Origin of the sequence: Streptomyces sp. GDS52 (genome assembly GCF_052246875.1) — a bacterium.
In the GTDB taxonomy this organism is placed as follows: Bacteria; Actinomycetota; Actinomycetes; order Streptomycetales; family Streptomycetaceae; genus Streptomyces; species Streptomyces cathayae.
On the sequence record NZ_CM125966.1, the window covers coordinates 1417487 to 1474050 of the forward strand.

Here is a 56564-nt window from a genome sequence, read left to right on the forward strand (position 1 = left end):
CCTGCCCGCCGACGCACCCGACGGCTGCGTGCTGCTGACGACCTACACGAAGGACCTGGCCGCCGAACTGCAGCGCTGCGTGGAGCTGCTGATCACGGAGGACGCCGTCCGCGCGAAGATCAGGGTAGTGAACGTGGATGCCCTGGCCAACGAGATCGTGCGGGCGGACCGCGGCGGTGCACCGCTCAAGCTGGTCTTCGACCAGAAGGAGATCACCGCACGGTGGGCGCGGATCGCGCGGCGGTTGAACCTCGACTTCACGGACGTCTTCCTCGACCAGGAGTGGCGGCACGTCGTCCTCGCGCACGCCGTCGCCACGCCCGAGGAGTACTTGAAAGTGCTGCGGACGGGCCGCGGCAGCGGGCTCGGGCCGCTGAAACGGCTGCAGGTGTGGCGTGCGGTCTCCGCTTTCGAGGAGCAGTTGCGCCAGGCCGGGGAGTGGACCTTCCTGCAGGTGTGCGCCGAGGCGGCGCGTGTCCTGGACGGGCGCGACGAGCGGCCCTTCCGGCACGTCGTGGTCGACGAGGCACAGGACCTGCACCCCGCCCAATGGCGGTTCCTACGGGCCCTCGTCGCCCCCGGCGCCGACGACCTGTTCCTCGCCGGGGATACCCACCAGCGCATCTACGGCAACCGGGTCTCGCTTCGCTCGCTCGGCATCGAGGTCGTCGGACGCTCGTACCGGCTGCGGGTCAACTATCGCACCACACAGGAGATTCTCACCTGGTCCACGGCGCTGCTGACCGGGGAGAAACCGGACGACATGGACGACGGGAAGGAGACCCTGGTCGGCTATCGCTCCACGATGCACGGCGAACGGCCCGAGACCGCGGGACACGCCACGAAGCCCGAGGAGATGGCGGCGCTGGTGACCCAGGTGGAGAAGTGGGCCGCGTCGGGTGTGGAGGCGGAACACATCGGCATCGCGGTGCGGTTCATCCAGTTCGGGCGGGACATCGCCCAGGCCCTGGAGCACGCCGGCATCTCCGCCGTTGTGCTGGGAGCCGGGCGCAGTGGTGCGGGGGTGCGGATCGGGACCATGCACCGGATGAAGGGGCTGGAGTTCCGCTGCGTCGCCGTGGCCGGGGTGATGGACGGCACGGTTCCGATGAAGTCCGCCGTCACTCCGGTGGACGTCGACGCCCAACAGCATCAGGAGGACGTGAACAGCGAGCTGAGCGTGCTGTTCGTGGCGTGCACGCGGGCACGGGAGGCGCTGCGGGTGTCCTGGCACGGGGCGCCGAGCCCGTTCCTGGCGCCTGTCATCGGCGGCCCGGGCCAGTAGCACCTCGTGTTCGACGTGCGTGGGGCCCGGGAAACCGTGGGACCCCACGCACCTGAGGGGAACGTCGAGCGTCAGAGCGTGTCCGGGTCCTCGTCCACCATGCGGCGGGCCTCGGCCAGCGCGGCGGTGTGCGCGAACCACTCCAGCACCGCGCGGATCTCCTCGCCGTGCCCGGAGAAGACCTCCAGCGGGAAGGACGGACGCAGGTCCAGTTTGGCCTCGGCCAGGTCGACGCCCTCGATGCCGTTCAGTCGGGTCATCAGCTCACGGCGCAGGGGCTCGTCGTCGAACGGGGGACGCCGCTTCAAGTGCTGGAAGACCACTTCGACGGTGCCCGCGACCGGGTAGATCGCCAGCGGCCAGAGCGCGCGGGCGGTGTCGCGCGGGCCGCCGAACCGCACCATCGGGAAGCAACTGGTCTCGTCGGCCCGGCCGTAGGCAAGGTGGCCACCCTGCTGTTCCCAGGAACGCAGCACACCGAGGACGCCATGCACGGTCTCCTCGGTCTGATTGTCGCGCAGTTGCGCCTCGAACCGGTCTGCCCTCGACTGCTGTTCGTCTTCAGCCTGCTCGGACGGCACGGCCTCATCGGCGGTTTCCTTGCCGACCAGGGCCGCCAGGTCGGCGGTGGTCAGCCGGTGGGATCGGCGGGCCCGGCCCGCGTCGTCGAAGGGGACGCCCTCCGCTTCCAGGCGGGTCAGTGCATCGCCGGACTCCTTGCCGTCCGGCCACCGGAAGCCCGCCGAGACACGGCCGTCCGCCGTCAGCACGCGGTAGGCGCCGTGCAGACCGGCCTTGGTCGCCAGGTGCTGGCCCACGGGAACGGCATGGGTGCCGATGAGTGCGGCCACGTCGCCGTACGTCGTCCACGTACCGGCCGGCATGGCGAGGAGCACGGCCCGGAGCTCCTTCCAGCCGGCCCACTCGTCCTCTGCCTGGACGACTTCCTCGGCCGGACCGGGCCACAACCGCACCGCTCTGTCCGCCAGTTCGTCGGCGCGGGCGAGAATCGCCGTCCTCCCCCACCGTTCCTCGGCGGCGATCCGCTGGTTCATGCGCAGGGCGCTGGCGTCGAGGATTTCCTGCTTGCGGCGGAAGGGGTGGTTCGACAGGCGTGCGTTGTCCGCGGAGAGGGTGAGGTTGCCCAGCGTGTGGACGAGCAGGGCGTGAAGTTCGTTCGGGCTCTGGCCGTCCTCGGCGTCCTCGGCGAGAAGGTCGTACCACTGCTGGGCCGGGCTCTGCGGCAGCACGTGCTCGACGGTGAGGGATGCCTTGGCGTAGTCGACGGGCTCGCTGCCGCCGTAGCTCTCCTCCAGTCGGCGCAGCACCTGGAACCGCTGGTTGCTGCGGCCCGCCTTGTAGAAGGGGCGGGTGCGGACCGCCTCGCGCAGTGCTTCGTCGCCGGGCCAGACGCGTGCCCCCGTCCTGTTCCGCGACAGGAAACGACGTACGGCGTCCGCCGGGTCGTCGTCCTTCTCCACTTCCTTGGGCATCTCCATGAAGACCCGGTTACTGCCCGTGGTGGACAGGCCCGCCAAGAGGCGGCGCACCATGTAGCTTTCGGCGTAGGCCAGCGCTCGGGCGGCCTGTTGGGGCGTGGCCCGCCCGTCGTCGACGCGGTCGAGGAGCTGGAGCGCCAGCGGGTAGTGGGTCTGACCGCCCCAACGGGACAGTCTCTCCAGCACCTCGCGCAGCTCCGGGTCCGGTTCCCGCCGGGGCTCCAGGATGCGCATCAGCCGTTCGGCCCGCCGGGCGAGAGAGGAAATCTCGACTTCCAACGCCGCCTCGTCGGTACTCAGCGGCTCCAGGCGCTTCTTCTGGTCGCGGTAGATCTCGCTCTGCTTGGCCCGGCTGTTGCCGGCCACGACCAGGTCGAGCCAGACGAGCAGTTCGAGGTTGTCGGGCCCGAGGAGCTCCTGCATGGGCAGCCAGTGGTTGCGGTAGACGGACTCACCTCGGGTCTGCAGGCACATGAAGAGGTAGTTGCGCAGCAGGTCGCTCTGTCGGAGGCCGACACCGGTGTTGTTGATCGATTCGAAGATGCGGTAGACGTTGTCGCCTTCGGCCGCGGTGATCTCGACGATGGACAGCAGACTGCTCAGGACGGTTTCCACCGCGCCCGTCCACGCTTCGCCGCCGTTCTCCTCGCCATCGGTGAAGGCGGCCAGGAAGAAGCGGTAGGCGGCGCCCACATTGCCGGGGCCGCCGGCCTTGGGCGTGTTCTCGACGCACGCGGTGAAGGCTTCGCGGTCCGCCTGCGTCGGCAGGAGGCGGTAGTGGTCGTCGCCGTTGCGGTACCTGTTGACGAGCACGAGGTCGTGAATGCGGTCGGCGTCCCGCTCGGAGCCGCGCTCACGGTAACGGTCGCGCAAGGCGGTGAGGGCCAGCATGAGGGTGGTGAGCCGCTGCTGTCCGTCGACGACGAGCCAGCGCTGCATGCCTCCCGCGGTGATCCTTCCCGGGGCCAGCACCACGGAGCCGAGGAAATGGGTCGCGGGAGCCTTGCCCTCCAACTGCTCCTCGACCAGCTCCAGTACGTCGTCCCAGAGCTGCTTGAGTTCCTCTCGCTCCCAGCTGTAGGTGCGCTGGTAGAGCGGCACCTGGAACTGCTTCTCGCCCTGGACGAGCTCCTTGAACGTGGTTTCCTGAGCGTGCACGCGCCTCTCCCCCACTGTGTGCCGGGCCAGTTCCGCTCCCCGTCGGCGTGGGATGCGCTCTCTGCCGTCGGCTCGATCAACACCGTTGACACTATCGGCCGAGCCGCTCCAGTACGCAACGAAGTCCGGCCGCCGAGCGCTCCTGCACCCGCCCATGAACTCGATGACCAGGTCTGGCCTGGGAACAAAGTCAATGGCCGCAGCAGCCTGGCAGACCCAAGAGGGAAAGGGTGACCTGATGACGCACTCATTGCCGGAGGGCAGGACCTCGTTCGGCCGGAAACACCCTGGGAGTACAGATGTCCGCGCCACGGGCCGATCGAGGGGTGGCGTCGCGCGCGGGTGGGAGGAGAGCGAGTCTGCCGGGGGCTCGGTTCGGGCGGTGCCGGGTCCTGCGCGCCCGGCACCGTCCGAAGGCCGGGCTCCGGTCAGACCGAGGTGCGGAAGGCGGGGAGGTAGCCGCTCGACTGGCCGGTGGCCTTCGGGTGGTAGGAGTTTTCGATCGGGACCGTCACGCTGTGGAGCCAGGCGTCGCCCGAGCAGAGCTCGTGGCCGGTGAACTCGTCCACCACGCTGGAGAAGGCGAACCCGGCGTTGGCCGCCCGCTTGGCGATCACCCCGTTCATCACGTCCGAGGCGTTGTTGATCGCGCCGCGCTCGGTCTCGGTGAGTCCGGCGATGCAGCTGCCCGAGAGCTTGTAGAAGCGCGGGTACCCCAGGACCACCACGCGGGCCTGCGGGGCGCGCGAGCGGATGCTGTTGTACATCGTGTCGAGCTTGCCCGGGAGGGAGCTGTTCATGAGGGAGATGGCCGAGTTGACGCGGCTGACGCAGGTCGCCTCGCTCTGCAGCACACAGGCCTGCATGACGTCCGCGAAGCCCATGTCGTTCCCGCCCGCGGTGACGCTGACGAGCGTGGTCGACGTGTTCAGCGCGCCCAGCTGACCGCTGGAGACGCTGCTCGTGGTCGCGCCGCTGCAGGCGGCGAACTTGAACGAGGACGGGGCGTTCGCGGCGGCCCAGAGTTGGGGGTAGGCCTTGGTGCTGCGTCTGCAGTCGCCGCTCTCGGACGTGTAGCTCCCGGCGCCCACACCGGAGGAGTAGGAGTCGCCGAGAGCGACGTAGTGGTGGCCGGCCGCCGAGGCCGGCTGCGCCATGCCGAGGACGGCTGCGGCACCCATGACGAAGGCCAGCACGGAGGCCCGGAGAGAACGCACTGACATAGCGGTCAGCCCTTCGAAGTGCGGGAGAGGAGTGGTTGGTTGACGAAGCAACCACTCTTCTAGCAGGGCTGGAACTCGTCAGTAACACCTCGGCGAAAAGCCGCCCGTAATGCCTGAATGATTATTCAGGCGGGCCGTCTCCGCGCGTAGATAAACCCCTTCCGTCTAAGGGAATTCACAGTTCTTCAGATGACGTTCCGATCCCCCGAGGGGCCCCGGCCGGCGCTCCGGGGGCCGGCCGCGCGGGTGATGGCCGATTCGACGGCGGCGATGCGGTCGCCGAGGAGTGCGAGGGCGGCGACCGCGCGGGCGAGGGCGTCGTCGTCGGGGCCGCCGAGGGTGCGGGTGCGCAGGTGGGCCGCCTTCACCTCGCCCCAGCGGTCGGCCTGCGCGGGGGTGAGGGTGCCGCGCAGTTCGGCGAGTTTGAGCAGGTTCGCCTCCGCGCCGGTGGTGAGGGTCTGCGCCTCGGCCGTGTAGTGGTCCTCGATGACGGCGGTGAGTTCGGCGTCGTTCATGACGGGCTGGATCCGCTGGGCGATCTTGTTCATGTTGCGGTAGGAGCCCTGGAGGCGGAACGGCGGCTCGGTGCGGGCGTCGTCGGACTGGGCGGCGGAGGCGATGTAGGCCGCGTTGACCGCGAGGACCGTGCGGCGGGCGGTGAGCAGGTGGCGCAGTACGGCCAGGACGCGGTCCAGTTCGGTGGGGGCGTAGGGGTGGGTGAGCCGGTCGGCGTGGGCCGTGGGGTCGCCCCCGGCGAGGCGGATCAGCAGGTCGAGGTCGGCGCGGTCGCGCCCGGTGAGCGGGGCGAGGACCGGGTTGGCGGTGAGGGCGTTCTCCACGAAGCTGGCGGCGAAGGCCTCTTCCTTGCCGGTGAGGACGTCGCCGAGGTTCCACACGTCGGCGCGGTTGGCCAGCATGTCGGGCACCCGGAAGAGTTCGCCGGACTCGGTGTACGGGTTGCCGGCCATGCAGACGGCGAACCGCTTGCCCCGCAGGTCGTAGGTGCGCGGCTCGCCCTCCCACACGCCCTCCACCCGGCGGGTGGCGTCGCACAGCGGGATGAACTTCTGGAGGAGTTCGGGCGAGGTGTGCTGGATGTCGTCGAGGTGGAGAAGGGTGTTGTTGCCGGCGGCCAGCGCGAAGTTGATCTTCTCGATCTCCTGGCGTGCGGTGGCGTTCGGTGCCTCGGCCGGGTCGAGGGAGGTGACGGTGTGGCCGAGCGCGGGGCCGCTGATCTTCACCAGGACGAGGCCGAGCCGGTCGGCGACGTACTCCATGAGGGTGGTCTTGCCGTAGCCGGGCGGGGAGAGAAGGAGCAGCAGTCCGCCGGTGCCGGTGCGTGCGGACTCGCCGGTGGTGCCGAGCTGTTTGGCGAGGCTGTCCCCGATGAGGGGGAGGTAGACCTCGTCGACCAGGCGGTTGCGGACGAAGGTCGACATCACCCGCGGGCGGTGGTCGTCCAGGCGCAGCCGGGTGCGTTCGGCGTCGACCAGGGCGGTGCGGCGGCGCTGGAAGGCGCGGAAGGCGGGGGTCTCGTGCTCCCTGAACTCCTGGGTGCGGGCGAGGAATTCGTCCAGGCGGAGGGTCAGGCGCCGGTCGGTGATGCGGGGGTGGGTGCCGAGCAGGCCCTCCACGGTGGTGGCCAGGGGTGCGTCGGACTCGTGGCGGGGCTGGTCGGGGCAGAGTTCGGCGGCGACGGCCTCGGCGAGGTCGCCGGGGGTGAGGTGGGTGCCGGTGGCGGTGGCGTACGCGGACAGCCAGGCCTCGACGAGTTGGCGGCGGGCGGTGAGGTCGGTGAGGGCGGGCAGGTCCTCGTCGTAGGCCTCGGTGGCGACGGTGCGGCGGAACTTGTCGAGCAGGGTGCGGGCCTGTGCGCTGATGACGAACCCGTCGGGGCCGGTGGTGAGTTCGTCGAAGAGGTAGGCGGCGCAGGCTTCCGGTCGGGCGGTCGCGTCGGGGTGCCGGTCGGCGATCGTGCGGGCGAGTTCGGTGTGCAGGTCGGCGAGCGCCGGGGGCGGGCCGAAGGCGTCGCGGACCCGGGCCAGGGAGCGGGCCCGGCGGGTGAGGTCGGCGCGCTCGGCGGTGGTGGTGGCGTGGGTCCAGTGCAGCAGGGCGAGGGCGCGGGCGGCGGGCTCGTGGCGCAGGGCTCCGGCCCCCTCGTGCAGGCGCAGCACGGCGGTGAGGATCGCGGTGGTGTCGTGGTCGTGGACGCCGCGCTCGTATCCCTCGTCGTAGGCCTCCTCGGCGGCCCGGCGCACCAGGGTCTCGAGGTCGTCGGCGCCGTTCAGGGCGTCGGGGCCGTGTTCGTGCAGGAGGCGGGCGGCGAGGTGTTCGGCGCGGTAGACCTCGGGCGACTCGGAGGGCAGATGCCGCTCCCAGTGGCGGCGGCCCTCGGTGAGGGCGGGGTCGGTGACGGGGCTGCGGTAGTCGGTGCCGGTGAGGGCGAAGGCGAGGGTGTCGCCGTGCGGGACGAGGGTGAGGTCGAGGGGTTGGGTGGTGACGGCGAAGCGGTGGCCGCCCAGGCGGATGGCGCGGCCGCCGTCGGCGTAGAGGTCGGTGCGGTCGCGCAGGGCGCGGGCGGCTTCCTGCCGGGCGGAGCGGAGGCGTCCGTCGAGTTCCTCGGCCCGGACGCGGTCGCCGAGTTCGCGCAGTTCACCGGCGGTGCGGCGGACCTTGGCGACCAGCGGGTCGGAGGCGAAGTAGGTGCTGACCTCGTCGGTGTCGGCGAGGGTGGTGGAGCGGCGGGCGATGGTCGAAAGGACGCGGTCGGCGGCGGAGGCGAGCTGTTCGGCGCGGCGGGCGCGGGCGTCGGTGAGGCTCTGTGTGCGGGCGGCGAAGGCCTCGTAGATCTCGGTGCGCTGGTCGGCGAGTTCGCCGAGGACGTCGTCGAACTCCGCGAAACGGGACTCCAGGGTTTCCAGCTGGGCCAGTACGCGGGTCAGTTGTTCGTCGCAGGACTCGGGGTCGGTGGCGCCGGCGAGGGCGCCGGTGACCGTCTGGCCGAGCAGGGCGATCTCGGCGGTGAATCCGGCGCGTGCCTCCCGGTCGCGCAGGCCGCGGCGGCGGGCGTCGAGGGTGGCGCGGGCGCGGTTGACGCCGCCGAGGGCCTCGGCGACGCGTTCCAGTACGGCGGTGCGGACGGTCGCGTCGCCGATGTCGAGGCCGGCGACGACCTCGGTCACCGTGCGCAGTCCGTCGGCGAGTTCGTCCAGGCGGGCGGCGAGGGGGGCCGCCTCGGCGGCGGTGGTGATCGCCTCCGCGTCGGTGACGAGGCGTTCGACGTCGGTGTGGTGGGCGGCGAAGGCGTCCTCGTGGGCGAGGTGGGTGACCGCGCGCTGTCCGAAGGAGGCGAGGTCGTGTCCGGCGTCGGCGGCGAGTTCGTCGATGCGGGTGTGGTCGGCGTACCGCATCTCCTTCAGGGTCAGCAGGTGGCCCTGGGCGTGGCGGAGTTCGGTGAGCCCGGCGATCCAGGCGGTGGCCTCGCGGGGCTGTTCCCCGCGCAGCCGGCGTACCACGGAGGCGATGCGTCCGGCCGCCTCGTCGAGTGCTTCGGCGGCTCGGCGGGAGAGGTCGCGTACGGTCTCGAACTCGGCCAGGACCTGTTCGGCGGTGCCGCGCACCTGCTCCAGGGGGGCGTGCAGGTCGCCGAGTTCGGGGTCGGCCAGCCAGTGGTGGGCGTCCGCGGTGCGGACGCAGGCGGCGACCAGGGCCTCGTACACCTCGGTGGTCGGGGTGGTCTCGGTGACGGAGCGGGCCAGGGAGAGGCAGTCGGAGACGCCGCGTACGAGGTCGGCGTTGCCGACCCGGTCGAGGGGGCCGTCGCCGACGGGCCGGCCGGCGGCGTGGGTGTCGGAGACGTAGGGCGAGTGCCACTGCTGGAGCGGGTGGACGCGGGCCGCCTCGTCGCCGTCGGGCCGCAGCAGGGTGAGCGCGCCGTCGTCGAACAGGGCCCAGCCGTGGCAGGTCAGCGGGGTGGCGACCTCCTCGCGGATCACGTTGTACGACAGCAGCAGGGCGCGGCCCCGGCCGGGTGCGTGGAAGGCGTACAGCACGTCCTCGCCGTTGGGTGAGCGCACCTCGCGCTCGAACTCCATGCCGGTCGTGTCGAGTTCGTATGTCTTGTGGGGGCCGGCGGCCAGGCAGTAGCCGCCGGGGAAGACGATGCCCTGGTCCTCGGGCAGGCGGCGGCAGCCCTGTCCGACGCCGTCGAGGCGGACGACGGTCCGGGTGAGGGTGTTGAAGACGAGGTGGCGGTGCGCGGTCTCCTTGTAGGGCAGGACGCGCAGCAGGATCAGGGCGCCGACGCGGGCGTGGGAGATCTCCGCGTCGGCGAGGGACTGGAGCGGTTCGTCGACCGGTTCGCTGTGGATGCCGTCGGGGGTCTCGGGGTCGCTGTGCGTCCTGACGGTGAGGGTGCCGCCGAGGGTGTCGACGAAGACCTCGCCCTGGACGGAGACGTGCGGGTGCCGGCCGAGGACGTGGTCCTCGCGGGTGGTGCGGGTCCATTCGATGTCCGGGGCCGGGGTGCGGGCGTGGTCGCGGTCGCCGCGCGCGTCGAGGAAGGCGGCCCGGCCGTCCTCGGTCACCGACCAGCGCAGGACGCGGATGTCGCCGGCCTTCTCGCCGGTCTGGAAGACGGCGAGCAGCCTGCCGTCCACGCGGCGCAGCCGCAGCAGGCGTGCCTGACGGTAGTAGCGGTGCAGGGCGGCGAACTCCCCTACGAAGGCGGGGTCGTCGAGGAGTCCGGGCACGGCGTCGTCGGGCAGCCGGTTCAGGTTCCGGTCGTGGGCGGCGAGGACGTCTCCGACGGCGGTGTCCGTGTCCGGGCGGGGCTGGGCGCCGTAGCCGAAGAGGAGCACGTCGCCCACGGCGACGATGTCGCGGGGCACGCTCGTGCGGTCGGTGCGCAGCCGTTCGGTGCCGGTGAGGCGCAGTCCGGTGGAGCCGAACGCCTCGATCCGCTGCCGGTTCAACGCCTCGGTGCGGCGGGCCAGTTCGGCGGCCTGCGCGGACAGCCGGTCGCGCAGCACCTGGTAGGTGCCGCCGTCGACCGGCCCGTGGCGGCCGGCGGTGGGGCCGGTGCCGCCGTCGGCGTCGGCCGGGGTGTGGGCGCGGGTGTCGGGCGTCTCGTGGGTGCCGGTGCTCATGGCTTCCTCTCGGGAGGGAGCGGTCGGGAGCCGCCGTCCCCTGTGCGGCGGCTCCCGATCGGGGTGGTCGGGCTCGTCAGGCCCTCGCGTGGCCGTTCAGTGCGGCCAGCGGGGTGTCCGCAAGTCCCAACTCCCCAGCTTTTTCGATCAGTTGCTGAAGCTGTCCGGTGTTCTCGCCGCCCGCCTTCATCAGCCGCATCAGCAGCGCGGACACCGTCAGGTTCTGCACGTCGGCGCTGGAGACGGAGCCCAGCATCCGGCTCAGGTCGTCGGTGAAGTTCGCCGTGCCGTCCAGCCAGGGCCCGGCGAGGGCCTGGGCGGTCTGGGAGTGCTGGACGAACCCGTCGACGCTCTTGCCGAGGGAGATCGACGACATCAGCCGGTCGAAGAACACGGACTCCCCGCCGACGATGTTGATGTCGGCGCTCTCCAGACCGGTCGCGAGGACCGTGGCCTGCGCCTCGGCGACCTGCCGCTGCACCTCCAGGCCGGCGAGCCGTACGTCCTTCTCCGCCTCCAGCCGCAGCCGGTACTCCTCGTGACCGCGGGACGCCTCGTCGAGGGCGGCCATCGCCGCCGCCTTCTCGGTGAGGCCGGCCGCCTCCGCCCTGAGCTTCCCGCTGATGGCCTCCGCCTCCGCGAGCGCCTTGGCCCGCGCGCCCTCGGCCTCGGCACGCATCCGGGCCTCGGCCGCCTCGGCCTCGGCACGGCCGGCCTTCTCGATGACCTCGGCCTCCTTGTCGCGGACCTGCACGGCGGCGAGCCCCTCGGCGGCGGCCTCCGCCTGGATGCCCTCGGCCATCCGCAGCTTCGCCTGCGCGTCCAGGTCGGCGGTCTTCAACCGGGCCTCGGCCAGGGTCAGTTCCTCGGCGGCGCGGTGCGTGGCGGCCTGCTCGGCGGCCTCGGCGGCCTTGATGTCCTTGACCAGCTTCTCCTGCGCCTCGGCCTCGGCGGCGATGATCACGGCCTGGCGCTGCCGCTCCGCCTCCTCCACGGCCCGCAGCTTCAGGATCGACTCCTCCTGCTCGGCGACCGTACGGTCCACCGCGACCCGCTCCCGGACGACCTCGGCGATCTCCCGCTTCTCCGCCTCGACCTCCTTGTCGGCGGCGATCCGGGTCAGCGAGGTCTCCCGCTCACGGGCGATGACCTCCAGCATCCGGTCCTTCTCGATGCGCTCGCTCTCCACCGCGATGACCCGCTCGCGGTTCTTGGCGGCGACGGCGACCTCGCGGGCCTGGTTCTCGCGCTGCACGCCGAGCTGCTCCTCGGTGCGCAGGAAGGCGCTCTGCGCACGCAGCCGCTCCTCCTCCACCACCCGCGCCGTCTCGGCCTCCTCACGGGCCCGTACGGTCTCGATCTCCCGGCGCTGCTTGATCTCCGCGTCGGTCTGACGGCGCTCCAGCTCCAGGATCGCCTCCCGCGCGTCGACGTTCTGCCGGGTGATCTCCTTCTCCTCGCCGCGCTGGGCCTCGTTGGTGCGGACGTGCTCGATGGCCGTCAGCTCGGTGATCTTGCGGATGCCCTGCGCGTCGAGCACGTTGCCCGGGTCCAGCTGGGACAGCGGCGTCTGCTCCAGGTAGTCGATCGCCGCGTCCTCGAGGTGGTAGCCGTTCAGGTCGACACCGATGACCTCGATGATCCGGTACCGCAGCTCCTCACGCTTGGTGTAGAGGTCGGTGAAGTCCAGCTGCTTGCCGACGGTCTTCAGCGCCTCGGAGAACTTCGCGTGGAACAGCTCCTGCAGGGTGTTGCGGTCGCTGGCCCGTGCGGTACCGACCGCTTGGGCGACCTTGATGACGTCCTGCACGCTCTTGTTGACCTTGACGAAGAACGTGATGCGGATGTCGGCGCGGATGTTGTCCTGGCAGATCAGGCCTTCCTTGCCGGCCCGGGTGATCTCGATGGTCTTCACCGAGATGTCCATCACCTCGGCCTTGTGCAGCACCGGCAGCACGACCTGCCCGGTGAAGGTCACGTCGACCTTGCGCATCTTGGAGACGATGAGCGCCTTGCCCTGCTCCACCTTGCGGAACAGCTTGGTCATGACGAACAGGGCGGCGAACACGAGGAGCAGGCAGACGCCGACGAGCACGGCGACACCCACGGTGGCAGCATCCATGGGACACGTCCTTCAGGGCTTTGTGACGGACAGAAGCGAAGTGACAGGTCGACGCCGGGCGTCGAGAAGTGGAGCGGGCGGAGCCTTCCCGGTGCGGCTCGGCTCGGCTCGGAAAGCTCGGCGAACTCAGCGGGCTCGGAGAGCCCGTACGGCTCGTGCGGCGTGGTGGTGCGGCACGCCCGGCCTGCGCGGGAGCCGTGGAACGGCTCCGTCACGAGACACGTGCGGTGCACCGCCCCGGTTCCCTCCGCACCCGCGGAACTACCGGGACGGCTCGGGTTCGTCGGGCAGGAGCCGGTGCAACGGGCGCACGAAGAAGCGGGTCAGCCGCCAGGCGGCGAGCAGCGCGGCGAACACGACCGGCAGGCGCAGCGACCTCGCGGCGGACCCGTCGGGGACGTGGACGGCCAGCAGCACGGTCGCGCCGGTGGCCAGCAGCCAGGTGAACAGGGCCAGCAGGGAGAGCGCGAGAGCGACCGGCACCCCGCCCATCCCCCAGGCCTCGAGATCCGCGTCCGAGTCGAAGGCGTGGGGAGTGGTGACACCCACGGCCACCAGCAGCCAGAAGCAGGCCGCCACGACGAGGGCCGCGGTGAACAGGAGGGTGGGCAGGCCCGTGGCGGCCTCTGCGATCATGTGCATCCCCGTCCCCCTTCCCGTTCGCGGCTCGTACCGGCGACAGCACCGGCCCCCTCGGTTCCGACACCCGACGCCTGCCGGTGCCGGGCACCGGAACCGTCCGCGGTGCTCCCCGCGGACCATGTTGCCCGCTGTTGATCCGTCCGCGCATTGCCGGAACCCGGCAATGTTCACTAGGGTCTTCATGCCGGGTAGGGCATCAACGACACGTCAAGACGGCGTCAAGGGCGCGTCAAAATCGAAGGGGCGATGTGGCAGAGCGGGAGATTCCGGAGGAGTATCTCGAAGGTTATGCCCAGATCCTGGAGGAGGTCGCGGCCACCGGCCGGCGCCTCTCCCGGGACGAGCTGGCCTCCCGGAAAGCGCTGGGGGAACGCGCCGCGGAGGCGGGCTTCGGACTGCGTGCCCTGGTGCGCACCCATCTGACCGCCGCACGCGACGCCTGGCCGCGCGGCCACACCGACTCGGCCGAGGCGGCGCTCTCCGCCGTCCAGCAGGCCGTGGACGCCTTCGCCGAGGGCTACGAGCGGGCGCAGCGGCTGGCGGTCCGTCGGGAGGAGGCGGCCCGGCGGGAGTTCATCGACGATCTGCTCCACGGACGCAGCGACCTGGGCCGGCTCGCCGAACGTGCCGACCGCTTCGGGCTGCGACTGTCCCAGGAGCACGCCGTCGCCGTCGCCCGGGGCCCCGCCGCCTACGACGAGGGGGACGCCGTACCGCGGCAGGTGGAGCAGGCCCTCGTCGCCCGGTTCGGTGACCGCAGCATCCTGCTCACCACCAAGGACGGGCGGCTGCTGTGTGTCGCACCGGGGCACCACGGTGAGGTGCTCACCCACTTCGCCAAGCAGGCACACGCCGCGACCGACGGCGGCCAGGTCGCCATCGGCCGCCCGCGGTCCGGGCCCGGCGGTGTCGTCCACTCCTACGAAGAGGCCCTGCGCACCCTGGAGATAGCCGAACGGCTGGGGCTCGACGAGCCGTTGCTGCGCGCCGCCGATCTGCTCGTCTACCCCGTCCTGGCCCGCGACCGGCAGGCGATGGCCGATCTGGTCCGCAACACCCTCGGTCCGCTCACCACGGCCCGGGGCGGTGCCGAACCCCTCCTCGACACGCTCACCGCGTACTTCGAATCCGGTTGCGTCGCGGCGGAGGCGGCCCGCCGACTCACGCTGAGCGTAAGGGCGCTGACGTACCGTCTGGAGCGCATCCACAAACTCACCGGCGCCGACCCCTCGGAGCCCGCGCACCGCTACATGCTCCAGACGGCGGTCATCGGCGCCCGCCTGCTGGCCTGGCCGGCCAAAGAACTGTGATTCCCGCGGGGTTCGCGGTTCCGGCGGGTCCGGGGTGCGGAGTGTCCGAGGCAGCCGGTCTCAGGCGGGAGGCAGGATCTCCCGGCGGATGTCGTCGCGGCCCATCGCCGTGAGCCGGGGCACCTCGGTGTTCCAGTCCCTGGCCAGGTTCTCCAGGGCATCGGTCAGGGCCCGTTGCAGTCGTCGTCGGCCCAGGCCGAGGGCGAGGGCCGCCACCGGGCGGAACAGGCGGCGGCCTCGTATGCGCACGGTGACCGTCACCTCCCATCTGTCCTCGACGGGGTCCGGCCGCGGTACCGCCCGCAGTTCCGCCCGCGCCGCGCCGCACTCCAGCCGGGCCCACAGTGGCGCGGAGCGCGGGGCCCGTCCGGTGTCCGTGGCGGTCCACCAGTCGTCGAGGCGCAGCCGGGCCCGGCCCGTCGGCCGGGACAGCGCGGACCACACGCCGTCGATCCGGGCCTGTCCGCTGATCTCGGCCTCGCGCGGACGGTCCGGGCTGCGCAGGGCCCCCTCCCCCACCAGGCCGACGTCCGCCACGGACACGGCGATCCCCAGCCGCAGCGCACGGCGCCGGTCCCACTCCCGTACGGTGACCCGAAGCGAGTCCCCGAGGTCCCCCGGCACCCTCTTCTCCTCCGCGCCACCGGCCTCGTCCCCGGCCCCGTTCTCGTTCTCGTCGAGCACCACGTCGTACACCGCCCCGGGCCGAAGATGACGCCCTTCGACCAGCCGCATGTCCGACAGCACGCGCCCGTCCGGCAGCAGCATTTGCCCCTCCTCCGCTCGGCCGCTCTCCGCCGACTCCACCAGAACGGCGAGAGCGTCGACGAACCAGGCACGCGGAACAGGGGCGAGCACCACCGTGTGGCTGAGTGAGACCATGCCGCCAGGATGCCGGGCTTCCCGCACTCGGGACCAGGCAGGCCCGCGGCAGAAACGGCGCCGGTGGCCTTCCGGGTCCCGGCAGCACGGCGGGTGGGAGCCGTTTGCCCGGTCCTGGACCAGCTTGACGGTCTGCCGCTCGACCGCGTGGAAGTCCGGCAGCAGGAGGCCGTCGACGGAGCGCAGCTCGGTGAGGGTGGCCTCGACGTCGGCGGCACCGGCCTTCAGGGCGCCGGAGGGGACGCGTCCGGTGTTCTCCCAGCGGTGTGTCCCACCGTCGCACACCGCCCGGGTGCCGCCGACGGAGTACCGCGTGGTGGCGGGCTCCCGGTGGACGGAGGAGCCGACGAAGACCGGTCCGGTGGCGTCCAGTCAGCGGTACGTGCCGGAGAGGGTGACACTGCCGTCGGCGGCGACCCGCCGACCGCCGCACCGGCGAGGAGGGATCACGCGGACACGGGTGCGGAGGGTACAGAGGGTGCAGGGGCCGCAGGAGGTCAGGGCAGCAGGGCGAAGCCGTCGAGTTCCACCATCGCCTGCTCGTCCCACAGGCGGACGACCTCGACCACCGCCATCGCGGGGTAGTCGGTGCCGGCCAGCCGCCGCCAGACGCGGCCGAGCTCACGGGCGTGGACGCGGTACGCGGCGACGTCGGTGGCGTAGACGGTGACGCGGGCCAGGTCCGCCGGGGTGCCGCCGGTGGCGCGCAGGGCGGTGAGGAGGTTGGTGAGGGCCCGGGTGAACTGCTCGGGCAGGGTGTCGCCGACGACCTTGCCGTCGCCGTCGAGGGCGGTCTGCCCTGCCAGGAACACCGCCCGGGAGCCGGTGGCGACGACGGCGTGCGAGAAGCCTGCCGGGGGGCACAGGTCGGGCGGGTTGACGCGCTCGGTGGTCATCGGTCCTCCAGGCTCTTGTACAACTCCTTGGCGATGATGTCCCGTTGGACCTCGCTGGCCCCCTCGTAGACGCGGGGGGCGCGGACCTCGCGATAGAGGTGTTCGAGCAGGTGCCCGCGTTGCAGGGCCCGCGCGCCGTGCAGTTGGACGGCCCGGTCGACGACGTACTGCGCGGTCTCGGTGGCCAGCAGCTTGGCCATGGCGGCGCGACGGGGGACGTCGGGGGCGCCCGCGTCGTACGCCGCGGCGGCCGCGTACACCATCAGGCGGGCCGACTCCGTGCGCAGGGCCATCTCGGCGACCTGGTGGGACACCGCCTGCAGATCGCTCAGCCGGCCGCCGAACGCCTCGCGGCCGGCGGTGTGTTCGAGGGTGGCGTCCAGCGCCGCCCGCGCCATGCCGACCGCGAACGCGCCGACGCTGGGCCGGAACAGGTTGAGGGTGTTCATGGCGACCCGGAAACCCCGGTCGGGTTCGCCGAGCAGGTCGTCGGCCCTCACCGGTACGGCGTCGAGAGTGAGGGCTCCGATGGGGTGCGGGGAGAGCATGTCGAGGGGGGTGCCGGTGAGGCCGGGGCGGTCGGCGGGCACCAGGAAGGCGGTCACGCCGCGGGCGCCGGCGCCGGGGGTGGTGCGGGCGAAGACGGTGTAGAAGTCTGCCTCGGGCGCGTTGGAGATCCAGCGTTTCTCGCCGGTGAGCCGCCAGCGGCCGGGGCCGTCCGGGTCGGCGGTCAGGGAGAGCGCCGCCGCGTCCGAGCCGGCTCCCGGCTCGCTGAGCGCGAACGCCGCGACCGCCGTGCCGTCCGCCACCCGGGGCAGCCAGCGGGCCCGCAGCACCTCGGCGCCGTGGGCGTGCACGGGGTGGGCGCCCAGGCCCTGGAGCGCGAGGGCGGTCTCCGCCTCGGTGCAGCCGTGGGCCAGGGACTCCCGCATCAGGCACAGGTCGAGCGCGCCGGAGGTGAACAGGCGGGGCAGCAGGCCGAGGGTGCCGAGTGCGGCGACGAGGGGCCGGTTGACCCGGCCCGGCTCGCCCTTCTCGGCGAGCGGGCGCAGGTGCCCGGCGGCCAGGGCTCGCAGCCGTTCGCACCAGGCGAGTTGTTCCGGTTCGAGCGAGAATGCGGTCATCGCCGGTCCCTTCCCTCCCCGCGCCCGACGCGGCCCGTCATGAGGCCCGCCCGAGCCCGCCATGAGGCCCGTCAGAGTGGACCCCGCCAGGCTATCGCGAACCGTTGACTGTCGTCATCAACGCGATACGCTCCTGAGGCGAGCCCACCACGCCGAGGGGGCGAACCGTCATGAATCCACGGACCACCGGGCACCCGCACCCCACCGGGCACCTCGACACCTTCGCCCGCGACCACCTCCCGCCACCCGCCCAGTGGCCCGAACTCCGCTTCGACCTGCCGGAGCTGGACTACCCCGAACGGCTGAACTGCGCCGCCGAACTGCTGCACGGCCCGCCGGACGGCCGCCCGGCGTTCCGTACCCCCGACGGCGGCGTCTGGACGTACGGCGAGCTGCGCACCCGCGTGGACCGGCTGGCGCACGTCCTCACCGGCGCCCTCGGCGTCGTCCCCGGCAACCGGGTGCTGCTGCGCGGCCCCACCACGCCCTGGCTGGCCGCCTGCTGGCTGGCGGTGCTCAAGGCGGGCGCGGTCGCCGTCACCGTGCTGGCCCAGCAGCGTCCGCACGAGCTGAGCACCATCTGCGAGATCGCCGCCGTACGGCACGCGCTGTGCGACGTCCGGTCCGTCGACGACCTCGCCAAGGCCGAGGTCCCGGGCCTGCGGATCACCCCGTACGGCGGTGACGCCCCGGACGACCTGCTGAACCGTCCGGCGCCCGGCACGCCGTACGAGGCCGTGGACACCACGGCGGACGACGTGGCGCTGATCGCCTTCACCTCGGGCACCACCGGCCGCCCCAAGGGCTGTATGCACTTCCACCGGGACGTGCTCGCGATCGCGGACACCTTCTCCCGGCACGTCCTGCGGCCGGAGGCGGACGACGTGTTCGCCGGCAGTCCGCCGCTCGGCTTCACCTTCGGCCTGGGCGGTCTCGTGGTCTTCCCGCTGCGGGCGGGCGCCAGTGCGCTGCTGCTCGAACAGGCCCACCCCGCACAGCTGTTGACCGCTATCGCCGAGCACCGGGTGTCGGTGCTGTTCACCGCGCCCACGGCCTACCGGGCGATGCTCGACACCCTCGACGGGCACGGCGGACCCGACGGGCACAACAGGCGCGGCGGATCCGGTGGCCCCGACCTCTCGTCGCTGCGGCGCTGCGTCTCGGCGGGCGAGAACCTGCCGGCGGCGACCTGGCGGGCCTGGCACGAGCGCACCGGGCTGCGGGTCATCAACGGCATCGGCGCCACCGAACTGCTGCACATCTTCCTCTCCGCCGCCGACGAACGGATCAGACCCGGAACCACGGGAGTTCCGGTCCCCGGGTGGCGGGCGCGCGTGCAGGACGCCCACGGCGCTCCCGTGCCCGACGGCGAGCCGGGGCTGCTCGCGGTGTGCGGGCCCGTCGGCTGCCGCTATCTCGCCGATCCGCGCCAGCGGGAGTACGTGCGCGGCGGCTGGAACGTCACCGGCGACACCTATGTCCGCGAGCCCGACGGCTACTTCCGCTATGTCGCCCGCGCCGACGACATGATCATCTCGGCCGGGTACAACATCGCGGGCCCCGAGGTCGAGGACGCCCTGCTGCGCCATGCGGACGTCCTGGAGGCGGCGGTGGTCGGGCGGCCCGACGAGAGACGCGGCCAGGCCGTGGTGGCGTACGCGGTCCTCAGGGAGGGCGCCGAGCGGGACGCCGAGGCCCTGCGCGCCTTCGTGAAGGCGGAGCTCGCGCCGTACAAGTGCCCGCGCGAGATCGTCTTCCTGGACGCGCTGCCGCGCACCGCGACCGGCAAACTCCAGCGGTTCCGCCTGCGCACCGCCGCCGGTACGGCCGATATGGGAACTGACCAGGGATGACACCGGTGCCGGGGGCCGGAGTGGATCAAGACGACCTAAGATGATCAACGTGTCCGACCAGTCCGCGCAGCACGCTCCGAGGTCCCTCATCGTCACGCTCTACGGCGCCTACGGCCGCTTCGTGCCGGGCCCCGTGCCCGTCGCCGAGCTGATCCGGCTGCTGGCCGCGGTCGGCGTCGACGCCCCCTCCGTGCGTTCCTCGGTGTCCCGGCTCAAGCGGCGCGGGCTGCTCGTCCCGGCCCGCACCCCGCAGGGCGCGGCCGGCTACGAACTGTCGCCGGAAGCACGCCAGTTGCTGGAGGACGGCGATCGCCGCATCTACGCGACCGCCGCCCCCGCCGACGAGGGCTGGGTGCTCGCGGTGTTCTCCGTCCCGGAGTCCGAGCGCCAGAAGCGGCACCTCCTGCGCTCCCGCCTGTCCGGCCTCGGTTTCGGCACCGCCGCGCCCGGTGTGTGGATCGCGCCCGCCCGGCTGTACGAGGAGACCCGGCACACCCTTCAGCGGCTGCGGCTGGACGGTTACGTCGACTTCTTCCGCGGTGAGCACCTCGGTTACACGCCCACCGCCGAGGCGGTCGCCCGCTGGTGGGACCTCGAGGGGATCGCCGAGGAGCACGAGGCGTTCCTGGAGCGCCACGCGCGGGTGCTGGACGCCTGGCGGGAGCGTGCGGACACCCCGCCCGAGGAGGCCTACCGCGACTACCTCCTCGCCCTCGACTCCTGGCGCCACCTCCCCTACACCGACCCGGGCCTGCCCGCCGGCCTGCTGCCCGCCGACTGGCCTGGGGCCCGCTCGGCGAGCGTCTTCCACGGACTGCACGAACGTCTGCGGGACGCGGGGGCCGGCTTCGCCGGACTGTGACCCCGCGGGCCGGTCCCGTCTCCTCAGCCGCCCAGGGTCAGCCGGGGCCGGGGAGCCTCCGTGCGGCCGGTCCGCGGGGGTCTGCGGCCGGCCAGGTAGGGCGCGGGCCAGGCGACGCCCTCGCCCTCGTAGCCCTGCTCGGCCGCCGCGTGCAGGGTCCAGTGCGGGTCGTAGAGGTGGGGGCGGGCCAGCGCGCACAGGTCCGCGCGCCCGGCCAGGATCAGCGAGTTGACGTCGTCCCAGGAGGAGATCGCGCCGACCGCGATCACCGGGACGCCGACGCGGTGGCGGATGCGGTCGGCGAACGGCGTCTGGTAGGAACGGCCGAACTCCGGCTTCTCGTCGGACACCACCTGTCCGGTGGACACGTCGATCGCGTCGGCACCGTGTGCGGCGAAGGCGTGGGCGATGGCGACGGCGTCCTCGGCCGTGGTGCCGCCGTCGGCCCAGTCGGTGGCGGAGAGACGGACGGTCATGGGCCGCTGTTTCGGCCACACCCCGCGGACGGCGTCGAAGACCTCCAGCGGGAAGCGGAGCCGGTGCTCGAGCGGGCCGCCGTAGGCGTCGGTGCGGCGGTTGGTCAGCGGGGAGAGGAAGCCGGAGAGCAGATAGCCGTGGGCGCAGTGCAGTTCGAGCAGGTCGAACCCGGCGTGCGCGGCCCGCTCGGCCGCCGAGGTGAACTGCTCGCGGATGCCGTCGAGTTGACTGATGGTCAGCTCGTGCGGGGTCTGGCTGTCCGGCCGGTAGGGCAGGGGGGAGGCGGCGACGAGGGGCCAGTTGCCGGTGTCCAGCGGCTCGTCCATGCCCTGCCACATCAGCTTGGTCGAGCCCTTGCGGCCGCTGTGGCCGAGCTGTACGCCGATCGCGGTGCCGGGTGCCGCCGTGTGCGCGAAGCCGGTGATCCGCCGCCATGCCGCGGCCTGGCTCTCGGTGTAGAGACCGGCGCAGCCGGGCGTGATGCGCCCCTCGGCGCTCACGCACACCATCTCCGTCATGACCAGCCCGGCTCCGCCCAGCGCACGGGCGCCCAGATGGACGAGGTGGAAGTCGCCGGGGACGCCGTCGGTGGCCGAGTACATGTCCATGGGGGAGACGACGACCCGGTTGCGCAGGGTCAGTTCGCGCAGCCGCAGCGGGGTGAACATCGGGGGTGTACCGGGCGGGCAGCCGAACTCGCGCTCCACGGCGCCGGTGAAGCGGGCGTCGCGCAGGCGCAGGTTGTCGTGGGTGACGCGACGGCTGCGGGTGAGCAGGTTGAAGGCGAACTGCCGGGGCGGCTCCGCGAGGTACAGCTCCAGGTCCTCGAACCACTCCAGGCTGGCCCGTGCCGCCCGCTGGGTGGAGGTGACCACGGGCCGCCGCTCCGTCTCGTACGCGCGCAACGCGGCCTGCAGTGTGGGGTGTTCGCGCAGGCAGGCGGCCAGGGCCAGGGCGTCCTCGACGGCGAGCTTGGTGCCGGAGCCGATGGAGAAGTGGGCGGTGTGGGCGGCGTCGCCGAGCAGCACGACGTTGCCGTGCGACCAGCGGTCGTTGACGACCGTGCGGAAGGTCGTCCACGTCGACCTGTTGGACCGCAGCGGGCGGCCGCCGAGGGCGTCGGCGAAGATCTTGGCGCAGCGCTCGACCGACTGCTCCTCGTCGAGTTCACCGAACCCGGCGGCCCGCCACACCTCCTCGCGCATCTCGACGATCACCGTGGAGGCGTCGGCGGAGAAGGGGTAGCCGTGCAGTTGCATCACGCCGTGCGGGGTCTCGGCGATCTCGAAGCGGAAGGCGTCGAAGGCGAGGTCCGCGGCCAGCCAGATGTAACGGCAGCGGTGCTCGGTGATCCGGGGGCGGAAGACGTCCGCGAAGGCGGCGCGGGTGCCGCTGTGCACCCCGTCGGCGGCCACCACCAGGTCGTACGTCCGGGCCAGGTGGGCGGGGTCCGGCGCCTCGGCGCGAAAGCGCAGGTCGACGCCGAGGGAGCGGCAGCGTTCGTGGAGGATCTCCAGCAGCCGGCGCCGGCCGAGGGCGGCGAAGCCGTGGCCGCCGGAGGTGTGGCGTACCCCGCGGTGGACGATGTCGATGTCGTCCCAGCGGACGAAGTCCGACCGGAGCGCCGCGTGGACCACCGGGTCGGCGTGCTCGATGCCGCCGAGGGTCTCGTCGGACAGGACGACGCCGAAGCCGAAGGTGTCGTCGGGGGCGTTGCGCTCCCAGACGGTGACCTCGCGCGCGGGGTCGAGGCGTTTGAGCAGCGCCGCCGCGTACAGGCCGCCGGGCCCGCCCCCGATCACCGCGACCTTCCGGACGCCGGGGCCGGGCACGGCGCCGGCGTCCGTCCCGGCTCCGGACTCCGACACGGTTCCGGACTCCGTCCCGGCTCCGGACTCCGGCTCCGTTCCGGCTCCGGTGGCGGGCACAACTACCGCCCCCGCCATTTCGGGGAGCGCTTCTCGGTGAAGGCCGCGTGGAACTCGGCGTAGTCCTCGCCGTTCATGAGCAGGGCCTGGGTGGCGGCGTCCAGCTCCACGGCGGCGGCCAGGGGCATGTCCAGTTCGGCCGTGAGCAGCGCCTTGGTCTGGGCGTACGCCAGCGCCGGGCCGTCGGCCAGGCGGCGGGCGAGGGCCTGGGCGGCCTCGCCCGCGCCGCCGTCGTCGGCGAGGACGCTGATCAGGCCGATCCGCTCGGCCTCGGGCGCCCGGACCGGTTCGCCGAGCATCAGCAGCCGGGTCGCGTGGCCGAGGCCGACCACCCGGGGCAGCAGATAGGCGGCGCCCATGTCGCCGCCGGACAGGCCGACCCGGGTGAAGAGGAAGGCGAAGCGGGCCGTGGGGTCGGCGACCCGGAAGTCCGCGGCCAGGGCGAGGACGGCGCCCGCGCCCGCCGCGACCCCGTGCACCGCGGCGATCACCGGGAACGGGCACTCCCGGATCGCCCGTACGGTCTGCCCGGTCATCCGGTTGAAGTCGAGGAGCTGGGCGGTGTCCATGCCGAGGGTCGCGCCGATGATCTCGTCCACGTCACCGCCGGAGCAGAAGCCGCGCCCCTCCCCGGCCAGCACCAGGGCCCGCACCGCCCGCTCCCGGGACAGTTCGGCGAGCAGGTCGCGCAGGTCGGCGTAGGCGCCGAAGGTGAGGGCGTTGAGCTTGTCGGGGCGGGCGAGGGTGACGGTGGCGACGCCGTCGGCGAGGTCGACGCGCAGATGCTCCCAGCGGGGGGTGCGGGCGGCGGAGCCGGTGAAGGGACTCATGAGGGCGGCCTCCTCGGGCGGGCGCGCCGCGCGGTCTCGCACTGCGGCTGCTGCCCTGCTCACTGAGCTCTACCCCGCGAAGCTATCATTCATCTCTGACCGTCGTCACGGGTACGCGATAGGTGGATCCGGGTACCCCTGGAAGGATTCGGACGGCGCCCCGTACGATTGAGCGATTGAAAGCAGGACCGCCTGCCTGCTCTCCCCGATCGGATCCATGTGCACGAATCCCTGACCTCCCCTTCCTGGCGCGTCGCACTGCCGCACACCACCGCGGCCGTGCCCGTCGCCCGTGCGCTGGTCCGTACCGCACTGGCCGAACGGCGGCACGCCGCGGACAGCGACACGGCGGAGCTGCTCACCGCCGAGCTGGTGGCCAACGCGGTGGAGCACACCTCGGGGAACACGCCGATCGAGCTGGTGGTGGAGCTGCTGCCGACCGGCTGCCAGGTCGAGGTGCACGACGGCGACCCGGCCCCGCCCGGCGACCTGACCCGCCCCACCCTCGACCCGCCGGACCCCTGGCAGGAGCACGGGCGGGGGCTGCTGCTGATCCGCGCCCTGAGCTCGTCCTGCGGTCACCGCCTCACCGGGACCGGCAAGGCGGTGTGGTTCCGGCTGTCGGCGGTACCGCGCCAGCGCCGGCCCGCCTGAGACCGCCGGCGCCGGCCGGCCCGAGAACGCCGGCGCCGGTCCGCCCGGACCTCAGGCCAGGGTCGCCACCAGGACCGCCTTGATCGTGTGCATCCGGTTCTCCGCCTCGTCGAAGACGACCGAGTGGTCCGACTCGAACACCTCGTCGGTCACCTCCAGCGACTCCAGCCCGTGCTTCTCGTACACCTCGCGCCCGACCAGGGTGCCCAGGTCGTGGAAGGCCGGCAGGCAGTGCAGGAAGCGGACGTCCGGGTTGCCGGTGGCCCGGAGCACGTCCATGGTCACCGCGTACGGCGCGAGGGAGGCGATCCGCTCGTCCCAGACCTCCTGGGGCTCCCCCATCGAGACCCAGACGTCGGTGGCGACGAAGTCGACGCCCGCGACCCCCTCGGCGATCTCCTCGGTGAGCGTGATGCGGGCCCCGCTGGACTCCGCGAGCACCCGCGCCCGGTCGACGACCTCCTGCGCGGGCCAGTACGTCTTCGGGGCGACGATCCGCACGTCCATGCCCAGCAGGGCCGCGGTGACGAGGTAGGAGTTGCCCATGTTGAAACGGGCGTCGCCGAGGTAGGCGAAGGAGATCTCCGTGACCGGCTTTCCGCCGCCGTGCTCGGTCATGGTGAGCACGTCGGCGAGCATCTGGGTGGGGTGCCAGTCGTCGGTCAGGCCGTTGTAGACGGGCACGCCCGCATGCTCGGCGAGGGTCTCCACGGTGGACTGGGAGTCGCCCCGGAACTCGATCGCATCGAACATCCGGCCGAGCACCCGCGCGGTGTCCTTCGCGGACTCCTTCTTCCCGATGTGCGAGCCGCTCGGGTCGATGTACGTCGTGAAGGCACCCTGGTCGGCGGCGGCCACCTCGAAGGCGCAACGGGTGCGCGTCGAGGGCTTCTCGAAGATCAGCGCGATGTTCCTGCCCCGGAGGTACCGGGTCTCGGTCCCGGCCTTCTTGGCGGCCTTCAGCTCCGCGGCCAGGTCGAGCAGGCCGAGGAACTCCTGCGCGGTGAAGTCCACCTCCTTGAGGAAGTTGCGGCCGGCGAGGGCGGTCGGGACTGTCGCCATGGGGCGCTCCAGAGGTGCAGGGACAGGGGACATATGGAACTCTATACGAATACCAGAATTTATATGCAAGCATCCATCGGCACCCCTACCCCTGCACCGCGTCCCGCTCGACCGGACAGCTCATGCAGCGCGGTCCGCCCCTCCCCCGGCCGAGTTCGCTGCCGGGGATCTCGATCACCTCGATGCCCTGCTTGCGCAGATGCGTGTTGGTGGTGGCGTTGCGCTCGTAGGCGACGACCACACCCGGTTCCACGGCCAGGACGTTGCAGCCGTCGTCCCACTGCTCGCGCTCGGCGGCGTGGACGTCCTGGGTCGCGGTCAGCACCCGGATCTCGCTGAGCCCGAGCGCGGCGGCGATGGCCCGGTGCATGTGCTCCGGCGGATGGTCGGTGACCTTGAGCTCCTTGTCCCCGGCACCGGGTTCGATGGTGTACGAACGGAGCATGCCGAGGCCGGCGTACTGGGTGAAGGTGTCGCCGTCGATCATCGTCATCACCGTGTCCAGGTGCATGACGGCGCGCCTCTTCGGCATGTCGAGGGCGACGATGGTCTCGGCGGAACCGGCGGCGAACAGCTTGTGCGCGAGCATCTCCACGGCCTGCGGGGTGGTCCGCTCGCTCATGCCGATCAGCACCGCGCCGTTGCCGATGACCAGGACGTCCCCGCCCTCGATGGTGGACGGGTAGTCGGCCTGCCCCTCGGACCAGACGTGGAAGTCCTCCCCGCGGAACAGTGGGTGGTGCCGGTAGATCGCCTCGAAGTGCACGGTCTCACGCTGCCGGGCGGGCCAGCGCATGGCGTTGATGGAGACCCCGTCGTAGATCCAGGCGGAGGTGTCCCGGGTGAAGAGGTGGTTGGGCAGCGGGCGGAGCAGGAAGTCGTCGAGTTCCATGGCGTGGAAACGCACGGACGTCGGTTCGGGGTGGACGTCCAGGAACTCCCTCTTGGTCATCCCCCCGACCAGCGCCTCGGCGAGCTCGGCCGCGGGCAGCGGCTCGAACGCCGCACGGAGGTGGTCGGTGGCCAGCGGGCCGTACTCCTTCTCGTCGAAGACACGGTCCAGGACGAGCTCACGGGCCGCCGGGATGTCCAGCGTCGAGGCGAGCAGATCACCGAAGAGGTGGACGGCGACCCCCCGGTCGCGCAGGACGTCGGCGAACCCGTCGTGCTCGGCGCGCGCCCGGCGCACCCAGAGCACGTCGTCGAAGAGCAGGGCGTCCTTGTTGCTGGGGGTGAGCCTTTTGAGCTCGAGATCGGGCCGGTGCAGGATGACGCGGCGCAGCCGTCCGGCCTCGGAGTCGACGTGGTAGGTCATGTATCCATCCTGACCACCCGGCGGGCTGTTCACCCCTCCGCGGCCGGGACGGGCCTCGGCCGCGGGCAGCCGGTACGCCGCCGACGAAGCGGCGGGACGAGATCGCGTCCGGCCCGGCGTCCGTGCTCACGTCCTCGCCGCCCTGCCCGGCGCCTCCGCCGGACGGAACAGCGGCTCTCCGGCGGGCACCGTCCGCCGACCAGGGCGTTCGGGTGTGCACGGGTGATCTGCAACCAGGGCCCCGTCGTTCTCGTGCTCCATCCGGTTGGGGCGGGGTGCGGGGTCCCGCTTGGCCGATGGGCCTGCGTCAGGAGACGCCCAGGGCTTCGAGGAGGCGGGCGGGGCGGCGGCTGTGGTGACGGAGAGCCTGGGCAATGCCGGTCCAGTCGTCGGGACGGAGGACGCCGAGGGTGAGGTCGCGCAGGCCGACCATGGCGGGGGGCAGTGCCGATGCGGACATGGAAGGCGTCCTCGCCGAACGTCACGTCGCGGACATCGTGGTCCTCGCTCTCGATCCATCAGTTCCGTCTCATGCACTCCGCGAGTTGTCTGGCCTGTCCGTACAGGGTGTCCAGGCTGGTGAGGGCACAGGCGCGATCGGGGGCGGCCTTCCCGTTCCGGACAGCGCGGCGGACGAGCCGGAGGACCTGCGCCGCGTGCGGGCAGGGGAGCCGGTTCACCGTGGCGGCCTTCAGCCGTCGGGTCTCGTCACGGCCCCGGAAGGTGCCCCGGCCGCGGTGGCCGAGCGGGACATTGCGCCAGGGCAGTTCCTTGGACGGCCGACACGAGAAAAGGGAGATGGCAGGAAGTTGCAAATGACTTCGTTCGCTTGCTGCCGAAGGCTGCACCATGCCAGCATGAACTCCGGGGAAAGACCCCTGAATAACTAAAGAAAGGGGGCCGCATAAATGGCCACCAAGGAGATCTACGAGGTTCCGCTCTTCCTCGAGGCCGGGGAATTCCGGTCCGCCACCGGTTGGCTCTTCAAGGGCAGCTGGGACTGGTTCGGTGGAGCGATCGTCTAATTCGAACGTAGGAATCAGCTGATGCCGAGCCGCGGTACGCCTTTCTTCTTCGCGTTCTCCGACAGTGAGGCCGGGCGTTTCGCGGCCCGGCGTCTGCGCCGTGAGAACACCGGCCTGCGCGTCGTCGCACACGCATCCGGCCGCCCGTGGGTGGTCGGGCGCTGGGCCGACGAGGACATCGCCGTCGCACGGGCAGGATCGACGGCCGTTGTCCTGATCGGCACCCTTCCGGAGCTGTGCGACCGGTTGACCGACCGGGTCGAGCGGCTGCGCGACCTGGATGAACTGGACACCCTGAGCACGTCGGTGGCGGGCGACTTCCACCTCCTCGCCTGCTTGGCCGGCGACATGCGGGTACAGGGCACCGCCTACGGCAGCCGAAGGATCTTCCACACGCGGTCCCAGGACACCGAAGTGGTGGCCGACCGGGCCGCCCTGCTGGCCGAGTTCGTCGGTGCCCGACTCGACGAGGCCGCCGTCGCGATGCGTCTGGTGCAGCCGCTGCCCGCACTGTTGGCCGAGCGTGTGCTGTGGCACGGGGTGTCCGCCGTACCGCCCGGCCGACAGCTGACGCTTCAGGCGGACGGACGGCTGCGCAGCCGGCGCTGGCACCGGCCGCCCGAGCCGCGCGTGCCGCTGGCACAGGGCGCGGCCGCGGTCCGCTCGGCCCTGACGGACGCCGTGGCGGCCAGGACCCGTCTGGGCGGGCTGATCAGCGGCGACCTGTCCGGGGGAATGGACTCCACCTCGATTTGCTCGCTCGCGGCCAGGGACGGGACCGCGAAACTCATCGCCTGCACAGCTCCGGGCGACGAGTCCGAGAACGACGACGGATTTTACGCCCGGCTCGCCGTCGAGAAAATGCCGGGCACCGAACACTTCGTTCTGCCGAAGGACGAGCTCCCGCTTTTTTACAGCGGGATACTCGATGAACACAGCAGAACGGACACGCCTTCCATTTTCGCCGTCTCGCGTGACCGGGCGACGGTGCTGAATTCCCGGATGGCCGAGCGGGGTTCCCGGCTGCACCTCACCGGCTATGGAGGTGACCACCTCTTTCTGGGGTCGGCCGCCCAGTACCACGGTCTCCTGCCGCGCAGACCTGTACTGAGTCTTCAGCAGCTTCGTGCCTACCGGATCCTTTTCTCCTGGAGTTGGCACGAGGTACTCGCGCAACTCGCCGACCGCCGCTCCTACCGGTCCGCCCTGGCCTCGCTGAGTGTGCACCGATCGGGCGACCTGAGCATCAGCGCCCCTGCCCTGGGCTGGCTGGTCCCTCCGCACATTCCGGTGTGGCTCACCGGTGACTGCCGCGCGATGATCCAGCGCCAGTTCGCCGAGGCGGCCCACAACGCGGAGCCGTACGCCCCCACCAGCGGCCGGCACCGCGAACTGGAGGCCATCCACGTCGGAACTCAGGAGATGCGCGCGGTGAGCGAGATGGTCCGGCACGTCGGCGTGCCCCTGGCCACGCCCTACTTCGACGATCACGTGATAGACGCGGCCCTGTCCGTGCGCATCGAGGACCGGGCGACACCATGGGCGTACAAGCCGCTGCTGACCGAGGCCATGCGCGGCATCGTCGCGGACGGATGCCTGGCACGCACCACCAAGGGCGACGGCTCCCGGGACGAGACGGGCGGCCTCTACCGGCACCGGGACGAACTCGCCGCCCTGTGGGACGACAGCGCGCTGACCGCGCTGGGCCTGGTCGATGCCGAGGCATTGCGACAGTCGACCACCCGTCCCGGCTCGCCCGAGATGCAGGACAGCGCCATCAGCAGCGTCCTCGCCTGCGAAGTCTGGCTGCGCACGGCATACAACGGAGCGTCACGCAACGAAGCACCACGGAGGACGACAGCATGACCCTGAAGGTCAGCAAGCACCTGAAGTTGGCCGAAACCGAGTTCGGCGCGGCGATGCTCGACGAGAAGAGCGGGCGGTACTGGCAGCTGAACCCCGCCGCGGCGACCATCGCCCGTGCCCTCCTGGACGGCGGGACCCCCGAGGACGCCGTCCGCGCCGTCACCGACAGGTTCGACGTGGACGACGCCCGCGCATCGGCCGACGTGCGGAACCTGGTGGAAGCGATGCGCGCCGCCGGGGTGGTGCGGGGATGAGTATGACCCTCGCGTTGAAACGCGACCGCCGAAAACGGCCCCTGGGCCTGCGTGTGCGCACCCGCGCCGCCATCATCGCCGCACGACTGCTGGTGTTTCTGCCCCCGCACCGGCTGCGGCGGGTCATGGGGGCGTTTCGCCGCGGAGCCGAACCGGCCACCGTCGAGCAGGCCACCGCCGCCCGGGAGTCCGTACTCGCGGCGAGCCTCGCCCTCAACGGCCTGCGCGCCTGCTTGCCCCGGTCCGTGTCGGTCGCCCTGCTGTGCCGCCTGCTCGGCGTGTGGCCCACTTGGTGTGTCGGCACCCGCACGGCTCCCCCGTTCGCGGCGCATGCCTGGGTCGAGGCGGAAGGCCGACTGGTCGGTGAGCAGGGGGTGTACAACGCCTATGCGCGACTGATGAGCGTGCCACCCCTCGTGTCCCCGGAGCCGGCCGACGCCGCCGGTGTGCGGTGAACCGGGGGCCGGGCTGCGGTCGGCGTGCGACAGCCCGCTGACCGGCACTCAAGTGCGCGCCGCACCACGGGCGTGGACGAGAGACCCGCGGTGCCCGCAGGTACGAGATCGCGCCGTCCCATGTGGCGCAGGAACTCGCCGAGACGGTCAGACGACCGCGGCAGGAATCCCCGCCCTCATGGCCTTGCTCCTCAGGACGGGGAGCGGAAGTCAAAGCCGCGGGTCGACGGGCTCCGACTCCAGAGCCAGGACGCCGAAGACCGCCTCGTGGACCCGCCACAGGGGTTCGCCCTCGGCGAGCCGGTCCAGTGCCTCCAGGCCGAGCGCGTACTCGCGGACGGCCAGGGACCGCTTGTGGCCCAGGGACCGGCCGCGCAGTCGGGCCAGGTTCTCGGGGCGCGTGTACTCGGGACCGTAGATGATCCGCAGGTACTCGCGGCCCCGGCACTTGATCCCGGGCTGCACCAGGCGGTCCTTCGGATCGCGGACCAGGGCGCCGACCGGTTTGACGACCATGCCCTCGCCGCCGCGTCCGGTCATCTCCAGCCACCAGTCGACACCCGCCCGCACCGACTCCGGGTCGGCGGGGTCGACGTACAGGCGGCGGGTGGTCCGCAGCAGACCGGTGGCGTCGTGTTCGACCATGCGGTCGAGCAGGGCGAGCTGCTCGTCGTGCGGCAGGGCGGCGAGGCTGCGGCCCTGGACGGCGAGGATCTGGAACGGGGCGAGGCGTACGCCGTCCAGTCCCTCGGTGGGCCAGCAGTAACGGCGGTAGGCGTCGGTGAACGCGGCGGCGTCGTCGGCGCGTTCACGCTGTCGGTCCAGGAGCTCCTTCACCTCCACGCCCCGGGCGGCAGCCTCCTCCAGGGCCGCCAGCGCGCCCGGGAACACCGCGCCGGAGGCGGCGCCCACGGCGGCGTACTGCGCACGCAGCAGCCCGGCCGCCTTCAGCGACCACGGCATCAACTCGGCGTCCAGCAGCAGCCATTCCGTCTCGAGCGTGTCCCAGAGCCCGGCCTCGGTGACCGCCGTGCGCAGCCGGCCGAGGATCTCCTCGGTGACCGCGGCGTCGTCGAAGAACGGGCGTCCGGTACGGGTGTAGAGCGATCCGGCCGGGCCGTTCTCGACGCCGAAGTGCCGGGCGGCCGCGGCCGCGTCCCGGCAGACCAGGGCGACCGCCCGCGACCCCATGTGCTTCTCCTCGCACACGACACGCTCGACCCCGTCCTCCCGGTACTGGGCGAAGGCCTCGACCGGGTGCTCCAGGTAGCCGTCCAGGCGGGAGGTGGCCGTGGGGGCCATGGTCGGCGGGAGGTAGGGCAGCAGGCGCGGGTCGATCGCGAAGCGGCTCATGACCTCCAGCGCGGCGGCGGCGTTCTCCTCGCGCACGGCGACCCGGCCGGCGTGCCGGGTCTCCACGGCCCGGCGGCCGTGCACGTCGGCGAGGTCCAGCGGACGGCCGTCGTGCCCGCCGGGAGCCTCGGTGCGCAGCGGGCGGACCGGCTCGTACCAGACCCGCTCGGCCGGCACGTCGACCAGTTCCCGCTCCGGCCAGCGCAGCGCGGTGAGCTTGCCGCCGAAGACAGCGCCGGTGTCCAGACAGATGGTGTTGTTCAGCCAGGTCGCCTCGGGGACCGGGGTGTGGCCGTAGACGACGGCGGCCCGGCCCCGGTAGTCCTCGGCCCACGGGTAGCGCACGGGCAGGCCGAACTCGTCGGTCTCGCCGGTGGTGTCGCCGTACAGGGCGTGGTTGCGGACCCGGCCGGAGGTACGGCCGTGGTACTTCTCCGGCAGCCCGGCGTGGCAGACGACCAGCCGGCCGCCGTCGAGGACGTAGTGACTGACCAGACCGTCGACGAACTCCCGTACCTCAGACCGGAACTCCTCACCCTCCCGATCCATCTGCTCGACGGTCTCGGCAAGGCCGTGGGTGTGCTGGACCTTGCGGCCCTTCAGGTACCGCCCGAACTTGTTCTCGTGGTTGCCGGGCACGCACAGCGCGTTGCCCGACTTCACCATGGCCATGACCCGCCGCAGCACGCCCGGACTGTCCGGCCCCCGGTCCACGAGGTCACCGACGAAGACCGCGGTGCGACCCTCGGAGTGCACCCCGTCGACGTATCCCAACGCAACCAGCAGCGACTCCAGTTCGGCGGCGCAGCCGTGGACGTCGCCGATGATGTCGAAGGGCCCGGTGAGGTGGGTGAGGTCGTTGTACCGCTTCTCGGTGACGACGGTGGCGTCCTCGACCTCGGCGACACCCCGCAGGACGTGCACCTTGCGGAAGCCCTCGCGCTCCAGGCTCCGCAGGGAGCGGCGGAGTTCGCGGATGTGCCGCTGCACGACCCGGCGGGGCATGTCCGCGCGGTCGGAACGGGCCGCGTTGCGCTCGGCGCACACCTCCTCGGGCACGTCGAGCACGATGGCTATCGGCAGTACGTCGTGCTGCCTGGCCAGGTCGACCAGTTGGCGCCTGGCGTCCTGCTGGACGCTGGTGGCGTCGACGACGGTGCGCCGCCCCGCGGCGAGCCGCTTGCCCGCGATGTAGTGCAGGACGTCGAAGGCGTCCCCGGACGCACTCTGGTCGTTCTCGTCGTCGGCGACCAGGCCGCGGCAGAAGTCGGAGGAGATGACCTCGGTGGGCTTGAAGTGGCGGCGGGCGAAGGTGGACTTGCCCGAGCCGGAGGCTCCGATGAGAACGACGAGGGAAAGGTCGGTGACGGGCAGAGCCCGGCCCTCGGCGCTGCGGGCTTCGGCAGTGGTCTCGCTGCTCACGCTGCCTTCACCTCTTCCTTCTTGTCCATGGTCTTCTTGTCCACTGTCACGAACACGGCCATCTGGGTGGGCGGTCCGACCTCCGGGTCGTCCGGCCCCACGGGTGCGAACTCGACTTCGTAGCCGTACTGTTCGGCGACCCCGGCCGCCCAGCCACGGAACTCCTCACAGGTCCACTCGAAGCGGTGGTCGCCGTGCCGGACATGCCCGGCCGGCAGGCTCTCCCAGCGCACGTTGTACTCGACGTTCGGGGTGGTCACGAGGACCGTACGGGGGCGGGCCGCGCCGAACACGGCGTACTCCAGGGCGGGCAGCCTCGGCAGGTCGAGGTGCTCGATCACCTCGCTGAGCACGGCCGCGTCGTACCCCTGGAGCCGCTTGTCGGTGTACGACAGCGAGCCCTGCAGCAGCTTCACCCGCGCCGCCTGCCGCTCCCCCATGCGGTCCAGCTTGAGCCGCCGGGAGGCGCTGGTGAGCGCCCGCATGGACACGTCGAGGCCCACGATCTCGGTGAAGGCCGGGTTTCGCAGCAGCTCCTGCACCAACTGGCCCTGCCCGCACCCGAGATCGAGCACCCGGGCGGCCCCGGACGCACGCAGCGCGGCGACGATCGCGTCCCGACGCTGCACGGCGAGCGGGGTCGGCTTCTCCTCGCTCTCGCTGTCCTCCCCCACGGCGTTGTCGATCTCCTCGACCTCACTGTCGTCCGCCTCGGCCAGCCGGACCAGCTCGAGCCGTTCCATCGCCTCCCTCGTCAGCGACCAGCGCCGGGTGAGGTAACGGCTGGTGATCAGCTTCTGCTCCGGGTGGCCGGGCAGCCAGCCCTCACCGGCGCGCAGCAGCTTGTCCACCTCGTCGGACGCCACCCAGTAGTGCTTGGCGTCGTCGAGGACGGGGAGCAGGACGTAGAGGTGGCGCAGGGCCTCGGCGAGGGTGAGGGTGTCCGCCTCCAGGACGAGGCGTACGTACCGCGAGTCGCCCCACTGCGGGAACTCGGTGTCCAGGGGCACCGGCTCGGCCGTGACCGTCCAGCCGAGCGGCTCGAAGAGCCGGCCGACCAGTGCGGGGCCGCCGCGCGCGGGCAGCGCGGGTATCTCGATGCACAGCGGCAGCAGTTGCCCCGGCAGCTCCGGGCGGGCCTTGCACACACCGCGCATCGCGCTGGAGAAGACCGCGCTCAGCGCGACGGCGAGCAGCGAGGACGCCGCGTACGGACGGTCGTTGACGTACTGCGCGAGCGCGGCGTCGGGCGCACCACCCCGCCCCTTGCCCCTGCCCCGCCGGACCAGCGCCACCGCGTCCACCTCCAGCAGCAGCGCCGCCGTGCAGCGCTCGGCGTCCGCCTCGGGGTAGAGGACGTGCGCCGTGCCGTAGGAGGTGGAGAACGCCTGCGCCTTCCCGGGATGCTTGTGCAGCAGAAAACCCAGATCGGTCGCGGGACGCTCGGGGACGCCGGTGGTACTGATCATCAGGAACACGTGACCGAGTATGGGCGGCGTCGGGCCCACACCGACACTCAATTACCACGCGAACAACAGAGCCCCACCACCAGGCCGGCAGACAGCCGGCCACAGAGGACACCGGGCCGGTCAGAACAAATGAAGCGCCGACCCTCACCCCAGCACGCACCACTGCCACCGTACAAGTCAGCGGTTCACAGCCCCCGAGCCGAGAGCAGAAGTTCGATTCCCCTCACCCACTCCATGAAGAAGGCCCAGGTCAGCAACCTGGGCCTTCTTCATTACTGAGGGCTTTCCTACCCACACAGGTACTTCCACGGGTTCTGGAGCGCGCCGAAGATGTGCCCGTGCCGAGCGGTAAGAGTGGCAGCCTGTTCAGGCGACGGTGTACTCCGCGTCTCCGAAGTCCGCAACCACGCGCAGCCGGCCTCCGAGTGCTTCCACATAGGCCCTGAGAGTGGCCACCTCGGCCCGATCCAACTCGCCGTGCTCGATCGCGGAGACGCGAGGAGCAGAGACCCCCATGGATGCGGCGACCTGGCGCTGGGTCAGCGCCTGTTCGCGCCGGAGCTCTGCAAGCTTGTGGGCACGCACCTCAGCGATCAGCCTGTCCATGGCTGCCTGCTTCTCCAGAGCAGAACGCACCGGCAGCCCGGCTGCCTCGCGCCGCTCGCGCGCCTTGCGTCTGGTCTCCTCCCAGCTGACCGTGCTCATTCGTACTCCCTGGTCTCAAGATCGATCACATGCGCTCGGTAGCGCTCCTCTGCGATCGGGACGTTGGTGTTGTACCAACCCTGCCAGTTTCCGGCCTTGTCACCGGCCACCAGCAGTACCGCCCGGCGCACCGGGTCGAAGGCGAAGAGGATCCGGATCTCGCTGCTCCCGGACGAACCCGGTCGCAGCTCCTTCAAGTGATGGCTGTCGGCACCCTTGATCCGGTCGACCAGCGGACGACCCAGTGTCGGGCCTGTGGCCGCCAGTATGTCAATGGCATCTTCCACCTGCTCGGCACTGTCCCAGTCCTCCTCGGCCAGCGCTTCGAACCATGCCGCGAACTCCGCGACAAGAACCACTTCCCATTGAGCCACGAGCCCTATGTTAATGCAAGCGTTAACATGGACTGAGCTGAAGAGATCGATGCCCCGAGTGGTTCACCGCTTCCCGAACTCAGAGCGCGAGTTCGATTCTCGTCACCCACTTCATGACAAAGAACCCCCAGGTCAAAGACCTGGGGGTTCTTTGTCGTCTGGACCAGTGAGCGGCTGGCACACCGCAGTGAGGGGCGCCGGGGAAGGGCTTCGCCCGTACGTCCGCACCAGGCGGGCCTGGTCTCAGCTGCGGGGAACCCACTGTCCGGGAGAGAGGTCCACTCCGGGCAGCCCCTCGGGAAGCAGGTGCCGGGCGCCTGCGACCGCCTCACGGGACTCCGGAGCCGGGCAGAGCGCCTGGGCGATGTGTCCGTTGATGGCGCCGTCGATCGGGCTCGGCTCCAGCGCCGTACCGTCCTCGTTGAGGCGCTGGTACTTCATGAGGTTCCAGCCCATGGCGAGCTGGCGCTTGCCGTCGCGGCTGGACAACGCGATGGTGCCGGCTCCGAAGACCGCTCCGTCGTGGCCCCAGAAGCGGCCGCAGCCGGGCAGGTCGAGCACGTAGATGCCGAGGCCGTAGTCGATGCTGCCCTCGCCGGCGGTGACGGGGACCGTGCTCAGCATCTCGCCCAGGGCGGCCGGGCCGATCAACTTGCCCGTCAGCAGGGCGCGGTAGAAGCGGTTCAGGTCGTCGGTGGTCGAGACGATCGCACCCGCGGTGGACGCCCACGACATGTCGTAGACGCTGTAGTCACGAGGCGGGTCGATCAGGCCGTAGAACGACTCGTACATCCGGGAGTGCGGGCCCTTGATGTACGGGGTGCGCGGGTAGGAGGTCGCGTGCAGCCCGGCCCGGTCCATGACATTGCGGGTGATGTACGTCCCGGCGTTCTGGCCGGTGACCTTCTCCAGGAGCAGCCCGGCGATCACGTAGTTGGTGTTGGAGTACGACCCCGGCTGCTCGCCGGGCCGTCCCGTGGCGGGTGCCGCCAGACCGAGCCGCACCAGTTCCTCGGGCCGGATGGAACGGAAGCGTTCCTCGTCGAGGCCGGCCGTGGAGTCGTCGGCGAAGGAGGGGAAAGCTCCCAGGAAATAGTCGCCGATGCCACTGGTGTGGTTGAGGAGCATCCGTACGGTCACGTCCCGGCCCCGCTCTCCCTTGACCAGGTCCGGGAGGTACTCGCCGACCGGCGCGTCGAGCCGGATCCGGCCGCGCTCCACCTGCTGGAGCACCGCGACAGCGGTGAACGTCTTGCTGATGCTGCCCACTCGGTGCCGCATGCCGGGCTTGACCGGACGCCGGGTGTCCACGTCGGCGAGCCCGGACGCGCCGGTCCACCGCTCAGTCCCCTCACGAACGGACGAGTAGCTGCCGTACATGCCTGCTTCATGGACAGCGTCGAGCGTGGTGCGCAGAGCGGCGCGGTCCAAGGACCCGGCCGTCGACGAGGCGGTTTCGGTGTCGGCCGATGCCGTCGGCACCGCGGTGACCATTAACAGCGCGGCGCCGAGGACGACTCCGGCAAGTCGGTTGATGCGCAAGGCTTTCCCTTCCTGGTGGCGAACCGTTCCCGGGGTAATCCTCATGGGTCATCAACGCGTCTTACATCCTTCCTGCGGATGATCACCAGCACAGCCAGCTTCCTGACTCCTGGTCAGATAACGGGGTTCATGCATCCGCAGAAGTGTCAGTCGCAGGGGTCCACGACAGACTGTTCAGCTTGATGACGGCAGTGCAGAAGAGAGAAGGAGACACCGGTGGCAGCCAACTCCCTGGACCGCGCCAAGCAGGCTGTACGCACGCAGGTCTGGGACGCCCTGACCGCCGCGGGCGCCGTCCACGACCCCTCCGACCGCTGGCCCTGACCGCCGAGCGTCGGGAGTTCCGGGAACGGTTACGGCTGGAGGCGGCCGAGCGGTTCGAGTGTGGTGAGACCAGCGCGATGGTCGCCAAGGAGCTGCGAGTCAGCGTCCGGTCGGTGCAGCGGTGGCGCCGAACGTGGGCCGAGGGCGGTTTTCGGGCCCTGACTTCCAGCGGCCCGGCATCGCTGCCGCGGCTGAGCCACGAGCAGTTCGCCCAACTGGAGCGGGAGCTCGCCAAAGGGCCGGCCACGCATGGCTGGGAGGACCAGCGGTGGACGCCGGGCCGGATCAAGACCGTGATCGGTCGGCGCTTCCCTATGACCTACACGGTCCAGGGTGTGTGCAAGCTCCTGGTGGGTAACGGCTGGTCGCGCCAGGTCCCTGTCCGCCAGGCCCTGGAGCGGGACGAGGAGGCCGTCGCCGGCTGGGTGAAGGTGGGGGTGCCCCCGCTGGCGGGGGAGTGCGGCCCTGCGCGGAAGACTCGCGGCGGCCCGTGGAGCCTGGCTCGTCTTCGAGGACGAAGCCGGTTTCTCCATGACGCCGCCGCACGCGAAGACGTGGTCGCGGCGAGGACGCACCCCGGTGGTGCGGGTCCGCGGCCGCTCCCGCAGACGCATCTCCATTGCCGCGCTGACCTGCTACAAACCCGGGCACAGGTCACGGCTGATCTACCGTCCCCGCCGCGACGACGGAAACCGCGACGGACGCAAGAGCTTCTCCTGGCGCGACTACCGCGACCTGCTCATCGCTGCCCGCACCCAGCTCGGCGGCCCGATCGTCCTCGTCTGGGACAACCTCAACGTTCACAAGGCCGCAGGGCTAAGGGAGTTCGCCGAGACGCGGGACTGGCTGACCATCTACTACCTGCCGTCCTACGCACCCGATCTCAACCCCGTCGAGGGCATCTGGTCCCTGCTGCGGCGTGGCTGGCTCTCCAACGTCGCGTTCACCACCCCGGAGCACCTCATGCAGCGCATACGAAGTGGCCTCCGCCATATCCAGTACCGCAGCCACCTCATAGACGGCTGCCTCACAGAGACGGGGTTGACGATCACCCCCCGATAAAAGGACACAGGGAACCGAGGTCGGGTACACCACCGACTTGCTTCGGGACGAAGAGGTCGTAAATTCACATCCCTCCACCCCGACGCTGAGCTGGGGGCCAATCGCATGATCGCGACTGGCCCCCAGCCGTGCTCGAGGACCAAAAGGGCCGAACGAAGTCGATCAGGCCCGCGTCACCCTCTTCCCGGTCTTCGGCGCCCTTCCCCTGCTCTTCGGCGTGGAAGCTGAGGAGCGGGGCGGGCAGGGAGCGGGGCAGGTACCGACGACGAGCCGGCCCCGTGACTGGACCGGCACCACATTTGACGCGGTCTCACGCCGTGGTGCGCGGCGAAGTCCCACGGCCGGCGCACACGAGCTGATCCGCCGGCTGCGCCTGACGGTCGAGGCTTGCGGGCGGGCATCCGCAGGCCAGAACGCGAGAAGACCAGTGAGCGACGAGGCGTGGCCGGTCAGCCGCGTGCGAATTCGAGGAGGTCGGCATTGAACCGTCCCGCGAACTCGGGAACCATCGACAAGCCGTGCGGAGCACCCGGGTAGACCTTGAAGGTCACGTCCTTGACGAGCTGCGACGATTTATTCGCGGATGCCACGATGGGAACGATCTGGTCGTCGTCACCGTGAATGATCAGCGTGGGGATGTCGAACTTCTTGAGGTCCTCAGTGAGGTCGGTCTCGGAGAACGCCTTGATGCAGTCGTGGGCGCCCATGATGCCCACCGTCATGCTCCAGAGCCAGAACTCGTCGCGGGTCCCCTGCGAAACGGTCGATCCTTCGCGGTTGGCGCCGTAGAAGGGAGCACTGAGGTCCTTGTAGAACTGGGAACGGTCCGTCAGCACGCCTTTTCGGAGCTCGTCGAAGACGTCGATCGGCAGCCCCTGCGGGTTCTCTTCCGTCTTGAGCATCAACGGGGGGATCGCGCCGAGCAGAACCGCCTTGGTGACACGACTGGAGCCGTGTCGGCCGATGTAGCGTGTGACCTCTCCCCCGCCGGTCGAGTGACCGACCAGGATGACGTCACGAAGGTCGAGGGTCTCGATGACCGAGGCCAGATCTTCAGCGTACGTGTCGAGGTCGTTCCCCTTCCAGGGCTGGCCCGAGCGTCCACCCCCACGCCGGTCGTGGGCCACAACCCGGAAGCCGTTGTCCACCATCAGCTTCAGCTGCGGATCCCACGCGTCCGCGATCAGTGGCCAGCCGTGGGAAAAGACCACCGGTGGGCCCGACCCCCAGTCCTTGAAGTAGATCTGTGTGCCGTCCTTGGCAGCGGCAAAGGCCATGATTACCTCTCTAGCGCTTGTCCGGGAATCCGCACTCCACGGGAATTCAGTGCCCGAGCCGCGCTTGGAATGTCACGCCACGACCAGCAGCGGACGCACATGGGGGGCGACGGAGAGGTCAGCAGCGGAAGGCGGCCGATGAGCACGTCGTGTGTCCCACCCTACTTGGGAAGCTCCACTTCAGCGCATCGAGAGGCACACTGCGACACCCTCGCTCGGGCCGTCTCTGAGCCGTGCGGGGGGTGCTCAACGAGGCCAACGTCGACAACCGTCGACAGCTAAGTCGCAGGTCGCAGCGTTGATCGATTACACGGCCGCAGGTCAGAGACCCGGCCCTTCACTTCTTCGGCTATTGATCGCGCCGACGGCGTTGACTCGCCCTTTGAGGCTCCCCCGACCTCACTATCCGCTGCTATGTCATGACCGATGCACGGTCCGGTCACTGCGCAGCGGTATGAAGTCCCAGTGCAGCCTCTGCTCCTGGTCCACTACCGGCGTGTAGCCGTTGAGGGGCTGGTTGGTCTCGAGAGACGTGGCGATCGCCTCCATGAGCACCGGCAGGGACGTCCACATCTCATGCGATACGCGCATGATGCCTTCCACGGCCTCGGCTTCGTGGACGCGCCCCCGGTCGATCTCGGGACGGTGGTCCAGCACGAGGTGCCCCCCGCCGACGTCCCGCGCGATGGGGATCAACTGCGGGTGGCCGAACAGGACGCTGCTGGACCCGATCTTCATGAAGTCGTAGTCCGCCTCGTCTCCTTTCTCATCCGCCGTGCGCTGGTCGTAGAAGCCGGTGAGAAGTTGCCAGGCAGCCGCTATCTCGCGTGCACTCATCGGTCGGTAGAACGCCGGCAGCAGCGAGCCCCGCTGGTCGAGGAGACCGTCGTGCCGCAGCAGCGACCTCACCAAGGGCCTCAGCAATGGCCGGCCGATGACGCGTTCGATCGCGGCGATGTCCGCCGGATCCGCGGGCGGCGCCAGCGCGGCGTAGGTCGCTGGCGCGTGCTCGGCCAGCCAGTTCTCGATTCGCGTCCACGACTCACTGATCGGTGCGGTCATGGCCCGGCATCCTGCCACCTGGTACCGACACCCCCGGGGAACAGCCAGCCGGGGATGTCATGCTCCAGCGATGGATGAGTATGCGTGGCCAACGGGTCCTGACGTGCCGGCCGCGGGCGAGGTGCGGCGGAGCTGGGCGGCAACCGTCGCGGCCCTGCCCGTAGGGACCCGGATCACCGGCGAGGTCATCGGTCGTCAGCCCTTCGGTGTCTTCATACGTATAGATGGTGTGCCGAACGCTATGGCGCTGGCGGAAATCACGGCCATGCCGCAGTGGATGGACCTTCCGGGCCTAGGATCCCTCGTCAGTGGTGAGGTCTTCTGGCACGCCGCTCACAACCACCAGGTCAAGGTCCGGCTCGACGAGTGGCGGGCGGCTGACGAGTGATCGCCCCCGGGCCGTCTCTGGGCCGTCCGACGCCGCTCAGTGACGACCGGTGACGACTCCTCACAACAGTCGTAGCGAGCGTCAGCCCCAGGTCACCCGATTGGGTCTGCGACACTGGTACCGCCATGCCTAAGCCCGGAGAACTGGCAGACGACACCGGGCCGGCTGACTACGGTGGTCCCGTGCTGGAAGACGATGGTGGTCCGGCCGCCTGGCTGGAGTCGAAGCGGCTACTCACCAGCCCTGAGCGTCACATCGATACGTTGCGACGCCTGCTCGCCGAGGACGACAACGCGCTTCTGCTGTACGACTATGACCTGATCAGTGATCCGCAGACAGTCGCCATCACAAGAGCTCAGCAGCGCGCAGCGGGACAGCGTCGCCGTAGGTTGCGGCGACTGACAACGCGTCAGCGCTCAGCGAAGTGACATCAGCCGATGACATCAAGACCCCCGGACGGCAACGGACTGGAACGGCCACAGGGGCACCGCCATCCCTCAGCGTCGTGGGTGCGGAGCAGGCCGCACGCCCCGGTGAGCGAGCTCCCAACGCGGTGGTCATAAGGTGACCGTTGACGGCAGCGCTGACGGCAACGACGGCGGACGGCAGCGGCACTCAGCAGCCCAGCATGGTGCCGACATAGGCCGATCGGGTTGACCTGCCAAGGCTTGCCCGCATCTTCTAAGCGCCGGGTCGTATCCCGGTTGACTGTCTGGGTAGTTGGCCAGTGAGCGCGATAGTTGGCCGCACTGAGCGCCGCTCGATCGTGGCGCGTCAGGTGACGGTGACGAACACGGTGATGCCGAAGGCCCGCAGCTACTGCGCCGAGGTACCGCGCGAGTAGCGGCGGCGCAGTGCGCGCAGCTGGGCCACTTGTTCCTCGAAGGGCGGTGCCTCCGCGGCGTCGAGGTACGGCACCGGCAGAAAGACGACAGTGCCGCCGCGCAGCTTGGCCGCGACACGGAGATGGGTGCTGCGGTTGCGGGAGTCGCTGCTGTCTACCCGTACTTCCTCGAAGTGGACGATCTCGTCCCACTCCAGCCGGTGCCATCGCAGCACCGTGCGAAACCTCAGTCCGGCCGGCCCCGCCTCCACGCGGCGCCCGAGCAACGCGAGGGCACTCGCAACGGCCGCCACAGCGACGGTTCCGGAGAGGATCCCCCACTTGTCGGCCTGCGCAACACCGAGTCCGGCCGCGACCCCTGCCGCAATCGCCACCAGTGCGGACAACGCGATCGCCACACGTACGGACTTGCCTCCGGCGCGCAGGGTCAGCTCACCATGATCGGTCACCCTCGTGATCCTGCCACCCGCCCGCCACCGCGCCCAGGGTGCCGATCACACCTGGCCAAGCCGCCCACGCCGCCGCACTGGCGGGCCGTCTCTGGGCCGTGCGGGGGTGCTCAACGATGACAGATGACGACAGTCGACGACGGCTCTTCCCCTGCTCAGGGACGGTGCTTCGGGTACCGGCGCAGGTACCGATCAGTGAAGCAGTGTTGAGGAACTTCAGGCCAATCCCGCAGCAATGGCCTCTGCCGGTGACGCAGGAGTATCCACTACGTGACTACGAGGACACTGGGGGCAGTGCGGCTCGTTCGGATTCGGCCAGGAGGATGCAGAACTCATTGCCCTCCGGGTCGGCGAGCACGACCCACCCCCAGCCGTTGGGCTTTCGGTGATCGGCGACCAGGGAGGCGCCCAGCGCCAGGAGTCGTTCGACCTCCGCGTCCCGCGAGGTGTCGGGACGCAAGCACAGGTGAAGCCGGTTCTTGCCTGCCTTCGGTTCCGGTACTTCGTTGAAGTGCAGGGCCAGGCCGCCCGGCAGCATGATCTCCGTCTCGTCGTCGCCCGGTTCGTCCTCGGGGTCGGGCCGATGTCCGGTCACCTCGCTCCAGAAATGGGCCAGTTGGTATGCGTTTGCACAGTCCACTGTCATGTTCGTCATTGTCGAAACCATGCGGGTGATCCTCTCCGAGCGAAGCGGCGGACGCCACCGGAAGTGCCGAAGCGGCGCGATGCCCCAGGAGCACCGCGTGGATCGCAGGGGGCCCGGGGACGGGACATGACACCCTGACAGGGATCGGCGTACAACACTGAAGCACAGCAACCAATCCTGTCCGTTGGCGTCTTCCTAGGGCCGTAGCACGGCCGGAATAGCCGTCCGCGACCGATCTACATAGAGCTACGGATCAGAAGGTCTCTGACATCCACGGCTGACTGTGAGGATGTCGGTGGTGCTGCCCGAGGCGGTCTGACCCGCCGACTGACCGACGCACAGGCTGTCTTGTTGATGACATGTCGGCCGACTCGGGTGGCGCCGCCCTGCGCGCGGCCGGTCGGGCGTTTGTGACCTCATAGGAGCCCGGCCAAAGGTCCCATCACAGTCTTGTCCTCCCGCCCGACCGGCGCGTGCCATCCCTCATGCGTCGCACGGAAGGACAGCACTCATCAGCATGGCAGAAGAGACAACGGTGATCGGCGGCGTCGACACCCACACCGACTTCCACCAGGCCGCAGTGATCGACTCCATCGGCCGGCACCTGGCCACCGAGACATTTCCCACCACTCACGACGGCTACCGTCGGCTACTGCAGTGGCTTCGCTCGCACGGCGAGGTCATGGCCGTCGGTGTCGAGGGCACCGGCGCCTACGGCTCCGAACTTGCCCGGGTGCTGCGGGCGAACCAGGTCACCGTGATCGAGGTGGACCGCCCCGACCGACGAGCCCGCAGGGCCAATGGCAAGTCCGATCCCGTAGACGCCTTCGCCGCGGCGACAGCAGTACTCTCCGGCCGGGCTGGCGGGACCCCCAAGACCCGCGATGGCATCGTGGAGGCCATCCGCGCGTTGCGAGTGGTCCGCCGCTCGGCCGTCAAGGCCCGCACACAGATCATCAACCAGATCCGCACCCTCATCATCACCGCGCCGGGCGAAGTCCGTGAGCGGCTGCGCACACTGGCCCCCGCCGAGCTGATCAAGCAGCTGTCACGGTCCCGGCCCGGCGCGGACACCCGCGACCCGGCCTGCGCGGTCAGGATCGCCCTGCGGCGTCTGGCCCGCCGCCACCAGTACCTCACCGAGGAGATCGCCGACGCCGATGCCGAACTGAAGTCGCTGGTGGCCGAAGCAGCACCCTCGCTGGTCGCGCTGTCCGGAGTAGGCACCGAGACCGCCGCCCAGCTCCTGATCACCGCCGGCGACAACCCCGAGCGGCTCACCTCGGAAGCATCGTTCGCGCACCTGTGCGCGGCAGCCCCCGTCCAGGCCAGCTCGGGCCGCACCAACCGGCACCGCCTCAACCGCGGCGGCGACCGCCGGGCCAACCACGCACTCCACATGATCGCGCTGGTCCGCATGCGCTACGACCAGCGGACCCGGAACTACGTCGCCCGCCGCACCGCCGAAGGCATGTCCAAGAAGGACATCCTCCGCTGCCTCAAACGCTTCATCGCCCGCGAGGTCTACCAGCACCTCACCCGTCCCCACCACACACCGAAACCACTCACACAGAGCGCTTGACGGTCTATAGGAGCTTCATCAACGACGCCGGACGGAGGCGTACACCAGCGACTCTGCTCGGTCGTCGCACCAGTCGACGGCAGCAACCGGAGCGGGCTCGGATCGAACTCCTCAAGCGGGTGTCGCAGGACCGAATCCTGCCAAGCCAGGCCTTCAGGATCGACCCTGCGTACGGCCTTCGCCACCGGGCTGCCCGCACGAAAGCCGTCAAACGGGCCGGGCCAGACGGGCCGTCAGAACACAGGCCCGGGCCCGCTGGACCGCTCCCGCCTGTGAGGCGGCGAACCGCAGCAGGCCCGGGGGCGTCCGCAGGTGCAGGGTGTCGGTGACGACGCTGCCGGCCTCGTGGCGGTCGATGGCGAAGCGGTAGCTCATGCGGACCCGGCCGGGGCTGCGGACCTCCCCGAAGATCTCGGCGGAGTGCGGGAGGCCGTCCGGGACGGCGACGAGCGTGACGTCGGTGATGTTGTCGTGCCGCAGGACGCCCAGGAAGCGGAAACGCTCCACGGCCGTGTAGCTCACGGTGCCGCCGTTGCGGCGCACGTCACGGACGGCAACGACGAGCGGCGACAGGCCGACGTAGTGCAACGGTTCGGCCAGGTGCGCGAAGACCTCCTCCGGCGGCGCGGCGATCTGAAACGTGTGCTTCAGCTCGGTGGACAGCACCTCGGCCCCCTCCTCGATACGGCGCGCCGGCACGGTGATCCTCCCATCGCCGGGGCGGAAAGTTCCCGTATTCCGGCGGTAGGGCGGTCTGCGGGTCGGTACAGCTCATCGGAGCCCAGCCCCGGAGCCGACGAGAGGCGTGCCAGACGCGTGCCGGATCGTGCGGGGAACCACGGGGAACAGCGGGCGATCGGTCGGCGACCAACCAGTCGGGACACACCGTTCCGTCCCAGTTCAGTAAGGCAGCGAAGACCGAAGCACACGAGCTTCCCAAGCTGATGTCACATGTCAGCGTCGACCAGTAACCTGCGACGATCAGCCGTGACACGCCTGGAGGCTCCGTGGAAGCTACCGCTCTCGTCAATCCCGACCGGTTGTGGTCAGCGCAGGAGGTCTTGGCGCGTCCGAGCCCCGTCCCGGCGGCGGCAGGGGTCTACGGGTGGCACTTCAAGCAACCGCCCCACCCGGACCTGGGCGCCGGGCGCCTGCTCTACGTCGGGATAGCCCCGCGGTACATGGCGAACCGCACCAGCACCCAGAACCTGCGCAAGCGGGTGCGCTACCACTACCGGGGCAACGCAGCCGGCTCGACCCTGCGGCTCACCCTCGGCTGCCTGCTCGGACTCGATCTGCGCCGCGTGGGCAGCGGCAAACGGATGACCTTCGGCAAGGCCGGCGAAGCCACCCTGAGCCAGTGGATGGCGGACAACGCGCGAGTGTGCTGGATCGAGCAGAGCGAACCGTGGGACCTGGAGTCGCAGCTCATCTCCCAACTCGACCTCCCGCTGAACCTCGACCAGAACCGCCACAACGCGTTCCACAGCCGATTGAAGGAACTACGAGCGCAAGCACGCCAGCGAGCGCGGGAGTTGCCCATCAGCTCGTAGGCTGCCGAGCGGGCCGATGTCTGGGCCGTCTCTGGGCCGTCCGAGGCTGCTCAACAGTCGCCAATGACGACCAACGACGACCACCAAGCGCGCGAGCATACTGGCGCTGACCAGCAAAAACCCAGCTCACCAAGATCCCCGGCAAGACCCAGGGCAAGAAGACAGGTCTTGAGTCATCCAGTGAGACGGTGAGCGCGGCAGGCATCGTCAGTGGTGCTGTCTGGAGTGCGCAGCATCAGCGCTGAACCGAACACCCAGGGGTGGGACATGAAGGAGCCCGAGCGGTTCGCACTGCTGCGGATCACCGGTAGATACGGCGGCAGTGTTGCGGTCGAGTTGAACGACTCCTATGCCCCGGGCATCCCGGACATGAAGGGGCAACTCCTGGTCCACAACGATTTCGTGGCCGGTGTCCTCGACACCCATGTGGATCCAAGAGACCTGGCCGGCTGGGCACACGTATGGGACGAGGTCACCGCGGGGCACGACGCCGTCTGGCGTGAGGCTGCACGAGTCGCCGAGATCGGCATCCGCCTGAACTGGCGGGAGGACGACCACGATGGGATCACGGTCACCATCGCCGACCAGCAGAGCACCAGGCTGGCCCTCTCCCTCGAAGTGGACCGCGGCTGGATCGACGAGCAGCGTGCCCTGCTCAAGAGGCTCGGCACCGTCTGGGCGCACCTGATCCCGACGGACTGAGGAGCTTCAGGGGGCAGCCCGTGCCACAGGCGTGCCAGATACAAGGGTCAGCCACGGTCAACGGGGGTGTCTCGCGGTCGCGTTCTCGGTGGCCTGACCAGGTATCGAAGCTCCAGGTCAGCGCCCCCACTCCCCGCCTCTCTCCTAAAGCGGTTGTCCGGCCCGCTCACCGAGTCCACACCCGTTGGAACTCCTCGGCCGGGACGGTCTCCAGCAGATCTTCTTCAGGGTCGATCGCTTGGTCGGTCAGGCCGCCGTGCTCGTCCTCCAGGTGCTCCCAGCTGTACCGGTGGAGTCGGCCGGCCGGAGTCAGCTCGGCTTGCTTGATGACGACCAACTCGCCGTGGTCGGGTACGGCCTCGATGTACCACAGACCGCCTTCCTCGTCAGCGTGGCGGAAGTGGTGTCGCAGGGTGGCGTTCTCATCGAGTGCTCGGAAGTAGGCCACGCTCTCTGCCTTGATGCGCTCCAGGTCAACCACCGGGCCATCGTGCCAGCGAGCGCGCGCGGGTTACTCCGTTCTGACATCAACGAGTGACATCAACGACGCCGGACGCCGGCACTCCTGGGCGGTCCGGCATGACCAGCGTGGCCGGGTGGCCCCCCGGCAGTGCCGAGGAGCGATCGAGCTCCTCAAGCAGGTGTCGCAGGTTCCGAATCCCGCCGGGGCACGGAGCGAAGGGCCAACTCGGGGCTCCCCACCACGCGTACCACCACGTCCACTGAGCTGAGTCACCATTGGCGGGTGGCACCCCTTCGCCGCTGCTTCAGGCGGTTGGTGCCTGCGTTTCAGCGGCCAGGCGGCTGGGCCGAAAGCGCGGTTGGTGGGATTCCCAGCGCGTCCAGTCGGGCCAGGAGTTCTGCTGCCTGTTCGTCCGTGACGGCCATCCACAGAGCGGTTCCCGAGTCACTGGCGCTGAAGACGAGCCGGTCTCCTCGCCAGCCTTCGGCGTTGATCGTGTGAGGAGCCAGGTCCAACAGCAGCTCGAACTGCGCGTCGTCACGGACGTCGATCTCGATTCCCGTCCCAGGATCGGCGCGCCGGGAGCGAATACCGTCCGCCCTCTCCTGCCGGGCCAAGACCAGCGCGCGCTCGTAGGAGTGCAGTACCGCAGGCGGCCAGGCATCGTCGCTGTAGGCGTCGAAGTGGGCTGTGTCGATGCCGGAGCGCAGCACGCAAAGTGCCTCGCGATGAACGAGCACGACGTCCGCAGGGCTCAATCCGTCGACGAGCACAAGTTCGCGGCCAGGGCCGCCTTCCTGGTTGATCACACGCGTGACCTTCTCACAAGCAGTGGCTCCCCCCACCCCAGAAGGAAGGCAACCGCCACCGATACCGGCTCGACGTTCCTCGACCGGGGCCGCTGTCCGGTGAGCGGATGGCTTCTCCCACCCGCAGGCCTGCCATGAGCGCGGGCAGGCCTGCGGGTGGTCTGTTCGCGCGGCCGGAGGGGCTAGGAGAGCTGGGACTGGACCTGGGAGGAGATCAGTTCCAGGTGGTCGAGGTCGGAGAGGTCGAGGATCTGGAGGTAGACGCGGCGGGAGCCGATCTCGGTGTAGCGGCCGATCTTGTCGACGACCTCGGCGGGCGAGCCCGCCAGGCCGTTGGTGCGCAGTTCGTCGGGGTCGCGGCCGATCGCGGCGGCGCGGCGGGCGATCTCCCGGTCGTCCTTGCCCACGCAGGCGATCAGGGCGTTGGAGTACACGAGGTCGCCGGGGTCGCGGCCGGCTTCCTGGGCGGCGGCGCGTACCCGGCCGAACTGGCGCTCGCTGTCCTCGAGGGAGGCGAAGGGCATGTTGAACTCGTCGGCGTACCGCGCGGCGAGCCGGGGGGTGCGGACGGCGCCGTGGCCGCCGATGAGGACCGGGACCTTCGACTGGGCGGGCTTGGGGAGCGCCGGGGAGTTCGTGAGGTCGTAGTAGGTGCCGTGGAAGTCGTAGGTCTGGCCGGGCTCGGTGGCCCACAGCCCGGTGACGATCTCCAGCTGCTCCTCCAGGCGGGCGAGCTTCTCCTTGGGGAAGGGGATGCCGTACGCCGTGTGCTCCTCCTCGAACCAGCCCGCGCCCAGGCCGAGTTCGATGCGGCCGCCGGACATCTGGTCCACCTGGGCGACCTGGATGGCGAGGACGCCGGGGAGGCGGAAGGTGCCGGCGGTCATCAGGGTGCCGAGCCGGATGCGCCGGGTCTCGCGGGCGAGGCCGGCCAGGGTGATCCAGGCGTCGGTGGGGCCGGGCAGTCCGTCGCCGGAGCCCATTTTGACGTAGTGGTCGGAGCGGAAGAAGGCGTCGAAGCCGAGGTCCTCGGTGGCCTTGGCGACGGTGAGCAAGGTGTCGTAGGTCGCCCCCTGCTGGGGCTCGGTGAAGATACGGAGATCCATGTCTTCATCCTGCCTGGTCGGGCCCGGTGCGGTCGGGCCGGTCCCGTCGGGGACGGTGCCTACGGCGTGTCGGGAAGCCGGACCGTGGCGAGGAGGCCGCCGGTGGGGCGGGGGGTGAGGTCGAGGGTTCCGTCGTGGGCGCGGATGATGCTGTGCACCAGGGCGAGGCCGAGGCCGACGCCTGCGTGCTCGTCGGTGCGTGCGCGTTCCGTTGCGCGCTGGAAGGGTTCGGTGAGGGTCGGGATCAGTTCCGGTGGGAGCGGGGGCCCCGTGTTCTCGACCCGCAGCACGCTCGTGCCGCCCTGCGTCTCGGTGTGGACCGTGACGGTACCGCCGGTGGGGAGGTTGTGGACGACGGCGTTCTGGAGGAGGTTCGTCACCATGCGGAGCAGGAGTTCAGCGGAGCCGCCGGTCCGGGTCGTTCCGCCGGTGACGTCGAGGGTGATCCCGCGTTGTTCGGCGAGGGGGAGCAGGGTTTCGGCGGCCTCTTCGGCGAGGAGGGAGAGGTCGACGCTCTCGCGGGTGAAGTTTCCGCGGTCGCTGCGGCTGAGCAGCAGGAGGGCCTCGGTGAGACCGATCGCGCGCGTGTTGACGGTCTGCAGGCGTCGGAGGAGTTCTCCCTGGTCCCGGGCGGGGTCGTCGTCCTTGCGGGCGACGTCGAGCAGGGCCTGGGAGATGGCCAGCGGGGTGCGTAGTTCGTGGGAGGCGTTCGCGGCGAACCTCTGCTGCTCGGCGACGTGCGACTCGAGTTGTTCGAGCATGGTGTCGAACACGTCGGCGAGTTCGCGGAATTCGTCCTGGCGGCCCTCCATGCGGATCCGGTGGGACAGCGATCCGTTCCCGGCCGTCCGTGCCGCGTCCGTGATCCGGGTGAGCGGTGCGAGCATCCGGCCGGCGAGGATCCATCCCCCGACGAGGCCGAACACGAGCAGGAAGGCCATCGCCACGGCCGCGGCGGGGGTGAAGATGCGCACCAGGAGGTAGCGGTTGGGTGAGATCCCGAGAAGGCCCTGGGAGTTGTCGGGGATGTAGCGCAGCAGGAACACCCACACCACGGCCAGCAGGAGGGCGCCGGCGACGGCGAGGAACCCGGCGTAGCTGAGGGTGAGTTTCAGTCGGGTGCTGAGCCCTGGGCGTCTAGGCATGCGCGCAGTCGGGGCCGGTGGTGTCGGGACGGGTGGTGTCGATGCGGTAGCCGACGCCCGGGACCGTGGCGATGATCCATGGTTCGCCGAGCCGTTTGCGCAGTGCGGAGACGGTGATGCGGACGGCGTTGGTGAAGGGGTCGGCGTTCTCGTCCCAGGCCCGTTCCAGCAGCTCCTCGGCGCTGAGGACCCCGCCTTCGGCGGCGACGAGGACTTCGAGCACGGCGAACTGTTTGCGGGTGAGCGCGACGTGGCGTCCGTCGCGGAAGACCTCCCGGCGGAAGGGGTCGAGGCGCAGGCCCGCGATCTCGCGGACCGGGGGCCGGGCGTACGCGCGCCTGCGGTCGAGCGCCCGCAGCCGCAGGACCAGTTCGCGCAGCTCGAACGGCTTGGTGAGGTAGTCGTCGGCACCGAGCTCGAATCCGGACGCCTTGTCGTCGATCCGGTCGGCGGCGGTGAGCATGAGGATCGGGATGCCGCTGCCGGAGGCGACGATGTGCCGGGCGACCTCGTCGCCGGAAGGGCCGGGGATGTCGCGGTCGAGGATCGCGAGGTCGTAGGAGTGGACGCCGAGCAGTTCCAGGGCGGAGTCGCCGTCACCGGCGATGTCGGCGGCGATCGCCTCCAGCCGGAGGCCGTCACGGACGGCTTCTGCCAGGTAGGGCTCGTCCTCCACGATCAGTACGCGCATGTCAGAAGCCTAGGCGGCACGACATATCGGCGATGTATACGAGGACGTGTGCGCACCGGAGACGCGGCTCAGCCTGCCGGTACGGGCTCGGGGCGTGGTTGCTCCGACGGTGCTTCGGTCGTGGTGCGCCACCAGCGGCGCGACGCCAGGGCGGCCAGCGCGGCGCCGGTGGCGTTGACCAGGACGTCGTCCACGGAGGAGACCCGGTCCAGCCGCAGGACGTACTGTGCGGTTTCGACCAGGACCGAGCAGCCCGCCCCGAGTGCCAGGATCCGCGGTACGGACGCCAGCGCCGCGTACCGCATCGGGGCGAAGAACCCCAGCGACGCGAAGACCAGCAGGTTGCCGGCGATGCCGAGTGTCCCCATCGTGAGCAGGTCCCGCAGAGGTACCAGGCTGACCCGGCCGGGGACGATGCCGGCCCCGGCGCCCGGCATCATGGTCATCCAGAGGAACGGCACCGTCCCGTGGACCATGCCCACCTCGGCCAGCGACATCCGCCACGCCGATGCGACACCGGCGGCCCGCCGACGGCGCGCGAGCGCCCACACCACCAGTGCGGCCACCGGCAGCGTGGCCAAGGTGACGAGCACCACGCCGTTGAACGTGTCGAGGCAGCCGTGCCACCGCCCGGCCATGCACATCGGGGCGGACATCATGAGCGGCCGCCGCACGGTGAACAGGGCGCTCGCCAGGGCGAGGAGCGCCAGGCCGAGGAACATGGTCCTGCGTGTGCGGCGGGGCGGTGCCGACGGGGGTGCGTCGTGGTTCATGCCTCCATTGGAGCCGGGGGACGGTTGCGGTGGCGTATGCGGTTTTCGATATGTCCGCGATATCGGGAGGACCTTCAGGTGCGTTCCGCCTCGCGTTCCGACAGGGCGCGGGCGCGGTCCGCGAGTTTGCGGAGCATTTCCAGGACACGGTCGCGGGACTCGTCCGCCGCGTCGATGGCCTCCACGCACTGCCAGTACGCGGACTCGTCGTCCGCGGAGCAGGCGAGGCCGACCAGCGCGATGCCGACCTCGCCGAGCAGTCCTCCGAGGTGGGTCAGGGTCTGCCGGGCGTCACCCAGTTCGGTGAGCCGGGCCGCGCGCAGGTCGGCGGGGGCCAAGGGCGGGGTGTCCAGGACAGCGCAGCCGCGGCCCGCCAGTTCGGTCAGGCCCAGTGCCTCGCCGCGTAGTTCGGGCGGGCCGGCGACCGCGAGGCGGCTCCCTATCGCCTGGGCGAGGGCCTGGGCCTGCCACACCTCCGCCGAGAGCTCCGGCACGTCGCCGGCAGCGGTCAGGGCCCGTCTGCTCTCCGCTATCAGCCGCACAGCGTCCATATGCGCTGCCCCTGTCTGTCCGACGCGCTGCCCACGCGTCCATCCAACTTCCCTGCTCATTACCCAGAGTGAGTCTTGTTCAGTCAAAAAGCCACGGAGAAGGTGGAGATCTGGGGACAAGAATTCACAAACAGTCGACATATCGAACACGGAGCGTAATGGAGGGGGTTCGTCTCCGGGCGGGTGCGGTTCAGACCGGGAAGCGGCGTTCGTTGCGGTCGATCTTGGCGTCCAGTGCGGTCAACGGGTCGACGCCGAGCACCTCGCACAGTTGGAGGAGGTACGCGAGCACGTCGGCCACCTCGTCGGTGACGCGATGCGCGGTGTCCGGGTCGTCCATCACCCGGGCCGACTCCTCAGGCGTCAACCACTGGAAGATCTCGACCAGTTCGGACGCCTCCACACTGAGAGCCGTGACGAGGTTCTTCGGCGTGTGGTACGGCTGCCAGTTCCGCGCGGCAGCGAACTCGGCGAGCCTGCGCTGGAGTCCGGCGATGTCGAGCGGGGCGCGCGGGACGGTCGGGTCGGTGGGGTCGGTCGGGTCAGTCACGGTTCAGGTCTATCACCGTCACTCCGCCCACCCCCGCGGCCCAGGATGCGTCGCTCACCGTGCCGACCAGCCGGATGTGTCCGCGTTCGCACATCCGTGCCGCCAGCCGCAGCAGTTCCGCGCGCTGGAGCGGGTCCAGTCCCCGGTCGAACCCGTCGGCGAGCACGGTGAGCGTCTGCAGCGCGGCGGGCACCTCGCCGGGCGCGTCGACCTCCAGTACACCGGGCCCGGTGAGCAGCACCAGTGCGAGGGCGACGTAGCGCAGCTCTCCCTCCCCCAGCCGGACGAGGTCGGTGCGGACGCCGTCGCCCCGGTCGAGCAGGGCGCGGACCAATCCCGCGCCGTACGGTTCGGCGTGCAGCCCGGCGACCGGGCCGGCGCATCCCGCGCGCACGGCGGACACCAGGAGCCCGTACCGGATCGCGCACTCGGCCCGGGTGCGCCACAGCGCGTCGGCGAGGTTGCCGCAGCCGCCGAGCAGCCGCCCGCTGCCGAGCGGCACCGGGCCGCGCATGCGGTCGGGGCGGGGGTCGCAGGCGAAGACGGAGCGCAGGGCGACCACCATCTGTTCGGCGGCGGCCAGCACCCTGCGCTGTCCGGGCGTCTTGCCCGCGACGCGCAACGGGAGCAGCGCGGTGCCGAGCCGGTCGTCGGGCAGCGGGCCCCGGGTGACCGGTGTCGACCCGGCCGTGTGCCACGCGGCCTGCACGGTGCGCCGGCCGGGGTCGCGCAGCGCGGTCTCCAGCAGGACCACGCCGTCCGCCGTCAGCCGTTCCCCCACGATCCGCAGCTCCGGTTCGGCCTGCACGGCGACCTCCAGCCGGACCGGGCCCTCGGGGCCGTCGGCGGTGCAGCCGATCCGGAAGCCCCGGCGGCGCTGCGCGTCGGCACGGGCCCGCTCCGGCACGCACGCGTCCGGCTCGGGGAACGCCTCCCACAGCTCGGCCCCGCCGCCGAGCCGGGCGAGCGCCTCGTAGGCCCGCAGCGCGCTGGTCTTGCCGCTGCCGCTGGCCCCGGCGAGCAGGGTGAGCGGGCCGAGCGGGAGCCCGACGTTGCGGTGCCCGGCGAACGCGGACAGCAGCAGCTCGGTGACGCGCGGCCGGTCGGGGTGCCCCTGGGTGGTGTCGGTGCCGGAGGGCACGGTGGACACGGTGGACGCGGCAGACGAAGAAGCCGGGGAGGGCGGCGGGAAGGGGATCGGCGCGGGCCTGGAGGAAGGGGCGGAGGACGGCGACGGGAGGGACGGGGTCATGTGCGGAAGGTAAGGGTTCCGGTACGGGGCGAACCGTTCCGCTTGTGCGGTCTTCCCCCGATCGGGCGACATCCTGATCGGCTCCCGGCACCCCCGGCCGACTCCGGACGGCTCACCCCGGCCGGCTCCCGGCGGCTCACCCCTGCCGGGAGCCCCGCCCGTTCCCGGGGATCCCCATGCCCTCCATCAGTCCGGTCACCTCGGTGTCGGCCGGGGTCAGCAGGAAGACGTTGCGGTCGACGCGGTGCATGCCGCTGCCCAGGCCGAAGACGACGCCCGTGCTGAAGTCCAGTACCCGTTTGGCGACGTCGCCCTCCGCGCTGCTCAGGTCGAGCAGGACCGGTATCCCGGCCATCAGGGTCTCCGCGACGTCGCGGGCGTCCGCGAACACGTTCACCCGCAGGACGACGAGGCGGCGGCGTGTCTCGGTCTCGGCCTCCGGCAGGGAGCGGTGGCCCACGGAGGACGGCCAGGCGTCCCGGCCCCGCAGCGGAACGACCTGGGCCAGTCCCTCCCACTGTTCGTCGGTGACGTCATGGCTGTTCACCGGCATGCTCCGTCCCGGGTCGCGCTGATGGTCTGCATCGGCCAATTCTTACGCATGGTCACCCGTTCGGCCCAATGCGACACACTCCGCCACCTCGGTGCGCCCGGGGTGTGGCCTTCTGCGCCGGAACCGGTTCCGGATCCGTTAACTTCTACACTGCTGTAGATATTTACCGTCGACACCGTCCGGGGCCCGACAGACCGCACGGCGTGAAGCCGGTGCCCCGCACCCGAACACTTGGAGTACGCATGGCCCTGTGGGACCGCATCAAGGAGTCCGCGTCGCAGATGCAGAACCAGCTCGACGCGAAGAAGAACGATCTGAAGAGCGGTGCGTTCCGCGACGCGAGCATGGCCATGTGCGCTCTGGTCGCCGCCGCCGACGGTTCGGTCGATCCCTCCGAGCGGCAGCGGGTGGCTCAGCTCATCTCCACCAACGACGTGCTGCGGAACTTCCCCGCGGACGATCTGCGCCGCCGTTTCGAGGAGAACCTCGACAAGCTGACCGCGGACTTCGCCTTCGGCAAGGTGAGCGTGCTGCAGGAGGTCGCGAAGGCGAAGAAGAAGCCCGCCGAGGCGCGCGCCGTGATCCAGATCGGCATCGTCATCGGCGGCGCCGACGGCGACTTCGACCAGAACGAGCAGGCGGTCGTCCGCGAGGCGTGCTTCGCGCTGGGGCTGCCGCCCCACGAGTTCGACCTCTGAGCCGCAGGCCGGACCGCACTCCCGAGGGGTGCGGTCCGGCCCGTCGCGGGAACATGGCTCCCGTCAGGATCGTTGGACCGCCGACAGACCCGACCCACAGGAACAACGAGGAGCCACGTACGTGTCCGGCAGATCGACGGACCCCCCGGGACACAGTCCCGGACCGCCCCGTCATGAAACCGTTGGAATCGGCACCCGGCGGGGTGGTGCTGGATGAGTGCCGTGGAGGCCCTGTGGGGCCTGTTCGCCGTGTTCGTGCTGACCGCCGGCACCGGCTACTTCGTCGCCCAGGAGTTCGCCTACGTCTCCGTGGACCGGCTCACGCTCACCCGTGAGGCCGAGGCCGGGGACCGCAGGGCCGCCCGCGCGCTGAAGGTGCTGGAGCGGCTGTCCTTCATGCTGTCGGGCGCCCAGCTCGGCATCACCGTCACCGGTCTGATCGTCGGCTTCATCGCCGAGCCGTCGGTGTCCGCGCTGCTCAGGCCGGCGCTGTCCGGCCTCGGACTGCCGGACTCGGCGGTGAGCGGCATCTCCGTCGTGCTCGCCTTCGTGCTGGCCACGATCGTCCAGATGGTGCTCGGCGAGCTGGCCCCGAAGAACCTCGCCATCGCCGTGCCCGAGCGGCTGGCGAAGGCGCTGGCCGGCTCGACCCTGGCCTATCTGAAGGTCGTCGGGCCGTTGGTGCGGATCTTCGACAACGCGGCCTCCCGGCTGCTGCGCCGCATCGGCATCGAGCCGGTCGAGGAGCTGCACCACGGCGCCACGCTGGAGGAGCTCGGCCATCTGATCGGCGAGTCCCACGAGAACGGGGCGCTGCCCGGGGACACCGCCACCCTGCTGGACCACGCGCTGGAGTTCTCCGAGCGCACCCTGCACGCGGTGATGGTGCCGCGCGCGGACGCCGTCTTCGTGCGCGGGGAGGCGAACGCCGACGAGGCGGTCGCCCTGATCGCCGAACACGGCCACTCCAACTACCCCGTGCTCGGGGATCACCCCGACGACGTCACGGGGGTGCTGGGCGTGCGCGAGCTGATGGCGGTGCCCGCCGGGCGGCTCACGGGCGCCACGGCCGGGGCGATGGCCCGGCGGCCCCTGCTGCTGCCGGACACACTGCCGCTGCCGGACGCGGTCGCGCGGATGCGCGAGCAGGACGACGAGTTCGCGGTCGTCCTCGACGAGCACGGCGGTGTGGCCGGCATCGTCACCTACGAGGACATCGCCGAGGAGCTGGTCGGTGACATCGCCGACGAGTCCGACAAGGTCACCGAGCTCGCGGTGGCCGACGGCGAGGGCTGGCTCGTGGACGCGGGCCGCCGGCTGGACGAGGTGGCCGAGGCGACCGGCGTCCGG

49 protein-coding genes (2 of these 49 running past the window's edge) are annotated in these 56564 nt (G+C 70.7%); 16 read left to right on the top strand and 33 right to left on the bottom strand.

Annotated features, from left to right (window positions below):
* On the top strand, positions 1–1285 hold the 3' portion of the coding sequence (locus ACTWJ9_RS06385) for a UvrD-helicase domain-containing protein (protein WP_388702212.1). It extends 869 nt beyond the left edge of the window; the window shows 1285 of its 2154 coding nt (coding positions 870–2154); the start codon falls outside the window, past its left edge; its stop codon occupies positions 1283–1285.
* Between the two features lie 71 nt (positions 1286–1356).
* Here ACTWJ9_RS06385 and ACTWJ9_RS06390 read toward each other — a convergent pair whose 3' ends face one another.
* From ACTWJ9_RS06390 to ACTWJ9_RS06410, 5 genes are all read right to left on the bottom strand, one after another.
* Positions 1357–3942, bottom strand: coding sequence for a GmrSD restriction endonuclease domain-containing protein (locus ACTWJ9_RS06390; protein ID WP_388702213.1), 2586 nt, complete (start codon positions 3940–3942; stop codon positions 1357–1359).
* Positions 3943–4370: 428 nt separating this feature from the next.
* A complete protein-coding gene (locus ACTWJ9_RS06395) occupies positions 4371–5165 on the bottom strand; it encodes an SGNH/GDSL hydrolase family protein (protein ID WP_443295316.1) in 795 nt (264 codons plus the stop codon).
* A 185-nt stretch (positions 5166–5350) separates the two neighbouring features.
* A complete protein-coding gene (locus ACTWJ9_RS06400) occupies positions 5351–10312 on the bottom strand; it encodes a DNA repair ATPase (protein WP_443295317.1) in 4962 nt (1653 codons plus the stop codon).
* A gap of 76 nt (positions 10313–10388) precedes the next feature.
* Entirely contained in the window at positions 10389–12434 is a 2046-nt protein-coding gene (locus tag ACTWJ9_RS06405; protein WP_279333236.1) for a flotillin family protein, read from the bottom strand.
* A gap of 261 nt (positions 12435–12695) precedes the next feature.
* Positions 12696–13076 (bottom strand): hypothetical protein, encoded by a 381-nt coding sequence (locus ACTWJ9_RS06410; protein WP_279333237.1) that lies wholly within the window; start codon positions 13074–13076, stop codon positions 12696–12698.
* 248 nt (positions 13077–13324) lie between these two features.
* Here ACTWJ9_RS06410 and ACTWJ9_RS06415 point away from each other — a divergent pair, with 248 nt between their 5' ends.
* Positions 13325–14386 (top strand): PucR family transcriptional regulator, encoded by a 1062-nt coding sequence (locus ACTWJ9_RS06415; protein WP_279333238.1) that lies wholly within the window; start codon positions 13325–13327, stop codon positions 14384–14386.
* Between the two features lie 60 nt (positions 14387–14446).
* On the opposite strand, the gene ACTWJ9_RS06420 is transcribed toward ACTWJ9_RS06415, so the two are convergent.
* From ACTWJ9_RS06420 to ACTWJ9_RS06430, 3 genes are all read right to left on the bottom strand, one after another.
* Positions 14447–15640 carry a DUF6299 family protein gene (locus ACTWJ9_RS06420; RefSeq protein WP_443295860.1) on the bottom strand — a complete coding sequence of 398 codons (1194 nt, stop codon included), beginning with the start codon at positions 15638–15640 and terminating at the stop codon, positions 14447–14449.
* A 125-nt stretch (positions 15641–15765) separates the two neighbouring features.
* Complete coding sequence (locus ACTWJ9_RS06425) at positions 15766–16164, bottom strand: RidA family protein (protein WP_443295318.1); 399 nt, start codon at positions 16162–16164, stop codon at positions 15766–15768.
* Positions 16161–17288: an acyl-CoA dehydrogenase family protein gene (locus ACTWJ9_RS06430; RefSeq protein WP_443295319.1), complete on the bottom strand. Its 1128-nt coding sequence runs from the start codon at positions 17286–17288 to the stop codon at positions 16161–16163. Before ACTWJ9_RS06430 ends, ACTWJ9_RS06425 begins: the two co-directional genes overlap by 4 nt.
* Positions 17289–17458: 170 nt before the next feature.
* Here ACTWJ9_RS06430 and ACTWJ9_RS06435 point away from each other — a divergent pair, with 170 nt between their 5' ends.
* On the top strand, positions 17459–19141 hold the full coding sequence (locus ACTWJ9_RS06435; RefSeq protein WP_443295320.1) for an AMP-binding protein: 1683 nt from the start codon (positions 17459–17461) through the stop codon (positions 19139–19141).
* Positions 19142–19181: 40 nt separating this feature from the next.
* A complete protein-coding gene (locus ACTWJ9_RS06440; RefSeq protein WP_279333242.1) occupies positions 19182–20003 on the top strand; it encodes a PaaX family transcriptional regulator in 822 nt (273 codons plus the stop codon).
* Between the two features lie 23 nt (positions 20004–20026).
* Here ACTWJ9_RS06440 and ACTWJ9_RS06445 read toward each other — a convergent pair whose 3' ends face one another.
* Together ACTWJ9_RS06445 and ACTWJ9_RS06450 are read right to left on the bottom strand one after the other, a co-directional pair.
* On the bottom strand, positions 20027–22426 hold the full coding sequence (locus ACTWJ9_RS06445) for a bifunctional salicylyl-CoA 5-hydroxylase/oxidoreductase (protein WP_443295321.1): 2400 nt from the start codon (positions 22424–22426) through the stop codon (positions 20027–20029).
* Entirely contained in the window at positions 22411–23238 is an 828-nt protein-coding gene (locus tag ACTWJ9_RS06450; protein WP_279333244.1) for an enoyl-CoA hydratase family protein, read from the bottom strand. Before ACTWJ9_RS06450 ends, ACTWJ9_RS06445 begins: the two co-directional genes overlap by 16 nt.
* A 219-nt stretch (positions 23239–23457) precedes the next feature.
* On the opposite strand from ACTWJ9_RS06450, the gene ACTWJ9_RS06455 reads away from it, so the two are divergent.
* Entirely contained in the window at positions 23458–23892 is a 435-nt protein-coding gene (locus tag ACTWJ9_RS06455; RefSeq protein ID WP_279333245.1) for an ATP-binding protein, read from the top strand.
* Between the two features lie 51 nt (positions 23893–23943).
* Here the strand turns inward: ACTWJ9_RS06455 and argF are convergent, their stop codons facing one another.
* The 3 genes from argF to ACTWJ9_RS06470 all read right to left on the bottom strand — a co-directional run bounded on the left by argF (position 23944) and on the right by ACTWJ9_RS06470 (position 26729).
* Complete coding sequence (argF, locus tag ACTWJ9_RS06460; RefSeq protein ID WP_443295322.1) at positions 23944–24954, bottom strand: ornithine carbamoyltransferase; 1011 nt, start codon at positions 24952–24954, stop codon at positions 23944–23946.
* An 85-nt stretch (positions 24955–25039) separates the two neighbouring features.
* Complete coding sequence (locus tag ACTWJ9_RS06465; protein WP_279333248.1) at positions 25040–26269, bottom strand: arginine deiminase; 1230 nt, start codon at positions 26267–26269, stop codon at positions 25040–25042.
* 307 nt (positions 26270–26576) lie between these two features.
* Positions 26577–26729 (bottom strand): hypothetical protein, encoded by a 153-nt coding sequence (locus tag ACTWJ9_RS06470; protein WP_443295323.1) that lies wholly within the window; start codon positions 26727–26729, stop codon positions 26577–26579.
* Between the two features lie 586 nt (positions 26730–27315).
* Between ACTWJ9_RS06470 and ACTWJ9_RS06475 the strand changes: the two genes are divergently transcribed.
* From ACTWJ9_RS06475 to ACTWJ9_RS06485, 3 genes are read left to right on the top strand one after another with little or no spacing between them, the layout of a single operon-like run.
* Complete coding sequence (locus tag ACTWJ9_RS06475; protein ID WP_443295324.1) at positions 27316–29160, top strand: asparagine synthase-related protein; 1845 nt, start codon at positions 27316–27318, stop codon at positions 29158–29160.
* A complete protein-coding gene (locus tag ACTWJ9_RS06480) occupies positions 29157–29414 on the top strand; it encodes a lasso peptide biosynthesis PqqD family chaperone (protein ID WP_279333251.1) in 258 nt (85 codons plus the stop codon). The genes ACTWJ9_RS06475 and ACTWJ9_RS06480 overlap by 4 nt, the downstream gene beginning before the upstream one ends.
* The gene (locus ACTWJ9_RS06485; protein WP_387035016.1) at positions 29411–29869 is read left to right on the top strand and encodes a lasso peptide biosynthesis B2 protein; all 459 of its coding nucleotides are present in this window, start codon (positions 29411–29413) and stop codon (positions 29867–29869) included. The genes ACTWJ9_RS06480 and ACTWJ9_RS06485 overlap by 4 nt, the downstream gene beginning before the upstream one ends.
* A gap of 210 nt (positions 29870–30079) precedes the next feature.
* On the opposite strand, the gene ACTWJ9_RS06490 is transcribed toward ACTWJ9_RS06485, so the two are convergent.
* The 5 genes from ACTWJ9_RS06490 to ACTWJ9_RS06510 form a co-directional block, all read right to left on the bottom strand.
* The gene (locus tag ACTWJ9_RS06490) at positions 30080–32644 is read right to left on the bottom strand and encodes a polynucleotide kinase-phosphatase (protein WP_443295325.1); all 2565 of its coding nucleotides are present in this window, start codon (positions 32642–32644) and stop codon (positions 30080–30082) included.
* The gene (locus ACTWJ9_RS06495; protein ID WP_443295326.1) at positions 32641–34122 is read right to left on the bottom strand and encodes a 3' terminal RNA ribose 2'-O-methyltransferase Hen1; all 1482 of its coding nucleotides are present in this window, start codon (positions 34120–34122) and stop codon (positions 32641–32643) included. Before ACTWJ9_RS06495 ends, ACTWJ9_RS06490 begins: the two co-directional genes overlap by 4 nt.
* 357 nt (positions 34123–34479) lie before the next feature.
* A complete protein-coding gene (locus ACTWJ9_RS06500; protein WP_384206683.1) occupies positions 34480–34818 on the bottom strand; it encodes an XRE family transcriptional regulator in 339 nt (112 codons plus the stop codon).
* On the bottom strand, positions 34815–35201 hold the full coding sequence (locus ACTWJ9_RS06505) for a type II toxin-antitoxin system RelE/ParE family toxin (protein WP_387035074.1): 387 nt from the start codon (positions 35199–35201) through the stop codon (positions 34815–34817). The genes ACTWJ9_RS06500 and ACTWJ9_RS06505 overlap by 4 nt, the downstream gene beginning before the upstream one ends.
* 234 nt (positions 35202–35435) lie before the next feature.
* A complete protein-coding gene (locus tag ACTWJ9_RS06510) occupies positions 35436–36734 on the bottom strand; it encodes a serine hydrolase domain-containing protein (RefSeq protein ID WP_443295328.1) in 1299 nt (432 codons plus the stop codon).
* A gap of 314 nt (positions 36735–37048) precedes the next feature.
* Here ACTWJ9_RS06510 and ACTWJ9_RS06515 point away from each other — a divergent pair.
* Positions 37049–38120 (top strand): IS630 family transposase gene (locus ACTWJ9_RS06515; protein ID WP_443295861.1). Its coding sequence is split into 2 segments (ribosomal slippage): positions 37049–37539 and positions 37538–38120, totalling 1074 coding nucleotides; the frame shifts between segments, so codons are not numbered across the junction.
* Between the two features lie 449 nt (positions 38121–38569).
* Here ACTWJ9_RS06515 and ACTWJ9_RS06520 read toward each other — a convergent pair.
* Together ACTWJ9_RS06520 and ACTWJ9_RS06525 are read right to left on the bottom strand one after the other, a co-directional pair.
* Positions 38570–39397: an alpha/beta fold hydrolase gene (locus ACTWJ9_RS06520; RefSeq protein WP_279333259.1), complete on the bottom strand. Its 828-nt coding sequence runs from the start codon at positions 39395–39397 to the stop codon at positions 38570–38572.
* Between the two features lie 417 nt (positions 39398–39814).
* Positions 39815–40459 (bottom strand): SMI1/KNR4 family protein, encoded by a 645-nt coding sequence (locus ACTWJ9_RS06525; protein WP_279333261.1) that lies wholly within the window; start codon positions 40457–40459, stop codon positions 39815–39817.
* A gap of 70 nt (positions 40460–40529) precedes the next feature.
* Here ACTWJ9_RS06525 and ACTWJ9_RS06530 point away from each other — a divergent pair, with 70 nt between their 5' ends.
* Positions 40530–40847: a hypothetical protein gene (locus ACTWJ9_RS06530; RefSeq protein ID WP_279333263.1), complete on the top strand. Its 318-nt coding sequence runs from the start codon at positions 40530–40532 to the stop codon at positions 40845–40847.
* Between the two features lie 182 nt (positions 40848–41029).
* Entirely contained in the window at positions 41030–41275 is a 246-nt protein-coding gene (locus ACTWJ9_RS06535; RefSeq protein ID WP_279333265.1) for a hypothetical protein, read from the top strand.
* A gap of 388 nt (positions 41276–41663) precedes the next feature.
* On the opposite strand, the gene ACTWJ9_RS06540 is transcribed toward ACTWJ9_RS06535, so the two are convergent.
* Together ACTWJ9_RS06540 and ACTWJ9_RS06545 are read right to left on the bottom strand one after the other, a co-directional pair.
* Positions 41664–42140, bottom strand: a complete 477-nt coding sequence (locus tag ACTWJ9_RS06540) for a hypothetical protein (RefSeq protein ID WP_443295329.1) — start codon at positions 42138–42140, stop codon at positions 41664–41666.
* A 274-nt stretch (positions 42141–42414) separates the two neighbouring features.
* On the bottom strand, positions 42415–42807 hold the full coding sequence (locus ACTWJ9_RS06545) for a VOC family protein (RefSeq protein WP_387034731.1): 393 nt from the start codon (positions 42805–42807) through the stop codon (positions 42415–42417).
* A 496-nt stretch (positions 42808–43303) separates the two neighbouring features.
* Here ACTWJ9_RS06545 and ACTWJ9_RS06550 point away from each other — a divergent pair, with 496 nt between their 5' ends.
* A complete protein-coding gene (locus tag ACTWJ9_RS06550) occupies positions 43304–44368 on the top strand; it encodes an IS110 family transposase (protein WP_279333271.1) in 1065 nt (354 codons plus the stop codon).
* A 207-nt stretch (positions 44369–44575) separates the two neighbouring features.
* Here the strand turns inward: ACTWJ9_RS06550 and ACTWJ9_RS06555 are convergent, their stop codons facing one another.
* Positions 44576–45067: an SRPBCC family protein gene (locus ACTWJ9_RS06555; RefSeq protein WP_279333273.1), complete on the bottom strand. Its 492-nt coding sequence runs from the start codon at positions 45065–45067 to the stop codon at positions 44576–44578.
* Between the two features lie 362 nt (positions 45068–45429).
* Here ACTWJ9_RS06555 and ACTWJ9_RS06560 point away from each other — a divergent pair, with 362 nt between their 5' ends.
* Positions 45430–45921, top strand: a complete 492-nt coding sequence (locus tag ACTWJ9_RS06560; RefSeq protein ID WP_387034729.1) for a GIY-YIG nuclease family protein — start codon at positions 45430–45432, stop codon at positions 45919–45921.
* Positions 45922–46188: 267 nt separating this feature from the next.
* A complete protein-coding gene (locus tag ACTWJ9_RS06565; RefSeq protein WP_279333277.1) occupies positions 46189–46623 on the top strand; it encodes a DUF5959 family protein in 435 nt (144 codons plus the stop codon).
* Positions 46624–46789: 166 nt separating this feature from the next.
* Here ACTWJ9_RS06565 and ACTWJ9_RS06570 read toward each other — a convergent pair whose 3' ends face one another.
* The 10 genes from ACTWJ9_RS06570 to ACTWJ9_RS06615 all read right to left on the bottom strand — a co-directional run bounded on the left by ACTWJ9_RS06570 (position 46790) and on the right by ACTWJ9_RS06615 (position 54516).
* The gene (locus ACTWJ9_RS06570) at positions 46790–47104 is read right to left on the bottom strand and encodes a hypothetical protein (protein WP_279333279.1); all 315 of its coding nucleotides are present in this window, start codon (positions 47102–47104) and stop codon (positions 46790–46792) included.
* Positions 47105–47412: 308 nt separating this feature from the next.
* The gene (locus ACTWJ9_RS06575) at positions 47413–47895 is read right to left on the bottom strand and encodes a hypothetical protein (RefSeq protein ID WP_279333281.1); all 483 of its coding nucleotides are present in this window, start codon (positions 47893–47895) and stop codon (positions 47413–47415) included.
* A gap of 182 nt (positions 47896–48077) precedes the next feature.
* Positions 48078–49001 (bottom strand): LLM class F420-dependent oxidoreductase, encoded by a 924-nt coding sequence (locus ACTWJ9_RS06580; protein ID WP_387034724.1) that lies wholly within the window; start codon positions 48999–49001, stop codon positions 48078–48080.
* A 59-nt stretch (positions 49002–49060) separates the two neighbouring features.
* Complete coding sequence (locus tag ACTWJ9_RS06585; protein ID WP_279333285.1) at positions 49061–50146, bottom strand: sensor histidine kinase; 1086 nt, start codon at positions 50144–50146, stop codon at positions 49061–49063.
* Complete coding sequence (locus tag ACTWJ9_RS06590) at positions 50139–50837, bottom strand: response regulator transcription factor (protein WP_387034720.1); 699 nt, start codon at positions 50835–50837, stop codon at positions 50139–50141. Before ACTWJ9_RS06590 ends, ACTWJ9_RS06585 begins: the two co-directional genes overlap by 8 nt.
* Before the next feature lie 68 nt (positions 50838–50905).
* The gene (locus ACTWJ9_RS06595) at positions 50906–51610 is read right to left on the bottom strand and encodes a VanZ family protein (protein ID WP_443295330.1); all 705 of its coding nucleotides are present in this window, start codon (positions 51608–51610) and stop codon (positions 50906–50908) included.
* Positions 51611–51684: 74 nt separating this feature from the next.
* A complete protein-coding gene (locus tag ACTWJ9_RS06600) occupies positions 51685–52161 on the bottom strand; it encodes a DUF6099 family protein (protein ID WP_443295331.1) in 477 nt (158 codons plus the stop codon).
* 190 nt (positions 52162–52351) lie between these two features.
* Positions 52352–52711, bottom strand: a complete 360-nt coding sequence (locus tag ACTWJ9_RS06605; protein ID WP_279333294.1) for a nucleotide pyrophosphohydrolase — start codon at positions 52709–52711, stop codon at positions 52352–52354.
* Positions 52704–53963 (bottom strand): ATP-binding protein, encoded by a 1260-nt coding sequence (locus ACTWJ9_RS06610; RefSeq protein ID WP_387034714.1) that lies wholly within the window; start codon positions 53961–53963, stop codon positions 52704–52706. The genes ACTWJ9_RS06605 and ACTWJ9_RS06610 overlap by 8 nt, the downstream gene beginning before the upstream one ends.
* Positions 53964–54099: 136 nt before the next feature.
* The gene (locus ACTWJ9_RS06615; protein ID WP_279333298.1) at positions 54100–54516 is read right to left on the bottom strand and encodes a cell division protein SepF; all 417 of its coding nucleotides are present in this window, start codon (positions 54514–54516) and stop codon (positions 54100–54102) included.
* 242 nt (positions 54517–54758) lie between these two features.
* Between ACTWJ9_RS06615 and ACTWJ9_RS06620 the strand changes: the two genes are divergently transcribed.
* Both ACTWJ9_RS06620 and ACTWJ9_RS06625 read left to right on the top strand, forming a co-directional pair.
* Complete coding sequence (locus ACTWJ9_RS06620; RefSeq protein WP_279333300.1) at positions 54759–55214, top strand: tellurite resistance TerB family protein; 456 nt, start codon at positions 54759–54761, stop codon at positions 55212–55214.
* Between the two features lie 213 nt (positions 55215–55427).
* Positions 55428–56564, top strand: partial view of a hemolysin family protein gene (locus ACTWJ9_RS06625; RefSeq protein WP_388702229.1) — the 5' portion only. Its footprint extends 210 nt past the window's final position; the window shows 1137 of its 1347 coding nt (coding positions 1–1137); it begins with the start codon at positions 55428–55430; the stop codon falls past the right edge of the window.

Bases quoted from the DNA above. Each gene is read 5' to 3' on its own strand.
- argF (WP_443295322.1), bottom strand. From the start codon at position 24,954: ATGGCGACAGTCCCGACCGCCCTCGCCGGCCGCAACTTCCTCAAGGAG.
- ACTWJ9_RS06590 (WP_387034720.1), bottom strand. From the start codon at position 50,837: ATGCGCGTACTGATCGTGGAGGACGAGCCCTACCTGGCAGAAGCCGTC.
- ACTWJ9_RS06595 (WP_443295330.1), bottom strand. From the start codon at position 51,610: ATGAACCACGACGCACCCCCGTCGGCACCGCCCCGCCGCACACGCAGG.
- ACTWJ9_RS06545 (WP_387034731.1), bottom strand. From the start codon at position 42,807: ATGGTTTCGACAATGACGAACATGACAGTGGACTGTGCAAACGCATAC.
- ACTWJ9_RS06565 (WP_279333277.1), top strand. From the start codon at position 46,189: ATGAAGGAGCCCGAGCGGTTCGCACTGCTGCGGATCACCGGTAGATAC.
- ACTWJ9_RS06530 (WP_279333263.1), top strand. From the start codon at position 40,530: ATGGATGAGTATGCGTGGCCAACGGGTCCTGACGTGCCGGCCGCGGGC.
- ACTWJ9_RS06400 (WP_443295317.1), bottom strand. From the start codon at position 10,312: ATGAGCACCGGCACCCACGAGACGCCCGACACCCGCGCCCACACCCCG.
- ACTWJ9_RS06500 (WP_384206683.1), bottom strand. From the start codon at position 34,818: ATGAGCACGGTCAGCTGGGAGGAGACCAGACGCAAGGCGCGCGAGCGG.
- ACTWJ9_RS06435 (WP_443295320.1), top strand. From the start codon at position 17,459: ATGAATCCACGGACCACCGGGCACCCGCACCCCACCGGGCACCTCGAC.
- ACTWJ9_RS06425 (WP_443295318.1), bottom strand. From the start codon at position 16,164: ATGACCACCGAGCGCGTCAACCCGCCCGACCTGTGCCCCCCGGCAGGC.
- ACTWJ9_RS06395 (WP_443295316.1), bottom strand. From the start codon at position 5,165: ATGTCAGTGCGTTCTCTCCGGGCCTCCGTGCTGGCCTTCGTCATGGGT.
- ACTWJ9_RS06475 (WP_443295324.1), top strand. From the start codon at position 27,316: ATGCCGAGCCGCGGTACGCCTTTCTTCTTCGCGTTCTCCGACAGTGAG.
- ACTWJ9_RS06615 (WP_279333298.1), bottom strand. From the start codon at position 54,516: ATGCCGGTGAACAGCCATGACGTCACCGACGAACAGTGGGAGGGACTG.
- ACTWJ9_RS06600 (WP_443295331.1), bottom strand. From the start codon at position 52,161: ATGGACGCTGTGCGGCTGATAGCGGAGAGCAGACGGGCCCTGACCGCT.
- ACTWJ9_RS06450 (WP_279333244.1), bottom strand. From the start codon at position 23,238: ATGAGTCCCTTCACCGGCTCCGCCGCCCGCACCCCCCGCTGGGAGCAT.
- ACTWJ9_RS06440 (WP_279333242.1), top strand. From the start codon at position 19,182: ATGATCAACGTGTCCGACCAGTCCGCGCAGCACGCTCCGAGGTCCCTC.
- ACTWJ9_RS06550 (WP_279333271.1), top strand. From the start codon at position 43,304: ATGGCAGAAGAGACAACGGTGATCGGCGGCGTCGACACCCACACCGAC.
- ACTWJ9_RS06620 (WP_279333300.1), top strand. From the start codon at position 54,759: ATGGCCCTGTGGGACCGCATCAAGGAGTCCGCGTCGCAGATGCAGAAC.
- ACTWJ9_RS06520 (WP_279333259.1), bottom strand. From the start codon at position 39,397: ATGGCCTTTGCCGCTGCCAAGGACGGCACACAGATCTACTTCAAGGAC.
- ACTWJ9_RS06470 (WP_443295323.1), bottom strand. From the start codon at position 26,729: ATGTCCGCATCGGCACTGCCCCCCGCCATGGTCGGCCTGCGCGACCTC.
- ACTWJ9_RS06410 (WP_279333237.1), bottom strand. From the start codon at position 13,076: ATGCACATGATCGCAGAGGCCGCCACGGGCCTGCCCACCCTCCTGTTC.
- ACTWJ9_RS06445 (WP_443295321.1), bottom strand. From the start codon at position 22,426: ATGGCGGGGGCGGTAGTTGTGCCCGCCACCGGAGCCGGAACGGAGCCG.
- ACTWJ9_RS06485 (WP_387035016.1), top strand. From the start codon at position 29,411: ATGAGTATGACCCTCGCGTTGAAACGCGACCGCCGAAAACGGCCCCTG.
- ACTWJ9_RS06430 (WP_443295319.1), bottom strand. From the start codon at position 17,288: ATGACCGCATTCTCGCTCGAACCGGAACAACTCGCCTGGTGCGAACGG.
- ACTWJ9_RS06610 (WP_387034714.1), bottom strand. From the start codon at position 53,963: ATGACCCCGTCCCTCCCGTCGCCGTCCTCCGCCCCTTCCTCCAGGCCC.
- ACTWJ9_RS06465 (WP_279333248.1), bottom strand. From the start codon at position 26,269: ATGACCTACCACGTCGACTCCGAGGCCGGACGGCTGCGCCGCGTCATC.
- ACTWJ9_RS06480 (WP_279333251.1), top strand. From the start codon at position 29,157: ATGACCCTGAAGGTCAGCAAGCACCTGAAGTTGGCCGAAACCGAGTTC.
- ACTWJ9_RS06585 (WP_279333285.1), bottom strand. From the start codon at position 50,146: ATGCCTAGACGCCCAGGGCTCAGCACCCGACTGAAACTCACCCTCAGC.
- ACTWJ9_RS06525 (WP_279333261.1), bottom strand. From the start codon at position 40,459: ATGACCGCACCGATCAGTGAGTCGTGGACGCGAATCGAGAACTGGCTG.
- ACTWJ9_RS06580 (WP_387034724.1), bottom strand. From the start codon at position 49,001: ATGGATCTCCGTATCTTCACCGAGCCCCAGCAGGGGGCGACCTACGAC.
- ACTWJ9_RS06405 (WP_279333236.1), bottom strand. From the start codon at position 12,434: ATGGATGCTGCCACCGTGGGTGTCGCCGTGCTCGTCGGCGTCTGCCTG.